Source organism: Teichococcus wenyumeiae (genome assembly GCF_003696345.1).
Classification (GTDB): domain Bacteria; phylum Pseudomonadota; class Alphaproteobacteria; order Acetobacterales; family Acetobacteraceae; genus Pseudoroseomonas; species Pseudoroseomonas wenyumeiae.
In genome coordinates, this window is sequence record NZ_RFLX01000009.1 from 109,786 (window position 1) to 164,867 (window position 55,082).

Consider the following 55,082-nt stretch of genomic DNA (forward strand, 5'->3'; position numbering starts at 1 on the left):
TCGCTGCCCAGCCGGGCGGCGAAGGCGCGCGGCGGCACCGCCTGGGCGATGCGGCGGCCGATGCCGCGCAGCAGCGCGTCGCCGCCGGCATGGCCGTGCAGGTCGTTCACCTCCTGGAAGCGGTCCAGGCCCAGATGCAGCACCGCCAGGGTGGGCAGCACCTTCCGCCGCTCCGCCGCCTTCAGCACCTGCTCCATGCGCTGGGCGAAGCGGGCGCGGTTGGGCAGGCCGGTCAGCGGGTCATGCACCGCCAGATGCAGGATGCGCCGCTCATGCTCCCGCCGCTCCCGCAGGTCGCGGAAGGCGAAGACGCGCAGGCCGGGGGAAGGCATGTCCTCCCGCACCACCACCTCCACCTCCAGGGTGGAGCCATTGGCATGGTTCAGCCGGCCCTCCACCGGCACGCCTTCCCGCCCCTCCGCCGCGCCGGGCGGGAACAGCAGCGCGCCGGGCAGCGGCTGGCCCAGCAGCGCTGCCCGGTCGCGGCCCAACATGGCGGCGAAGGTGTCGTTGGCCTCGACGATGCGGCCCTCCCGCACCACGGCCAGCCCTTCCAGCGCCGAATCCGCCAGGCTGCGCAGCCGGCTGCGGGCCTCGGCACGGGTGCGGTGGTCGATCATCCAGGCCGCGGCGGCGGCGGCCATCACCAGCAGGCCCACCGCCGCCACCGTCAGGGCCAGCCCCGAGCGCGCCACCGGCTCCGCCACCGCGTCTAGGGGGATGATGGCGACGGCGGCCATGCCGGTGAAATGCAGCGCGGCCACCGCGAGGCTGAGGCACAGCGGCCCGAGCCATTGCTGCCAGGGCCTGTCGCCCCGCAGCGTGAGGCGCAGCGCCAGCATGCCGAAGCCACTTCCCAGCAGCAGCGAGGCCGCGACCTGGGCGGGGTCGTATTCCACGATGCCGCCATGGCCCAGCGCCGCCATGCCGGCGTAATGCATCAGGCCGATGGCGAGCCCCATCCCGGCGCCGCCCAGCAGCCGGGCGCCGCGCCAGGGCGCCACCGCCACCGCCCCGGCCATGCCCCAGCCCAGAATGGCCAGCAGCAGCGACCACAGCGTCATCAGCGGGCTGAAGCCGAGGGAGGCGGCCGGCTGATAGGCCAGCATCGCGATGAAGTGGGTGCACCAGACAAAGGCGCCGCCGGCCACGCTGCCCAGCAGCAGCCAGCCGGCGCGGGACCAGCCCTCGGTTTCCGCGCCGCGGCGCAGCAGCGCCATGGATACCGCCGCGCCCGAGAGGCAGATGGCCAGCGCCAGCAGGATCAGGGTTGGGTCGTGCTCTTCGGCCAGGCAGCTGAACACACGCGGCACGACCGGCTCCTCCGGATAGTCTGTCCCGCCGGGTGTCGCCCGCTGCGGCGCACTGGCCCGGCCCATCGCAGGTTTAGCCGTTTACGCAGAGCATGTCTCGCGAAACCGTGAGGCGGCTTCAGGGGGATGGCGCGGCTCATTCCACCAGGATGCGCGTCAGGCCGTGCCGGCCGGCGGCGGCGGCCAGGGTGCCGTCGGCGCGGGCGGCATCGAGAAAGGCATTCACCTCCGCCAGCCAGGCCGGGTCCCCCTTCCGCACCGCATAGGCGTAGAGCGAATTGCCGAAGCGGCCGGGCGGCTCGATCACCCTGGCCCAGTCCTGCACCTCCAGCACGCGGCGGGTATAGGGATAGTCGGTCATGAAGGCATCGGCGCGGCCGGCCAGCACCTCCTGCTCCCGCGACAGGGGCGAGCGCAGCACCAGCAGGTCGGCATGCCGCAGCGCCTCCCGCATCAGGGGCTCCATCCGCGTGCCCGCCACAACGGCGATGACGATGCCGGGGCGGTCGAGGTCCGACCATTGCCGCACCCGGCCGGAGCTGCGCGGCGTGACGGCGTAGACCGGGCTGCTGAGATAGGGATGGCTGAAATCCACCCGCGCCTCCCGCTCCGGCGTGATGCCGACGCCCATCATGGCGAGGTCGCAATCCCCCCGGTCCAGCCGCTCGGTGAAGTCGACGAAGCTGGTCTCGACGAAGCGCAGCCGCACCCGCAGCCGCCGCGCCAGCGCCTCGGCCATGTCGATATCCATCCCCTCCAGCGTCCCGTTGCGGGGGTTGCGCCAGGAGATGGCGAAGTAGTCCGGCCAGATGCAGACCCGCAGCTCACCCCGCGCGCCGATCCCGGCCAGCCGCCCCGCATCCGCCTCCTGCGCCAGCGCGCCGCCCGCAGGGAATATCTCGCAAAAGGCAAGAGCGGCGGTCATGATGCCCAAGGCCATGCTACGCATCAGAGAGTTTCTCAATCTTCCGTTCCGCTCGCTCGGGCTGCGGCCATTCAGCCCCTCGGAACCGCGTCCCTGGCTGCTGTTCGCGGGCGCGGTGGCTCTGATCGGTGCCTGTCTGGCCGGGTTCTACGGCATCCTGACGCAAAGCGGCCAGCGCAATGCGACCGAGCAGGCGGAACGCCTGACATATGGCGTGGTGGTCTCGCTGGCCGACCAGCTCACCCGCGCCATGCAGACGGTGGACTTCATCCTGGAGGAACTGACCGAGCGCACGGCGCCCGGCGATGTGGCGGAGGCGGTGCGGCTGCTGGCCCTGCGCACGCGCGATCTCTCGCAGCTGCGCGCCCTGCTGCTGGTGGATACCAACGGCACCATCCTCACCGCTACCACGGAGGCGCTGGTGGGCGAGAGCCTGGCGGACCGGGAATGGTTCCGCCTCCAGCAACTGGGCGCGCGGGCGATGCGGCTGGGGGAGCCGGAGGCCGGGCGCTACCTGCGCGCGCCCGGGCTGCAGGGCAGCCTGGCCCAGCAGATCGGCCAGGCGGGGATCTGGTCCATTCCGCTCTCCCGGCCGCTGCGCGGGCCGCAGGGTGAATTCGCCGGTGCCGTGGTGGCGCTGCTGAACCCCGACTATCTCTCCGGCATCGCCATCCGGCAGGCCGAGGCCTTTGGCGTCACGGTGCGGTTGCACAGCTTCGGCGGGCTGCTGCTGGCACGCTCCTCCGCCTCGCTGGCGGGCATCGGCGAGCCGAGCACCCATGCCTGGCCCTTCCGCGACTTCCTGCCGCGATGGGAGAACGGCAGCTGGTCCGGCCAGGACCAGGATGGGCAGGAGGTGGTGGCCGCCTTCGCCACCACGCGGGAGGGCCTCTTCGTGGTGGAGGCGGCGCGGCCGCTGGCCCTGGCGCTGCAGCCGCTGCACAGCCTGGACCGATTGCTGCTGGCCGGCATCGCGGCCGTGGCCGCGGTGACGCTGATCTCGCTCTGGCTGCTGTTCCGGCAGGCCAATGCGCTGCGGCGCCAGGGGCAGGCACTGGCCGCCAGCGAGGCCAGCGCCCGCGCCGCCACCCGTGCCCAGGAGGAATTCCTGGCGGCGATGAGCCACGAGATCCGCACGCCGATGAACGGCGTGATCGGCATGGCCGGCCTGCTGCTGGACACCGGGCTGGACCCGGTGCAGCGCCGCTACGCGGAAACGATCAACGGCAGCGCCGAGCACCTGCTGCTGGTGCTGAACGACATCCTCGACTTCTCCCGGCTGGAGGCCGGCATCATCGAGCACGAGGCCGTCCCCTTCCAGGTCGAGCAGGAGGTCGCCACCATTGCCGAGCTGTTCTCCCCCCGCGCGGAGGCCAAGGGGGTGGAGCTGCTCTGCAACCTGCAACCGGAGCTTCCACCCATGGTGCGGGGGGAGCCGGGGCGCTTCCGGCAGATCCTGTTCAACCTGGTCGGCAATGCGGTGAAGTTCACCGATTCCGGCTGGGTGGAGATCGCCGTCAGCATCAGGCCGGAGGGCCAGGGGCAGGCGCGGCTGGCCTGCAGCGTCAGCGACACCGGCATCGGCCTCGACCCCGCGGCCATTCCGCAGTTGTTCGAGCGCTTCACCCAGGCCGATGCCTCCATCAGCCGGCGCTACGGCGGCACCGGCCTGGGGCTGGCGATCTGCCGCCGGCTGGCGGAGCAGATGGGCGGCAGCATCGGCGCCGCGCCGCGCGAGGGCGGCGGCAGCGTCTTCTTCTTCGACATCCTTGTCGCGCTGCCGGAGGCCGCTTCCGGCCCGGGGCGGCTGCTGACCGGGCAGCGGGTGCTGGTGGCGGATGACCTGGCGCACCGGCGTGGCATCATGCGGCGGCAGGTGCAGGCCCTGGGGGCGGAGGTGGAGGAAACCACCGCCGCCGCCGCGCCCCTGCTGCTGCGGCAGGCCAGCGCCGCCGGCCGCCCCTTCATGCTGGCGGTGCTGGATGGCGGTGCCGGCACCGTCGCGCTGGGCCGCGCCATCCGCCATGGGGCGGTGCCGGACGATACGCCGCTGCTGCTCTGCCTGCAGGGCACGGCGGCGGGGTGGGAAGAGGCCATGGGCCTGCCTGGCGTGGTGCCGGTGCTGAAGCCACTGCTGCCGGGCCGGCTGCGGCAGGCGGTGCTGAACGCCCTGGTCCTGCCGGTGCCGGCGCCCGTGGCCGCCGCTGACGCCCCGGCGGCGGCGCCACCGCCAGCCCACGGGCTGAAGGTCCTGCTGGTGGAGGACAATGCCAACAACCAGCTGGTGATGGGGACACTGCTGCAACGCGCCGGCTGCCGGGTCGAGGTCGCCTCCAATGGCGCCGAGGCGCTGGCCCGGGCGCGGGCCGAGGCCTATGACGCCATCCTGATGGACCTGCAGATGCCGGTGATGGACGGCTTGCAGGCCACCCGAGCCATCCGCGCCGCCGCCGGCCCCAACCGCGCCACGCGCATCATCGGCCTGACCGCCGCCGTGGGCGCGGAATTCGAGCGGCAATGCCGCGAGGCCGGGATGGACGACTACCTGCCCAAGCCGGTGCAGCGGGCGGTGCTGCTGCGGGCCCTGGGCGCGGGCTAGGCGGCTCAGACCTTGGGCGGATCGGCCGAGGAAAGGCTCATCAGTTCCGCCAGCGCCGCCTTGGCCTCATTCGCCAGTTCCAGCACGGTGTCGGTGGCCGCGACCACATCCGGGCTCATCGCCTGCCGCGCCAGGGCTTCCAGCCGTCGCGCGCCGATCGAGCCGGCGGCGCCGGCGAGGCTGTGCGCATTGCGGCGGTAGAGGTCCATGTCCCCGGCCTTCAGGGCATCGACCATCTGCTGCACTAGCCGGGCGAGATCTGCCTCGAAGGTCCGGACAACGCCAACAAAGACATCGTGGGGAAGCTCGGCGGCGAGCTGGCGGGCGATCTCGGGATCGATGGCTTTCACAACGGGAAGGTTGCAAAAGCCGAACTCTTGGTCAACGAAACGGTCGGAGTCGCAGAGGGTTTTCAACGTCGGTGCCATGCTTCCTTCAGGCCCCGCGCGGCCCGAGGCGCCGGGCGCTGGCCAGGCCCAGTTGTGAGGCCAGGGCGCAGGCCGTCATCACCAGGGCGGTGCCGAAGCCAGTGCCGGCTTCCAGCACCCCCGCCGCCACGGTCATCAGGGCCCCCACCGCCATCTGCGAGGCGCCGACCACGCCGGAGGCGGTGCCGGCCAGCTTGGGCTGCACGCTGATGGCAGCGGCCAGCGAATTGGGCTGGGAGATGCCGTTGCCGACGCCCATCAGCAGCATGGGCAGGAAAAACATCACCAGCGACAAGGGCAGCAGCAGCAGCGTGACCAGGGACAGCAGGGCGCCGGCCGTGGTCAGGATCAGCCCGGCCTGCAGCATCCGCTGCACCCCCAGCCGGCCCGACAGCCGCCCCGCCAGGAAGGAACCCAGGGCGAAGGACAGCGAGGTGGCCATGAAGGCCAGCGCATAGGCGCGCGGCGTGTGGCCCAGCCCTTCCACCAGCACGCGCGGCGCGCCGGCCATGAAGGCGAAGAACACCCCGGAGGAAAAGGCGGTGACGGCGGTGTAGCAGCAGAAGACCGGGCTGGCGAAGAGCCGCAGATAAGCCCGCAGGATGCCGAGCAGGCCGGGCAGCGGCTGCGGCTCCCGCAGCGTTTCCGACAGGTAGCGCAGGGCCAGGAGGGGCAGCACCAGCCCGACGGCGGCGCAGGCCAGCATGGAGGCGCGCCAGCCCGCCAGGGCCTGCAATTCGGCGCCCACCAGCGGCGCCATCATGGGCGCCACCGTCATGCCCATCATCACGAAGCCGATCTTGCTGGCGGCCTGGTTGGCGGGAAAGACATCGCGGATCATGGCGCGGGTCATCACCATGCCGGCGCAGGCCCCGGCCGCCTGGGCGGCACGCGCCACAACCAGAAGCCCCAGGCTGGGTGCCAGCGTCGCTGCGATGGAGCCGAGCAGATAGACAACGAGGCCGCAGAGCAGCAGCGGGCGGCGCCCGAACCGGTCCGACAGCGGGCCGTAGATCAGCTGCCCCACGGAAATGCCGATCAGGTAGACCGTGAAGGACAGCTGCGCCGTGGCATAGGGCACGGCGAAATGCTGCGCCAGCAGCGGCAGCGCCGGCAGCATCACCTGCATGGTGAAGGGGCCGGCGCCGGTCAGCATGGTCAGCAGCCAGAGCGGCGGCAGGCGAGGGCCAACAATGGCCGCGGGCTCGTGCGAGATGTCGCGGGGGCTCATGCCGTTTGGTTCTCCTCCCGGCGCCCCCCTCGCCTCAGGCGGCCCAACGCAGGCTGCGTAGCGCCGCAATGGGCGAGACATGTTGCCTCGCCGCCTCCGATTCCAGCAAGGCAGCGGAGGGATCGGGGCCGAGGTTGTCGGCCGCCAGCCCGGTCATCGCCCAGACGGCGTCGATGCCGGCGTTCTTGGCGCCCAGCAGATCGGTATGCGGCGTGTCGCCGATCGCCACGACGCGGGAGGCCGGCACGCCCAGCGTGGCCAGCACGGTTTCGTAGACCATGGGGTCGGGCTTGCCGATCTCCATCACGTCGCCGCCCAGCTCCAGGTAGCGGTCAGCGAAGGCGCCGGCGCAGATCAGCCGCTCGCCCCCCACCATCACGGCGCGGTCCGGGTTGACGCAGAGCATCGGCAGCTTGTGCCTGGCGCAATCCTCCAGCAGCGGCTGGTAGGGATCGGCGCTGCGGGCGCCGGTCAGCGGGTCGGGGCCGGTGTTCAGCAGCCATTCGGCCTCGGCGGGCGTGGAGACCAGGGAGATGTCCAGGTCCTCGACCACCGAGAGGTCGCGCTCCGGGCCGAGGTGGAAGGCGCGGCGGCCGAGCTTGGCGAACCAGGGATGGGTGCGGTCCCGCAGCAGGGTCCAGGAGACCTCGCCGGAGGTGACGATGCCGTCCCAGAGCCCCTTGTCCAGCCCCATGCCGGCCAGCTGCTTCTCGACGGTCCAGGAGCGGCGCGGCGCGTTGGAGAGCAGCACGATGCGCTTGCCACGCGCCCGCATCTCCGCCAGCGCTTCCGGCACGCCCGGATAAGGCTGCTGGCCGTCATGGATGACGCCCCAGATGTCCAGAACATAGCCGTCGTGGCTTTCGGCCAGCTCGGCCACGCTTTCCATCATGCGCATCAGGCATCCACTCCCACGGCCTCGGCGACGCTGGCGAAGCCGTCGCGCTGCAACAACGCGGCGAGGCCGCGCTTGAGTTCGGGCACCAGCCGGGGGCCGGCATAGGCGAAGGCGGCGTAGAGCTGCACCAGCGAGGCACCCGCGCGGATCTTGGCATAGGCCTGCTCCGGCGTGGCGATGCCGCCGCAGCCGATCAGCGTCAGGCGCCCGGCGGCCAGGCGATGCACGCGGCGCAGCAGCGCGGTGGAGGGCTCGAAGAGCGGCGCGCCGGACAGGCCGCCGGTCTCGCCCCGGTGCGGGCTGGTCAGGCTGGCCGGGCGGGCGATGGTGGTGTTGGAGACGATCAGCCCCGCCACGCCCTGCGCCACGCAGGTCTCGACCACGGCGGGCACCGCGTCCTCGGCCAGGTCCGGGGCGATCTTGACCAGCACGGGCGGCTGGCGCGGCGCATTGGCGCGGGCGGCGGCAATGGCGGCCAGGATGGCGGCCAGCCGCTCCTCCCCCTGCAGGTCCCGCAGGCCAGGCGTATTGGGGGAGGAGACATTGACCGTGACGTAATCGGCCTGCGGCGCCACACCGAGGTAGAGCGCGGGGTAGTCCCGCTCCGGGTCCGCGCCTTCCTTGTTGATGCCGATATTGGCGCCCAGCACCGCCGGCAGCGGCCGCGGCAGCGCCGCCAGCCGGCTGACGAAGGCCTGCAGGCCGTAGTTGTTCATGCCCATGCGGTTGATGACGGCGGCATCCTGCTCCAGCCGGAACAGCCGGGGCTTGGGATTGCCGTCCTGCGGGCGCGGCGTGGTGGTGCCGGGCTCCACGAAGCCGAAGCCCAGGCGCATCAGTGGCAGCACCGCGAGGGCATTCTTGTCGAAGCCCGCCGCCAACCCGATGGGGTTGCGGAAGCTGAGGCCCAGCGCCGTGGTGGCAAGCACGGGGTGGTCCTGCCCGCGGTCGGCGCCGGCAAGGCCCAGGCCCAGGGCTTTCAGCGCCAGTTCATGGGCACGCTCGGGGTCCATGCCGCGCATCAGCGGCATCAGGGCGGAGGCAATGGCAGGGGTCATGGCGAGGCCGCTTGTGCACCGCCACAGGCCGCAAGGGAAGCCCCGCAGGGACATTCCGGCGGGGGATTGCGTTCCGGCGCCGGCTATGGTCCTGCCCTGCACGGATAAGCGAGGAGATGCCCGTGCGGGGGCCGTTGCTGATGCTGGGGGCGCTGGGGCTCTTCGCGCTGCTGGATGCCAACAGCAAGCTGCTGTCGGGCAGCTACCAGGTGCCGCAGGTGGTGCTGATCCGCCACATCGCGATGCTGGCGCTGCTCTTCAGCGCGCGGGCATTGCGTCCGGGGCTGGGCGGGCCGCTGGGTACGGCGCATCCGGCGCTGCACCTGCTGCGGGCGGCGGCCATGCTGGGCTCGGCGCTGGGCTTCTTCCTGGCGCTGCGCGAGATCCCGATGGCCGAGGGCTATCTGGTCTATTTCACCGCGCCCTTCATCACCATGGGGCTGGCCGCCCTGCTGCTGCGCGAGGGGCCGCCGCGCGCCGCATGGCTCTGGTGCGCGGTGGGCTTCCTGGGGGTGCTGGTGGCCATGGCGCCGGGGCTGCAGGCAGGCGGCAGCCTCGCAGCCTATGGCTTCGCCTTCATGGGCACCTGCTGCTACGCGGTGGTGCTGACCATCAATCGCTGGCTGCGGAACGAGCCCGGCACGGCGCGGCTGATCCTGTGGTCGGCGCTGCCGGGCGGGCTGGTGCTGCTGCCTTTCGCCTGGACGGGCTGGATACCGCCGGCCGGGGCCATCGACTGGCTGGCCCTGGCGGCCAACGGCATCCTGGCAGGGGGCGCGACCATCTGCCTGGCCGGCGCCTTCCGCCATGCCAGCGTGGCGAAGCTGGCGCCGCTGGAATTCTCCGCCCTGATCTGGGCCATGGTGCTGGATGTGGGGATCTGGGGTCACTGGCCCAACGTGGCCACGCTGGCCGGCGCCGCCATCGTGGTCGGCGCCTGCATCATGAGCCAGCGGGTGGCGCGGGACTGACGCCTCAGGGGATCTCGGGAGGAAAGATGTGCAGGCCGTCCTCGCCCAAAGGCAGAGGCACGGCGGCGCGCAGCGCGGCCAGCGGCAGCGGCGCGTAAAGGTGGGGGAAGAGGCCGGGGCGCTTGCCGCCGGCGGCGGGCTCCCACTTGAGGGCCTCGCCCAGCGCGGCGGCATCGGCGGCCAGCAGCCAGAGGCCGGCCTGTCCCGCGCGATGTTTGGCCGCGCTGGCCCGGAGTTGGGCCGCGGTGGAGAAATGCAGGAAGCCATCGCGGCGGTCATCCGCGCTGCCGCGATAAAGGCCTTCCCGCTGCGCGGCCTGCCAGTCGGCCTCATGGACCATGGTGTAGATGACGGCTTCCATGGACCCGGTTTTAGCGCGGCGCTGGCAGCCGCGCCAGCCAGTAAGTTCCCTATTTGTTCTTATGCTGCGGACAGCTTCCGCCGCATAGAACAGGAACCCGCCCAGTTCGGCGCAGGGCGTGCAGGCCACGGCCCAGGCGGGCAGATCCTCCTCGGCATGGTGATGGGTGGCGCCGAAGGTGGGGTCCGCCAGCAGCCCGGCCATGGCACGGGCGGCGATGCGGCGGCACATGGCCAGCGCGGGGTCGCCAGGCGGCACCACCATCATCAGCAGGTGGCGCGGGTGGCGCGGGTTCCAGCAGGAGAACTGGAAGGGCGCGCGGCAGACCCCTGCCACACCCCTGCCCCAGCGCGCGGCCTCCCCGGCCTCGGCGCGCTTCACGCGGTTCATCACCACCGCCGCCAGCGCCTCGATGGCGCGGACGGAACGCGTGCCGGCCTCGGCCCAAAGGGTGAGCGCGAAGACATCCACCGGTGCCAGGGCGGTGGCCTTCGCGTCGCGCGGGTTGGAAAGAATGCTCATACCCTGTCCTCCGGCCGCCAGCCACGCTGGGGCTGTTGCGCCGCCACCGCCGCAGCCGCCACGGTGGCGGCACGGGTCGCGGCATCCAGTTTTTCCTCGATCCGCAGCAGTTGCTGCGTCAGCCGCTGGTCCACATCGCGGATCAGCGAAAGCGGCACATAGGTCCGCGCCACTTCCAGCTTGAACGCCGCCAGCTCATCGCGAGTGCGGCTCAGCGCATCGGGGTCGCGGGACGGTGGCGGGTCGTCCAGAGGCGGAAGGCGCTCGGACAATCCGCGTCGCAAGCCGTGCATCATCCAGAACAACACGGCCATCATCGGCGCCTGCACCGCGGCGGCCAGCACTTGCGGCTCCATCTCTGCGGGATTCATGCGGCCCTCCTCGGCCTTCTTGAACGGAGGAGGCGCCGGGGCCACCCTGCATGCTACAGGGGGCCACCGGCGCCTCCGGCAACCAGTTGCGTTTTGGAACGATGTGGAACGAGCCTTACCTAGAGACCTGCTGCCGATCGGCCCTGCACCGACTGACCCTGGTAGGGCGTCTGGGGCGGCCGGACGGGCTGAAGGACGGCCCTTGCCTGCACCGGCTGGCCGATATGGGCCTGGCGGAGCAAGGCACGGACAGCCGCTTCCGCATCACCGCGCCTGGGCGGGTGCGGCATGCCGACGAGATTTTGAAGGTGAAGAAGGTGGCCTGAGGAACCGGCCGGGCAACAGGCGCAATTCGCCCGCTGACAAGCTCAGGCTTAAGCTGGAATTCGCCCCGCTTCAAGGACGAAGTTCAACTCTGGGTTAAATATCCCGGTCGTCTATACGCCACCATGCCTTGCGGCAGGCGCAGCTTGCCCTTGCCTGTGGTCAGCAGCGGCTGCGTGACGATATCGGCGCAGTCCACGAAATCGGCCGTCACCTCGGCTTCCGCCGCGCTGGTCTGGTCCTGGTCATCCTGGGTCGGATCAGCGTCGAAGACCGGATAAAGGATTCCGGTGCGGCGACGCAGGTCCATGGCCACCAGCATCAGCATCAGGCGGCGTGGTGTCTGGCCTGACAGGGCGCGGCGGGCGGACCAGGCGAGGTCCGCATGCCAGTCATACCAAGCGTCACGCTGCCAGGGCGGAGACTGGAAGCCAGCCGGGCGCGCCATGATGAAGCGGCGGCCGACAGGTGCTTCATGGATCAGCCCCCGCGTGGTCGGGGCCTGACGCCCACCACGGAAGCGGAAGATACCAATCGTATTACCGCCGGTATCGAACCAGTCCTTTACCGGCGAAGCAAAGCGAGGCGAACAGGATACCACCTGGGCCATGAGCGTTCTGCTCCATTGTGCAGGTGCAACATGACATGGGAACGCTTGCCACAGCGTTAAGCGTCACAGCCGTCGCGATCATGTGTGCGAGCTTCAGCCTGGCATTTCCGACGGGCGCGAGGTCGCGCCACTTGTGGGCGAGCCAGCCATCCATCCCATAGGCGTCAAGGGCACAAGGAAGAGCCACCATGCCGGCCCCCTTTCCGATCAAGCCTATGGCGTCACGGCCCCCCGCCAGCCCGGGCCACGCGGCGCAGGCGGCGCGCCAGGCAGTCTGACCGGTTCGGCGAGAAGACAGCCGGAAAGCGCATCCAGCGCATCATCCCGCATTCCCGGCGTGTCGGGCTTCCATTCCGCCATCTCGGTGGGAAAGGGCGTGCGGAACACACGCTCATGTGCGTGCAGCTTGCGCGCCGCCAGGACCGGGTCCAATGCGGAGAGGATGCGATCCTGCTTGGCGTGGCGGCTGTGCTGTTCCACGACGGCGCAGGCAGCACCGGCACGCGCCATTTCGCGCTTCAGCAGCGCCGGCAGAAAGCGGCCAATGCCATTGGTCTCCACCCGCAGCACCGGCAACAGCAGTTCACGGGCGATCCGCGCCACCTGCCGGCACTGCTGTGTTGCCGGGTCGTCCGGCGCATCCGGGTCATGCGTCAGAAAGGCCAGGCGATGCAGGTAGTGGTTTCCCTCGGCATCGCTGTAGATGGCAGCCAGAACGGAACCGTCACCGCTGCCCGGGCGGCCATAGGCGGGGTCCCAGTATCCGCCGCCGGACACCATGCGCCGGCCTAGCAGGCTCAGCACCGGGCGGCCATTGGCCTCGCGATAATCGGTATCCTCGGCATAGCGGATGATCAGCTTCGGATCGAGCCGCGCGGCGCCGCCGGCTACGGCACGCAACAGCATCTGCCGGCCGAAATGAACCGGCCCCACCTGCTCCCGCATCCGCGCAATCGCCTCGGCTGAGAAGCGCTCCGGCCATGCGCTGCGCCCGCCGCTGCCCAGCAGCGGGATCAACAGGCGGCGGTAGCTGCCGAGGAAGGCTTCTCCCTCATCCGGATGCAGATAGAGGCTTTCGGCACAATGCGGCGTGCCGACATACAGGATGGTGCCGCCTGGGGTCAGGATGAACTCCGTCTCGGCCAGCCTTTCCCGAAGTTCTTGGCGCTTGCCTGGAGAGTCGCAGTTCCCGGCAACTTCCACATCGTCGCAGATAATGACATCGGCCCGCGCGCCGGTGATATTGCCGCCCAGTCCCGCCGCCAGCACGGACGGGTCCCGCAACGCGCCCTGGCGGTTCACGATGAAGCGGTCCGCGGCCCATGCTTCGGCGTGCTGCGGCACCAGATGGACGCAAAGCGGATGCCGTTCCACGATGCGGCGCACGGCGGCCACCATCTTGGTGGCGAGTTGATGATCCGCCGCCAGCACCAGGATGCGGGTTTCCGGCCAGCGCGCCAGCAGCCAGGCGCAGTAGAGGCCGACCAGCGTGGACTTGCCGCAGCCGCGGAAAGCCATCAGCAGCAGGCGACCATCCCCTGCCCCGCGCCGCGCATCCAGCCAGCGCAGGATGCGGCGGTGCACGGCGGGCGTACCCTGGCCAAGCTGCGTGTTCCAGACCCAGACGAATTCAAGCAGATCAGCCGGAGGTTCCTCCATCGGCGTCATCCTCCTCATCCTCCTGTGCCTCGGCCGACATCGCGCCGCGCGCCTGCTGCAGCAGCGCCTGGGCCTGGATGACACCTGCCACTTCCTCGCCCGCGCCGGCGGCACGGACGAGCTTCAGCAGATGTTCCAGATGCGCCAGGGCCGATTTGGCGGCGGCATGATGCGCGGCGAAGGCTTTGGCATCGTCATGCGTGCCCGGCGCGGGGCCACGTGCGATGAAGGCGCCATAATCCTCCACCACACGCATCGCCGCCGATTCCAGCTCAGCGGCGAGAGCCGGAGGGATGCCTTTCATGGCTCAGATCCTTGGCTTCGTGGCGCGCAGGAACAGGGTCCCGGCATCCACTGCGATGCTGCCGCCGCTGATGTTCTGCGCGGTGACGCGGACCTGGTCCGCGCCATCCGTGCCGCCGACGCTGGCGTGGAATACCACGCCGCCATTCTGGAAGCCGCTGGGCTTCGCGAAAGCGGCCTGCACGAAATCGCCCTGCCGCACGCCTGGCAGCGTGACATCGCGCGTCGCGCTGGCCCCCGGGGCCAGGGCCGGCACGACCCAGCCAGCGTCGGAGGTGGTGTATTCCCGCACGCCCCACTTCCGGCTGCCGCCATAGATCACGGCCGGTGCATACATGGGCGAGCAGTAAAGCCGCAGCGCCTTCAGCACCGCGCCGGCCGTGCCGCCACGCACGCCGATGGCGGCAAAGCGCGCATTGGCATGCAGCGTCACGCGCTGGAGCTTGTTGATGGCCAAGCCGCCCACCAGGCTGTCCAGATTGGCATTGCCCTCCCAGCAGAAGGAAGGGCTGCCGGCCCATACCGTGTTCATGTTCGAGAGCAGCGCCGGGCTGGCTTCCGCCAGCACATTCTCTTTGGCATCGAATTGCATCACCACCGGCCGCAATTCGCTGCCCTCTGCAGCGATGAAGAACTCCTTGCATTCACTACAATCAACCACGAAGGCCAGGCCACGGCTGGTCGGGATGCCAACCGTATCGGCATTCAGCGTGAACAAGGTCAGGCCCGCGAAAGCAAATCCCGTCAGATTGCCTGGCGGTCCGGCGGGATTGCCGGAAAGCACCGCCATCTGCTCGAAGCCAATGCCACCACTGGTATCGATGGTCTGGCGGAAGGCGCGCTGCCGCACATTCTCCGCTGCTGCCACCAGGCGGGGCGCGCCCTGCGCCGCCGCCGCTTGGTGCAATGGCACCACCGTGCCACCCGCGCGCGTGGCCGAGGCGGTATAATCGATGGCCGTTCCGGTGAAGGCATAGGTGCCAACATAGGAGATTTCATAGACACAGTCATTGGCACCCCCCGTGTGGCGCGCGACAAAGGGGCTGCACTGCTCCATCCGCACGCCACGTGCGATGATGCCGCGCTCATCCCCAGCCTCCAGCAGAAAGGGAATGGCGGCGACAGTGCCGGGCGTTCCCTGGCGCTGCAGCTCGAAGCCAGGGCCGATGAACAGATGCGCGTTGTGGCGTGGATAGGCCCCGGGCGCGCAGGAGAAGCGCACGCCGAAGCGGTCCTTCGTCGGATGCGTCGCCGAGGAGTTGGCGAAATGCCCGCCGATATAGCGGATGCTGTTGTTCCAGGCCGCCGCGGTCTCGCAGTGGATATCCAGGCCGATGCGGTTGTCCACGATGCGGCCGAGCTGGAGGGTGCTGTCCTCGAAGCCGCGTTCCACGCCCTGGGTGCGGATGCCGATGGTGAAGCCTTCCACCTGCCGGATCTCGACATTGGAAGCATCGAGGTTGCGCAGCAGAATGCCGATATCGGCTTCATCCACCCAGTCCGACAGCGTGGCGCGCTGCACCCGCAGCCCCTTGTAGAGCTCGGCGGCATTGCGCGCCCCGGCGCCATCGCCCAGCGTCAGCGCCGCATGGCCGCCCGGGCCGGCATAGAGGATCACGCCGCGCATGGTCATGCCCGGCGCGGCACCGGGCAGCAGCAGCGGCATGGTGGTGCGGAAGCTGCCCTCCCCGATCAGCAGATACTTGCCGGTGCCGGCCGCCGCGTTCATGGCCGCCTGCAAGGCCGGGCCATCGTCGCTGATGCCGTCGCCCATCGCGCCGAAATCACGGGCGGAGAGCACCTCGCCCATCTTGTCCGCCACGGTGCGCGCGATGGCGCCCACCTGCGGCACCCGCAGCACGCCCTCCTCCCGCGTGAAGGCGGTGGCATTGCCCAGGCTGTCGAAGCCCAGCACGCGGTTGGCGCGTGCCATGCGGTCCGGCAGCACCAGGCCGGTGGGCGCCTCGCCCGGATTGGCGCGCAGCATGCTGCCGGTGTCGTCGCGGAATTCCTGCATCGCCGCCACCTGGCGGTCGAGGTCGTCATTCAGCGTATTGGCGCGCAGCAGCCCATTCGGCTGGAAGTCGCTGTTGCGCGCGATGACCATGCGGCGGCGCAGGGCCACCATGCTGCCGGCATGTGGCGCCTTGGCGAAGACGACGCTGCCGCCCTCGGAGGCGCCCGCGCCGCGCACCGCATAGCCGCTGGCGGCAACGCGCCCGTCCACGCGCACTTCCATGTCGGCGACCTGGAAGATCGGAAAGGGAAAGATGAAGACGGTTTGCGCGCCATCCGCCGCGTAATGCACACGCGGCGCAACGTCGCCGATGCGGATATGCTCGGCCATTCGGATCTCTCATACGAAAGGGTGAGGGAAAGCCCAGGCCTCGCGGCGGGGCGCGAAGTGTTCAGTCCAGCAGGTTGCGGACGGCGCTGCCGAAGCTGTTGCCGGCGCGCAGCCAGGTGGTCAGCGAGCCATCGGCGTTCAGCAGGCTGCTGCGGCCGGATGCCAGCCGGGCCTCATAGGTGCCGGCGCTGTCGGCGGCAGCCTCCGCAGCATCCTGCGCCAGGCCGGCGGTGATGGCGCCGGCCGAACCCTGGTCGGGGTTGACGCCGGACGCCGCCAGCCGCGCGCGGGTGGAGGAGACGGTGCGCTCCAGCTTGTCCTGCCGGCTGCGCGCCTCGGCGGCCTGCGCGGTGGCGAGCTGCTGCGCGCGGGCATCCAGGTCCTGCTGCTGCTGCCGCGCCTGCGCCTTGGCGGTGGCCGCCTGCTGCTGCCCCTGCCGCACGGTGCCGTAGAGCGAGGCCGCGGTGCCGGCGACAGCCGCGATGGGAACGAGTTGGGCCATCAATCGGTCATCCTGATCTCGGTGGTGACGGAAAGCAGCGTCATCGCCAGCGGCGTATCGCCCTCGATGCGCCAGAGCGGCTGGATGGTGTCACGGCGCCAGCCCAGGCCGGGTAGCGTGACATCGCCGGTGAAGCGCTGGGGCGCCGCATCCAGCATCGGCGTGTCCATGCGGCGGAAGGGCACCAGCGCGGCGCCGCGCCCGAGATCGACGGCCAGCGCCGACGTCTCCAGCAGGCGGAAGGTCGCGCTCACCAGCCGCAAGGGCCCGGTGCGTGAGCCTGAGGGCGAGAAGAGCAGAGGTGGCAGCGGCTCCACCAGATGCGTGAAGCCGAGGCCCGCCTGCACGGCGAAGGCCGGCGCATCCAGCGTCACGGCACCACGGACCACAGGCACGGGGCCGCGTGGCGCGCCATCGGCCACCACCTGCACGACCGTCCCCGGCAGATGGTCCAGACCTGCCCAGTTGGTCTTCTCGCTGCCGCTCTCGCCGGTCAGGCCGGCATCCACCGCCAGGGCATCATCGAACCGCTCCAGCCGCCAGCCGCCGATGCGGAAGGCAACGCACCAGACAGTGCCGTCGATCTCGGCCAGCGACGAGAAGCGGCCGTCTGTATCCTGCCGTGTCCAGGCCGTGACCTGCTCGGTGCGGTAAAGGGTCAGCGTGGCAAGCCAGCCGCTTTCCATCGCGACGTGCAGCAGCCGCCGGGTCTGGTCGTAAGCCATGGCCACTGGTGTCTGCACCAGATGCCGCGCCACCAACGCCAGATCGCTGGCCTGATAGGCCTGCTGCACGTCGGTATAGGCATATTCATAGATCCCCTGCCCGGCGCGCGAGACGAAGATGGTGCTGCCATCGACATCCACCGGCGGGATCATCCGCGCCACGGCCGAGCCGATGCGCGTCTGCCGGTGCAACTGGATGGAAGCCGGCGTCATCGGGTCGCCCGTCACCATCCATTCGGCACCTGAGGTGAAGACCTGCAGATGCCGGCCGGAAAACACTGCGCGGATGGCATTCACCTGATCCGACAGCAGGCCGAATTCGATCGCCTGGTCATCCAGGCCAGTGCCGAGATCGAAGTTGAACAGGTCGCCGGAGCGGGAAAGCCAAAGCCGGTTGGGCAGGTCCCGCGTGCCGCCGATCACCAGCCTGTCCTGGTGGAAGCAAACGGTGACCGGCCAGCCGCGCGCGGCGCTGAAGGCGGCCTCGTCCCAATCGGCAGTGGCGGCGGTGCCATCCAAAGGCTGCTGCACCGTCGCCACCACTGTTGTCGGCGAGATGACCAGCGTTACCAGCAACTTCTTCAGGCCGATGCGCAGCAGCGTATTGGCATGGCCCGGCCGGAAAACATCGGCACTGGCGGTCAGCGTCACAACGCCGGTCGTAGCGCTGCTGGCCAGCGTGGCCCCCGGCGGCGCGAAGCGATGAAAAGGCTGTTCAACGAAGGACCAGCCAGCGATGCTCCAGGCCGTGTGGCTGCTGCGGCTGATGCGCTGCGGCGGCAGGTCCGGATGCACCACCAGCAGGGTGTCGGCGCTCTGGGTATAGGCGATGTGGTCCAACATGCCTTCCGTCCAGGGCGCCGCCAACTGCGCCGCCAGAACATCGCCCATGAAGACCTGCAGCAGCCGGTCGGTCAGCACCAGCAGATAGGTCTGCTCGGTGTTGAACTCGAAGGCGATCAGCCGCGCCTTGCCCGGCAGCAGCGCGACATGGCGCAAGCCAGGGCGGCGCGTCACGCCGCCGGTTGGCTGGATGAAGACATTGCGCAGGCGCCGTGCGCCATTCTCGAAGGCGCGCAGGTCGCCCCGGCCCAGAAGCTGGTCGCCGAGTTCCCCCGCGGTGAAGCTGGTCTTGACGCTGCGGCCCATCGCCATGGTCTCACCCCCGCGCCATGATCAAAGGAAAATCCTCGATGGCCTTGACCGTGGCCTGCTGGCTATCGGCCAGTCGCGCGGCGCGGAATTCGCCATCAGCCATACGGTGCAGCATCTCGGCGCGTGAGGTGCTTTCGGTCAGCGGGATGCAGAACTCGGCGGCCAGCCGCGTCGCCAGCGCGGCAGCGAAGAAGGGCGGAAATTCGCTTTCCTCAGGCCGGAACACATAGGTCAGCGTTACCTGATCGGCGTCGGTATGCAACCGCTGCTCGTGCAGGCGGTAGAACAAGCCACGCCCTGCACCGCCACTGCCGGAAGACAGCACGCGCAGGAAATCTGCTGGCATCTGGTAGGCATAGCGATAGTCAGCGAAGGGCAATTCCGCTAGGCGCGGCAGGTCCATCTGACCGGTGGCGAAGCTCCAGGGGTGGGAGGAGAGCATCGCGTCCCGCACGGAGGGATAGAGATTCGCCGCCACCTCCGCCTCGGCAGTACCTTCATCGAAGGAGGCGACAGGCTGCGCGCCGATCTTGAGGAGCGCGCGCGAGCAGAGGACGAGAGCAGAGAGCGCCATCGGCAGAACTCCTGATCGGCGGTGGAAGACATGAAAGCCGGCCGGGGGCGCAAAGCCCCCGGCCACATTGCGCTCAGGCCTCGAAGGCGCGCATCCGCACCACGCCGGTCTCATCAACCAGCACCGCGCCTTGGCTCATCATGTTGTTGACGAAATAGGCCGCGCGATCACCATGCCAGGTGATGTCGGTGGCGACTTCCTGCGCCACGCCGTGGCCGATGGCCGTCTTGTGGTAGAAGTAGCAGAAGCGCAGGTTGCCGCTCCTGGTCAGGCCGGAATGCGGCATCCAGGTCGCACCCAGCCAGCGCTTGGCCTGCGTGCCCTTCCAGGGCAGCTCGTCATCGCCGACATACTGGGTATTGGCGAATTCCGGGATCTGCAGCAGGTCGCTCCACTGCTTCCAGCCAACGATGGCAAAGCGGTTGCCGTCATCCGGCACATCGGCCGCACCCAGCATCTCGAAGGCCAGCAGCACCTTGGCCTTGGTCAGCCCGTCGGTGTCGGTGGTGCCAGCGGCGGTGCCGATAGCCTCCCGGGTGCCGGCATCCATGGCGGAGATGATCAGTTCATCCGTCTTGCGACCCAGCGCATAGGCGCCGGCATTGGCCACCACGGCGCGCTCGTCGATATTGGTCTTCAGCTCGTCCAGGCGGTCGATCCACTCACCGGCATAGTAATCCTGCAGGAAGCATTCCACATGGGAATGCGACAGGTTCATCACCGGCACCGCGCCGTTGCGCGCCTTCGCCGCCGCCGTGCCACGGCCGACGATGGGAAACACGGTGGAGGCGCCACGCACACCGTTCTTGCTGCGCACCGTGGGACGCAGCTTGCTGCCCTGGCGCTGATAGGCCTCATGCACCTCGGACTCGAACTGCTTCGCGAAAACCTGGTCGATCGTGGCGGACATCGGATGTTCCTTGAAGGAGACTTCTGGGGGTGATGCCCGCACCGCACGGTTGGTCCCGGTATCGGGGCCGGCGATGCGCGCGCGCCGTCGCGCCCGCAATGGCGGGTTGGGCGAGGCGGATTCGGGAAGACGGGCCGCCGGGGTGCATATGCACCGCGCCAGCGGCCCGCCGCGGCAGGGCGAGCGAGCTGCGAAACCCTGCCGCTATCGGCTCAGCTGTTGCCGAACAGCCGCTTGAAGCCTTCGGTCACGCGCTTGACGTATTCCGGCTCGCGGGTGCGCCAGTAGCGCGGGTCGCGCATCATCTTGCGCAAAGCCTGCTCATCCACGCTGCCGGCGGGCTCGGCCTCGCGCGCCAGGCTGGGTTCGGCCTTGGCCATCATGCCATGCAACGCCAGCACGCCCTCGGCGGTGGTGGAGAGCGCCTCGAAAACGCCCGGCGGCAGATTGGCGCGGCCCCAGGCGGCGATCTGCGGCGCCAGGCGCTTGAACTGCGCCTCGCCGCCCAGCGCCTCGGCCAGCTTGCCGCGCTGCTTCTCGGCCTCGTAATCGGCGGCGGCCTCGGCGATCAGCGGCAGCAGGCGCTCGGCGGCCAGGTCATAAACCAGTTGCACCTGGGCACAGGTGAAGCCCGCCTCGTGCAGCCGCTTGTTGACCTCCGCATCCGGGCCGCAAAGGTCGTGCTTTGCTTCGACGCTGTATTCCTCATGCGAATCCGGCACGCCAATGGCGCGGCGGAAACGCTGCTTCTCCTCCTCCGGCGCATCCGGCGCGGGCGGGGCGAAGCGCTGTGACATGCGCTTCTCCAATTCCTTATAGGATTTCAGCAGCGCATCGACGCGCAGCGCGCCGGCCTCGTCCCGGAACTTCTCCGGCACATCCTCAGGCGCGTCCGGCGCCGCGGCTTCGAGCAGGTTCTCGGACATGCGGGCAGTCACTCCTCGGTGGGGGCGATGGGGGTCAGGATCCCGGCCGGCGCGGCCAGCGCGCGGGCCAGGTGTCGGGTGGCGGCGACGAGGTCGATCTGCTTCACCGCCTCGGCGCCAAGCGAGGAAGCCGCCTGCAGGAACAGCAGCGTATTCGCCGCATCGGCACGGCCCTGCACGCGGGCCAGCGGCGACTGATAGGTCAGCCGCGCCTCGCGCCCATCCAGCAGCATCGGCGGCACCTCGCCGCGACGGCGCAGGATGGAGAGGCAGCGCGCCACCAGCGGCGAGAGCAGTTCTGATTGCAGCCGGCCGTAGGTCGCGCCCAGCAGGCGCGCGGTCTGGGCGGAACGCTCCAGCACCTCGGTCGCCGTCATGCGGGCGTCCTGCGGCGCGGAAAGCCGGTCGGCCAGCAGCGCGGCACGGATGCGGCGGCGCTGGTCCTCCAGCACCAACTGGGAGACATCGAAATTCCCTGGCGCCGCCAGCGGCGTCAGGCCAGAGGAACCCGGCGCCTTCGGAATGATGGCGCCCGGCACCAGCCGCACCGTGGCCGGGTTCAGCACGCCGTCATCCTCGGCCTGCCAGATGCCGGTGGCGGCGATGGAGGCGTTCTTCAGCACCAGCTCCACCACCTTGTTGGCGGTGCGGATATCCGGCAGCGTCTTCATCACCGGGCCACGGCCATAGGTCTCGCCCGGCGCCTTCAGCCAGCGGAAGGCAATGAAGGGGCTCTCGGCAAAACGTCCGGTGGCCAGCGGCACGGCACGGCCGTCATGATCCAGCACGGCCAGGTAGCCGCAGCCGCCGCGCCCATCCGGCCAGACCGCCTCCACCACCCGGAAGCGCGGCGGGGCATCACCCCCCTCCTCCGGCTCCAGCCCGGCGGGCAGGATAGCGGCGGGGTAGCGGCGGGCAATGGCGCCGGCCTCCAGCATCGTGGCGCGATAGACCGTGTCCAGCCGCCCGCCAGCGCCTTCCTCCAGCACCGCCTGGGTCAGCGGCACGGCGGTGAAGCGCAGCGCGCTGCTCTCGCCCGGCGGCGCCTCCTCCACCAGCAGCACGCCGGTGCCGGCCACCACCAGGTCCAGGAAGGCCTGGTGCATTTCCAGCGCGAAGTTGGAGCGGTCCAGGTGCCCTTGCAGCACCTCCGCCGCTTCTTCCAGTGCGGCGGCGGCGGCGGCGGCATCCGGCCCTTCCTCCAGCGCCCGGCTCGGCGCCAGGCCGAACCAGCGGGACCAAGGCGGCGTCAGCTCGGCCAGCAGGCTGGCGGAAAGCTGCTCGGCGGCATCGGCGGCGGTGGCGTCATAGAGCATCGGGCCGCCGCTGCCTGGCGTCGTGGCCAGCACATGGTCGTAGCATTCGCGCCAGACGGCTTCCCAGGGCCGGCGGCGCTCCAGCGCGGCGGCATGGCGGGCCAGCACCGCTTCCGGCGTCATCTCGTTGCGGGGCATCGGTTATTCCCCCAGCAGGGTCTTGCGGGCGCTAGCGGCGGGGCGCGGTGCCTCCCCCAGCACGCCGCGGTCGGAGGTGGCGATGGTGCCGACCAGGCCGCGCCGCGCGCGCTCCTGGTTCTCCACGCGCGCCGCCTGGGCGGTGGCCGCCACCTCGGCCGCGTTCACGGCGGGGGCAACGGCGGCGGGCTGGGATGCGGTCACCACCACCGGCTTCGGGGCTTTCATCAGGCCACCCATGCGCGTGCGGACTCCTTGTGGCTGCGGCAGGAACCCGGCCCCAAAAAGAAACGGGCCCGTGCCGAGGGATCGGCGCGGGCCCGTTCAAGTTCGGGGGGATCGGGAGGAAGGTCAGCGGGCGCAGCTCGCCCGTTGACGAAGCTGGTTCTACAGGACTAAATTCCTTTCGTCAAGAATTTTCTCCTTTCCTTGCAGCGATTTCTCCAGCGCCCGGAACAGGCCGCGCGGCGTCACCGCGAAAGGCGCGCCCTTTCCCAGCAGCGCGCGGCAGACGGCGACGCAGGAATAGGGTGAAAACGCCGGCAGCCAGCCGCAATGCGGCGCACCGGGCGTGAAGGGCCCCAGCACCGCCAACCCTGCGCGGCGATAGAATCCCGGCAGGTCGAAGCCCGGCACCAGCACCGGCCGCGCCACCAGCAACCGGCCTGAGAGCGGCTCCACCACCGTCCAGCCCTGCGCATCCTCCACCGCCGCGAAACAGTGGCGGAAGCCCGGCCGCAGCAGCCGCAGCCACAGCCGGTCCGCCCGCCCCCCGAAACCGATCCAGACCCGCTGCGCCCCTTCCGCCAGGGCGTGGCGGTGGGAAGCCCGCATCGGCGTCGCCGCGCTTCCTTCCGGAGATGCGGCGTGTTGCTCCACGGGCACCCTGGCCAGCGGCGCGGGTGCGACCCGCCCCCGCCGCCGCGCCGGTGCCGGCCTGGGCGCCAGCACCCTCCGTCTCACGCGCCGCCCTCCACCGGGCAGCGGGCCGCCAGCTCCACCACCTCCGCCATGCCGCTGGGCCGCGCGCCGCCCGCCACGATGCCCTTCATGCGCAGCGGCCAGTCCATCCGCTGCATCGCCTCGTTCCAGATCCGCCAGTCGTTCTTCTCGCCCAGGTGGCGCGGGTCGGGCGCCATGCCCCGCTCGCCCCAGATCCGCATGATGCGCGCATGCACCAGGTCGATCCGGCGCTGGCGGTAGAGGCGGTCCAGGCACTTGATCACGTCATCCGGCTCACAGGGGCGCTGCTTGCTGCCGGCGCCGGCCACGATTCGCGCGCCCTCGCGGCGTGCGACCAGTGCGGACATGGTCCAGATCCAGGCTTCCTCGGCGGAGGCAAAGGGTTCGGCCTTCGACATCGAAGAGAGAACCGGGGCGGAGTTGGTGCGGAGGGCGGCGGGCATCGAGTGTGTCCTTTCCTAGCTGAACGTGAACACAACAAGAACATCGAACGTTTCGGTCCTAGGCGTCAACACCTATCTGTGATCACTTTCCTAGGATTGTCGTCTTGCCACAAGCCGGAGCCTTTAGGATGATAGGCTTATGCGTCATGACGACATCTGGCGGGCGATCGACGCCCTGGCGGCCGAGCACGGGCTCTCCGCTTCCGGCCTCGCGCGCCGCGCGGGGCTGGACCCGACGGCCTTCAATCCTTCCAAGCGAATCGGCGCCGACGGCCGGCCACGCTGGCCCTCCACCGAAAGCATCGCCAAGGTGCTGGAAGCCACGGGCACGGAGATGGAGAGCTTCGCCGGCCTCGTGACCGGCGCGCCGACCCTGCACAACAGCAGCCGCCCGAATCCGGGCCGCCGCATCCCGTTGTTGGGCCTCGCCCAGGCGGGCAGCGAGGGCTATTTCGGCGATGGCGGCTACCCGGTCGGCGGCGGCTGGGACGAGATCAGCACGCCGGAACTCTCCGACCCCAATGCCTATGCGCTGGAAATCTCCGGCGACAGCATGGAGCCGGTGTTCCGGGACGGCGACACCATCATCGTCTCCCCCAATTCACCCGTGCGGCGGGGCGACCGGGTGGTGGTGCGCACGGCGCGGGGGGAGGTCATGGCCAAGGAGCTGCTGCGTCAGTCGGCACGGCGAATCGAGCTGGCGAGCCTGAACCCGGCCCACCCCAACTACAGCTTCGACCTGTCCGAGATCGCCTGGATGCACCGCATCCTCTGGGCCAGCCAGTAAGGCGCGGGGCCTCAGCCCCGCTCCATCTGCTCCAGCAGCGCGCGGGGGTCGCCTTCGCTGTTCGCCGCCAGGTAGCTGCCGTCCGGCAGCGCCACCGCCGCCAGCCCGGTATCCTCATAGGCCCGCAGCATGGTGGGGCCGACCCGCCAGAAGGCGTGGCTGACGCCATTGCGCTCGCAGATGTCACGGAAGCGCCAGAGCGCGGTGATGCGCGCCTGCTCCTCCCCCGCCGGGTCGCCCAGCCCGATCCAGGTATCCTTCAGCTTGCGGAAGGCGAAGCCGGCGCCCTCCACCAGGATGGCGCCATCGGCCTCCGCCGGCACGGTGGCGCCCAGGGCCTCCAGCCGGGCCCGCGCCGCCTCGTCGTACGGCGCCGCGACGAGGCGGGAGGGACGCAGCAGCCGGAACATCGCCACCAGCAGCAGCACCCCCGCCACACCCACCGCCAGCCGCAGCGAACCCGGCATGTCGGACGAAAAGGGCACCATCCACCAGGGAGCGTCGCTCACCGGCCCGCGCCAGGCGATGCTGGCCAGCAGCAGGGCACAGAACAGGCTGGCCGTCAGGGAAGAGACGGTGCTCAGCGAGAGCGGCTCCCCCGTCAGCCGGGCATCGCGGTAGAAGGTGCTGCGCATGCCGGCCAGCAACCCGGCCGGCAGCAGGAAGATCACCACCAGCCACCAGGGCTCGCCCTTCAGCGCCACCGCCGCGGCACCCAGCAGCAGCAGCACGATGCCGCCAATGCGGGCAATGCGCAGCCGCCGCAGCATGCCATAGGCCATCACCAGCAGCAGCGATCCGATGACGGAAGCCGCGAAATGCCCGGCCAGCGCCGCCCATTCGCCCGCCCATTCCGCCAGCCGGGTGCCATGGGACGGCAGGGCGCCGATGAAGAGCAGCGCGATGCCCATGACGGCGGAAAGGCCGGAAAGCGCCGGGCCTTCCAGCGAATCCGCCACCCGCGCCTCGGCGCCCAGGTTGCCCAGCAGGTGGCGGCGCTGGCTCACCTCGAAGCCGGCGAAGAGCGCGCCGGCAATGAACAGCGGCACGATGTAGTAGTAGAGCCGGAACAGGAAGAGCGCGCCGATCACCTGCGGCGCCGGCACATAGGGCTGCAGCGCCAGCAGGATCACCGTGTCGAAGACGCCAAGCCCACCCGGCACATTCGCCGCCAGCCCGGCCGAATAGGCGGCCAGGTAGATGCCCAGGAAGCGGACAAAGGTCAGCCCCTCCGCCGGCGGCAGCAGCACATAGAAGATCATGGTGGTGACGACGACATCCACCACCGCCAGCGTCGTCTGCATCAGGGCCATGCGGAAGCCCGGCAGGTCGATCTTGTGGCCGAAGACCGTGAAATGCGGCAGCACGCGCGACAGCACCAGATAGGCGCCCACCACCCCCAGCAAGGCCACGCCAATGCCCTGCATGGCCCAGTGCGGCAGGTGGTCGCGGAACCAGGGCAGGATCTCCGGCTCCAGGATCAGCACGGCGCCACCCAGCGCCATGCCCCCCAGGCCGAAGGTCAGGCTGGTGAAGGCGATGACCTTGGCGATCTCGACCGGCGTCAGCCCCCAGGCGGCGTAGAAGCGGTAGCGCACCGCGGCGCCCGAAACGGCGGCGACGCCTAGGTTATGCGCCAGGGTATAGGCGCAGAAGGATGCCAGCGAGGTCTTGAGGTAGCTGACCGGCTTGCCGGCATAGACCGAGCCCAGCCGGTCGTAGACCGTCAGCACCGCATAGGCCAGCACCGTCCAGCCGGCGGCGATCCAGAGCGTGTGGCCCGGCACCGCCTCCACCGCCAGCCGGATGTCGGCCATGGAGAGGTCGCGGAACTCCTTCTGGACGACATAGATGGCGCCGGCCAGCAGCAGCAGGCCGAAGGCGGTGGGCCCGTGGCGCCGCAGCAGGGCCAGCGCCGGCGTCATGCCTGGCTGACCTCAGCGGATTCCGGTTCCGGCGGACGGGCCAGGGCCTCCTCCACCAGCCGGATCGTTTCCGGAATGCCATAGGCGGCGGCGACGGAGCCGAAGCGTGGCCCCTGATCCGTGCCCACCAGCACCTGATACAGCGCGCTGAACCAGCCGCGGTTGACACCCGGCCGCCCGCCATCCTTGGCCGGCACCAGGAAGGGCTCCCGCCGCCCGGCGTCATAGACCAGGGTCTGGATGAACTCGGCCTGGGTCAGCCCCGGCGGCATGGCCTCGATCTCGGCCTGGTGCTGCTTCAGCAACGCCACCAGCGCCTCGAAGGCCGGCCGCTCCTCCGGCGTCGGCGCGCGCGGGCGCAGGCCGGGCAGGATGAAGTCGCGGGAATAGGCGACGGCATAGTCCACCAGTTGCGCCAGCAGCGGCTGGTTCTCCGGCGTCGCCTCGGGCGCGTAGTTGCGCACGAACTTCCACAGCCGCTCCGGCGTATCGGCGGCGGAGACGGTGACGAGGTTCAGCAGCATGCCGAAGGTCAGCGGCGGCTCCGGCGTATTGGGTGCTTCGCCGCCATGGATGTGCCAGTCCGGGTTGGCCGGGTCCGGCTGCGCCCGCAGCTTCTCGCGCTGCTGCAGGTATTCGTCCGTGGCGCGCGGGATGACATCGAAATGCAGCCGCTTGGCGCGCCCGGGCTGGCCGTACATGAAATAGGCCAGGCTCTCGGGCGGCGCATAGCGCAGCCATTCCTCGATGGTCAGGCCATTGCCCTTGGACTTCGAGATCTTCTGGCCATTGGCATCCAGGAAGAGCTCATAGGTCATGCTGACCGGCGGCTCGGCCCCCAGCACGCGGCAGATCTGGGAGGACAGCTTGACGCTGTCGATCAGGTCCTTGCCCGACATCTCGTAATCGACGCCGAGGGCGAACCAGCGCATCGCCCAGTCGGCCTTCCATTGTGCCTTCACATGGCCGCCAGTCACCGGCGTCTCGAAGCGCTCGCCCGTCTCGGGGTCGCGCCAGACCACGGTGCCGTCCTGCGGCCGGGTCTCCTCCATCGGCACCTGCATCACCACACCGGTCTTCGGATGCACCGGCAGGAAGGGCGAATAGGTGGCACGGCGGTCCGGGCCGAGGGTCGGCAGGATCACCTGCCGCACTTCCTCGTGTGCTTCCAGCATCCGCAGCAGGGCGGCGTCGAAGCGGCCGGACTTGTAGTAATCGGTGGCGGAGGCGAATTCGTATTCGAAGCCGAAGGCATCCAGGAAGCTGCGCAGCCGGGCGTTGTTATGGGCGCCGAAGCTGTCATGGGTGCCGAAGGGGTCCGGCACGGCGGTCAGGCTCTTGCCCAGGTGCTGCCGCAGCAGGTCGCCGTTGGGCACATTGTCCGGCACCTTGCGCAGCCCGTCCATGTCGTCCGAGAAGGCCAGCAGCTTGGACGGCAGCCCGGTCAGGCGCGTGAAGGCATGGCGCACCCAGGTGGTGCGGGCCACCTCGCCGAAGGTGCCGATATGTGGCAGGCCCGAGGGGCCGTAGCCCGTCTCGAAGAGCGCCGTTTTTTTGCCCGACGCCGCCATGCGATCGGCGACCTTGGCGGCTTCCTCGAAGGGCCAGGCCTTGATGGTACGGAGCGTGGGATCGGCGTTCATGCCCGCCCCATGCCAGGGCGCAGGCTGGTGGTCAACGCACGCATTCCGCAGGTCCGCTCATCATGGCTTCGTTCGCCTTTTGCCCCTAAGATACGGCGTGCCCCCTGCGCCTCAGCCCCCCAGCCTGCTGCTGCCCGATGCTCCCGCGCTGATCGCCGCCACCCATGGCGCGGCGGTTCTGCTGACCCCGGATGGCGAATTATCCACCCTGCGTGCCCGCGATGCGGTGGAAGCGCTGCGGGAGATGGGCCCGCCGATCCTGGTGCATGCGCCGGCCATGGCCAAGCGCCTCGGCATCTCCTCCCTCCCCGGCGCCTATGACCTGCTGGAGCTCTTCGCCTTTGCCCTGCCGGCCCAGCCGGCGCCGCCCACCCCGCGCGGCCTCGCCCTGGCGCTGGACCTGCCGCCGCCGGAGGATGCGGAATCCGCCGCCGCCCTGCTGCCTGAGATCGCGACGGAGATCCTCCGCCGCCTCGCCCGCGCCCGCAACGCCCAGCCCAACCGCGATGCCGCCATGCTGGCCGCCCGGCTGCGCGATGCCGCGCACTGGCCCTGGGCGGATGCCGTGCTGGCGGCGCTGGGCCAGCCCAAGGCGCGCGGCAGCAATGACGGGCTGAAGGTCTGGCGCACCCTGGCCGAATGGGAGGAAGCCGCCCCCGCCCCGCCCCCCTCCAGCCTGCCCGTGACCGCCGCCGAGGCCCGCACGCGCCTGGCGGAGATCCTGGGGGATGGCGCCGAGCAGCGCCCCAGCCAGGGCGATTTCGCCAGTGCCGCCAGCATGGCCTTCGCCCCGCGCGAAGTGCCGGGCGAGCCGCAGCTTGTGCTGGCCGAGGCCGGCACCGGCACCGGCAAGACGCTCGGCTATGTCGCCCCCGCCAGCCTCTGGGCCGAGCGCAACGGCGCCCCGGTCTGGATCGCCACCTATACCCGCAACCTGCAACGGCAGCTCGACCAGGAACTCGCCCGCCTCTACCCGGACCCGGAGGAACGCCGCCGCAAGGTCGTGATCCGCAAGGGGCGCGAGAACTACCTCTGCCTGCTGAACTATGACGAGGCGGTCAGCGGCGCCATGCCCGCCCGCATCGTGGCGCTGGCGCTAGTGGCGCGCTGGGCCGGCGCGACGCGCGACGGCGACCTGATGGGCGGCGACTTCCCCGGCTGGATCTCCGAGCTGTTTCCCGCCGGCGCCATTTCGCTGCTGGCGGACCGGCGCGGCGAATGCATCCATTCCGCCTGCCCGCACTGGAAGCGCTGCTTCGTGGAGCATTCCATCCGCCGCGCCCAGACCGCCAACCTGGTGGTGGCGAACCATGCGCTGGTGATGGTGCAGGCCGCGCTCGGCCCACGCGGCGGCGATGGCGAGACCGGCGCCGCGCTGCGCTATGTCTTCGACGAGGGCCACCACCTCTTCGATGCCGCCGATGGCGCCTTCGCCGCCGCGCTCTCCGGCGCCGAGATGGCGGAGGTCCGCCGCTGGCTGCTGGGCAGCGAGGGCGGCCGGGGCCGCGCGCGCGGCCTGCGCCGCCGCCTGGAAGAGCTGCTGCCCCAGTATCCCACCCTGATCCCGCCGCTGGACCATACCGAGCAGATGGCCCGCGCCCTGCCCGCCTCCGGCTGGTGGGACCGCTGGGAGGACGCCCCCGGCGATACCCCCCGCCCCGGCGAGGATTTCCTGCGCGCGGCCCGCGCCCAGGTCCTGGCCCGCACCGCCGAGGCCGACCCGCTCTACGACGCCGAGGCCGATCTCCACCCGCTGCACGAGGATGTCCCCGCCGCCGCCGCCGCGCTGGAAGAGGCGCTGCAACGCCTCCAGGCCCCGCTGAAGCATCTCGAAAAATTGCTTAACGAGATCCTGGAGGACCCGGAGCAGGAGCTGGAAACCGGCGACCGCATCCGCCTGGACACCGCGGCCCGCGCCATCGAGCGCCGCGCGCTGATCCCGCTGGGTGCCTGGCTGGCCATGCTGCGCCAGTTGCGGGAACCGCCGCCGGAACCCGGCACCCGGCCGCTCTTCGTGGACTGGCTGGCCCTGACCCGCCGGGAAGGGCGCGACATCGATGCCGGGCTGCACCGCCACTGGCTGGACCCCACCGTGCCCTTCGCGACGCAGGTGGCGGCCCCGGCGCATGGCGTGCTGATCGCCTCCGCCACCCTGCGCGACAATTCCGTGAAACGTGACCCGGAAGCCGCCTGGCGGGAGGCGGAAGCGCGCACCGGCGTGCAGCACCTGCCCAACCCGGCCATCCGCGCCGCCCTGCCCTCGCCCTTCGACTACGCCAACCAGACCCTGGCGATCGTGGTGGAGGACATGAACCGCGACAGCCCCGGCCAGGTGGCGGCGGCGATGCAGCAGCTCTTCCTGGCCTCCGGTGGCGGCGCGCTCGGCCTCTTCACCGCCATCCGCCGGCTGCGGGACGTGCATGCCCGCATCGCCCCGGCCCTGGCCGAGGCCGGCATCCCCCTCTACGCCCAGCATGTGGATGCCATGGACAGCGCCACGCTGATCGACATCTTCCGGGCGGAGGAGGATTCCTGCCTGCTCGGCACCGATGCGCTGCGTGATGGCGTGGATGTGCCCGGCCGCGCGCTCCGCCTGCTGGTCTTCGACCGCGTGCCCTGGCCCCGCCCCTCCATTCTGCACCGGGAACGGCGGATTCATCTCTCCGGCGGGCGGCCGACGGCCTATGATGACGGGATTGCCCGGCACCGGCTGCGCCAGGCCTTCGGCCGGCTGATCCGCCGCGCCGACGACCGCGGCGTCTTCGTGCTGCTGGACCCGCGCACCCCGTCCCGCCTGCTGGGCGGGCTGCCGGAGGGCGTGGTGCCCCGGCGGCTCGGCCTGGCGGAGGCCGTGCGTCAGACCGCCGCTTTTCTTGCATCCCCGGCCCTTCCGCCGGGTTGAAGCTGCATCACGGCCGCGATACGCCGGATAGAACCGAGGAAAAACTGAACGTCATGCCGCATACAAAGTCCCACTTCACCGTCCATGAAGGACTGATCTGCGCCATGGTGCTGATGTCGGCCGCCGACCAGCACATGTCGGACGCCGAACTGGGCATGATGTCGCGGCTGGTGCAGGAACTGCCCGTCTTCGCCGGCTTCCAGGCCCATGAGATCGAGCCGGTGACCGAGACCTGCCTGTCCCTGCTGGAGCAGACCGATGGCCTGGACCGCGCCTTCACCATGATGCGCGACGCCCTGCCGCCCCGGCTGCGCGAGACCGCCTATCTGCTGGCCTGCGAGGTCGCCGCCGCCGATGGCGAGGCGACGCAGGGCGAATTGCAGTTCCTGCAGGACTTCCGCATCGGCATGGATCTCGACCGGCTGATCGCCGGCGCCATCGAGCGCGCCGCGAAGGCCCGGTACCAGATGGCCTGAACCGCATGACCCTCGCGCCCGACGCCCGCCCCACCCTCGAGAACCCGGACGACGATCCCTTCCTGTGGCTGGAGGAGGTGGAGGGCGCGGAGGCCATCGCCTGGGTCGAGGCCCAGAATGAGAAGACCCTCGCCCTTCTCTCCGATGCCCGCGTGGCGGCCGATGCCGCCGCGCTGAAGGCGATGATGGACCGGCCGGACAAGATCCCGCATGTCACGCGGCGGGGCGGCCTGCTCTATAACTACTGGCAGGATGCGGAGCACCCGCGCGGCCTCTGGCGCCGCACCACCTTCGAATCCTACCGCAGCGAGACGCCCGACTGGGAACTGCTGCTGGACCTCGATGCCCTGGCGGCGGCGGAGGGCGAGGACTGGATCTGGAAGGGCGCCACCACCCTGCCGCCGAGGCATGTGCGCGCGTTGCTGCGCCTCTCGCGCGGTGGCGGCGACGCGGTGGTGCTGCGGGAATTCGACCTCGCCAGCCATGCCTTCGTGCCCGGTGGCTTCGACCTGCCGGAAGGCAAGAGCAGCGCAGCCTGGCTCGACCACGACACCCTGATCCTGTCCTCGGCGCTTGGCGAGGGCATGGCGACGGATTCCGGATACCCCCGCACCATCCGCCGCTGGGTGCGCGGCCAGGACCCGATGACGGCCCCGGTGCTGTTTCAGGTCGCGGCCAACCACATGGGCAGCTGGGGCGGCGTGGACCGTTCCGCCAAGGCGGAGCGGGTGGTCTTCTTCGACCAGATCGGCTTCTTCGACATGTCGGTCTTCCTGGGCGACCGCAGCGGCCCGCGCTGGCATATCGACCTGCCCACCGACATGCGCATCAACTGGGACGCCGACTGGGTGGTGCTGCAGCCCCGCACCCCCTGGAAGGTAGGCGAGACCACCTACCCGCCCGATACCCTGCTGGGCACCAGCCTTTCCGCGTTGCTGGACAACCGGCGCGACCTGACGGTGCTCTTCGAGCCCGCGCCCCGCCGCGCGCTGGACGGCTTCTTCTGGTGCGCCGGGCGGCTGGTGCTCTCGGTGCTGGACGACCTGCGCCCGGTGCACACCGTCTGGACCCCGAGCGAGGAAGGCGCCTGGACCTCCCGCCCGCTGGGAGGGCTGCCGGAGATCGGCGTGGTCAGCGTCTGGCCGCTGGATGCCGAGCCGGAGGAATCCGACGGCACCCTGCTGGCCCAGACCCAGGACCCGGTGACGCCGCCCACCCTGCTGCAAACCTCCGCCAGCCAGTTGGCCACGCCGCTGGTGCTGCGGCAGGCGCCGCGCCTGTTCAACGCCGATGGCCTGCGCGTCACCCGGCACGAGGCGATTTCCTCCGACGGCGAACGCATCCCCTATGTGCAGACCGGCCCGGATGGCGAAACCGGCGACGCGCCGGTGCACCTGACTGGCTATGGCGGCTTCCAGGTGACGATGCAGCCTTCCTACCGTGGCAGCATCGGCCATCTCTGGCTGGAGCGCGGCGGCACGGCGGTGGTGGCGCATATCCGCGGCGGCGGCGAATTCGGCACCCGCTGGCACGAGGCCGGGCGGCGGGAGAACAAGCGCCTGTCCCACGACGACTTCGCCGCCGTGGCCGCCGACTTGGTGCGGCGCGGCGTCACGGTGCCCGGGCGCGTCGCGGCGGAAGGCGGCTCCAACGGCGGGCTGCTGATCGCCAATATGCTGACGCGCTATCCCGAGCGCTTTGGCGCCCTGTTCTGCACCATCCCGCTGATCGACATGCGGCGTTACACGAAGCTGCTGGCGGGGGCGAGCTGGATCGCCGAATACGGCGACCCGGCGGTGCCGGAGGACTGGGCCTTCATGCAGCACTTCTCCGCCTATCATGCCGCCGAGCCGGGGCGCCATTACCCGCCCATCCTGATCGCCACCACGCGGCGGGACGACCGGGTGCATCCGGGCCATGCCCGCAAGATGGCGGCGAAGCTGCAGAAGCTGGGCTACGACGCCCGCTTCTACGAGCCCGCCGCCGGCGGCCATGGCTATGGCAAGGACAATGCCGAGACGGCGCGCTTCATGGCCCTGGGTTCCGCCTTCCTGCGGCGGGCCATTGGCTGGGAATCAAAATAGGACGGTCAGGCCTGCCATGCCGAGCAGCGGGCGCTGACCCTCTGCCGGCCGTTCCATGGCGGTGCTGAGCATGGCGCGCAGCGCCAGCTTGGCGCCGCTGGCGGTCTGGCCCAGCTCATAGCGCCCGCCCAGGCCGAATTGCGGCCGGGCATCGAAGACCTTGCCCATGTCACGGCCAAAGGGGGCCTGGGCCGCGAAGTCGATCACGCGGGCATTCTGGTCCGGGCTGATCAGCCGCGTCACCAGATAGCCGCCGCCATCCACGGAATAAGGCAGCGCTCCACCGACAACGGCAGTAAGGCTCAGATCACCCTTGCGGGCGCCTCCTGCCATGGCGGCGGAGGAAAAACCTAACATCATCAAGGCAGTGGCAAAAGCGAGAAGGCGGCGCGGCACGAAAGGTCGTCTCCCGATTCCGTGAGGAGCGCCCTACCTAACCCGCCTTGTGCGCCGCAGCAAACACATTTGCCCCGGTTCTGCCTTTTTTGCGCCCCAATTGATGCGGCCTGACGCCTTTATCGGTAAACCACTGCAAACAAAAGAAAACGGCCCGTGCCGTGAGGCATGGGCCGTTCAAGGAGGGGCACGATGGCCCCGCCGCTCCAGCTCTTTGGCTTAAAGCGGCTTCAGGTTGGTGGCGGCGGCCTTGCCGCGCTCCTGCACCACCTCAAAGCTGATCTTCTGGTTCTCCTGCAGGCCCTGCAGACCGGCACGCTGTACGGCGGTGATGTGGACGAACACGTCCTTGCCGCCATCCTGAGGAACAATGAAGCCGAAGCCCTTGGTGGCGTTGAACCACTTCACGGTGCCGATCGCCATGGCGATGCACTCCTTCTCTCTGGCTCGCCCGGGCGGACATCGCCAGGGCCAATACATCCCATCCGGTTCACGGCTCTTGATGGGCGCCCGGGTGTCCGGAGGCACGGCAAGGCGATCTACAGCGGTGGCGTAATGAGTGGGCCAGATCGTCAAGCCCCTGTCAACGCAAACCCGTTATCGAACTGGAACAGTTCTCGTCTCAAAAAAGAAGGGGCGGTCCGAAGACCGCCCCTCTTTCACACTTTTGATCCTGGTGGAGGAGCCGGAAACCGGCCCCTCCGGCGGGGATCAGAAGTCCATGTCGCCCATGCCGCCCATGCCGCCCGGGCCACCGGCCGGAGCAGAAGCCTTGGCCGGCTTCTCGGCGATCATCGCCTCGGTGGTGATCAGCAGGGCCGCGATGGAGGCAGCGTCCTGCAGGGCCGTGCGAACGACCTTGGTCGGGTCGATGATGCCGGCGCCGACCAGGTCCTTGTACTCGTCGAGCTGGGCGTCGTAGCCGTACTCGTAGGCGTCGCTGCGCAGCACTTCGCCAGCGATCACGGCGCCGTCCTTGCCCGCGTTCTCAGCGATCTGCTTCAGCGGCGTCTGGATCGCGCGGCGCACGATCTCGATGCCGACCTGCTCGTCGTTGTTCAGGCCCTTGAGGTCGGCCAGCTTCAGGGAGGCGCGCAGCAGGGCCACACCACCACCCGGCACGATGCCTTCCTCGACCGCGGCGCGGGTCGCATGCAGCGCGTCGTCGACGCGATCCTTGCGCTCCTTCACCTCGACCTCGGTGGAGCCGCCGACGCGGATGACGGCCACGCCGCCAGCCAGCTTCGCCAGACGCTCCTGCAGCTTCTCACGGTCGTAGTCCGAGGAGGTCTCCTCGATCTGCGCCTTGATCTGCTCCACGCGGCCCTGGATGTCGGCCTTCTCGCCGGCACCGTCGACGATCGTGGTGTTCTCCTTCTCGATGCGGACCATCTTGGCCTGGCCCAGCATCTGGAGGGTCACGGTCTCGAGCTTGATGCCGAGATCCTCGCTGATGACCTGACCGCCGGTCAGGATCGCGATGTCTTCCAGCATCGCCTTGCGGCGGTCACCGAAGCCCGGGGCCTTCACGGCGGCGATCTTCAGGCCACCGCGCAGCTTGTTGACCACCAGGGTGGCCAGCGCCTCGCCTTCCACGTCCTCGGCCACGATGATCAGCGGGCGGCCCGACTGAACAACCGTCTCCAGCAGCGGCAGCATCGGCTGCAGCTGGGACAGCTTCTTCTCGTGGATCAGGATGTAGGGGTTCTCGAGCTCGGCAATCATCTTCTCCGCATTCGTGATGAAATACGGGGAGACGTAGCCGCGGTCGAACTGCATGCCCTCGACCACGTCCAGCTCGGTCTGGATGCCCTTGGCTTCCTCGACCGTGATGACGCCCTCGTTGCCGACCTTCTCCATCGCTTCCGCGATCATCTGGCCGATCTCGGACTCGCCGTTGGCGGACAGCGTGCCGACCTGCGCCACTTCGGCGGAGGTGGTGATCTTGCGGGACTTCGCCTGCAGCTCAGCGACGATCTGCGTCACGGCCTTGTCGACGCCGCGCTTCAGGTCCATCGGGTTCATGCCGGCGGCCACGGCCTTGGCACCCTCGCGCACGATGGCCTGGGCCAGCACGGTCGCGGTGGTGGTGCCGTCGCCGGCCAGGTCGTTCTGCTTCGAGGCCACTTCGCGCACCATCTGCGCGCCCATGTTCTCGAACTTGTCGGACAGCTCGATTTCCTTGGCGACCGTCACACCGTCCTTGGTGATGCGGGGCGCGCCGAAGGACTTGTCGATCACGACGTTGCGGCCCTTCGGGCCCAGGGTCACCTTCACGGCGTCGGCCAGGATGTCCACACCGCGCAGCATGCGTTCACGGGCGGGGGCGCCGAACTTCACGTCCTTAGCAGCCATTGTCTTCTACCTCGTTTGTTCTGTTGGAACCGCAGGCGATCTCAAGCAGCCAGTTCAGGCCGCGAGAATGCCCAGGATGTCGGATTCCTTCATGATCAACAGGTCTTCGCCCTTGATCTTGACCTCGGTGCCCGACCACTTGCCGAAGAGGACGCGGTCGCCAGCCTTCACGTCGAGCGCGACCAGCTGGCCGGCCTCGTTGCGCGCGCCGGAACCGACGGCGACAACTTCGCCTTCCTGCGGCTTTTCCTTGGCGGTGTCGGGGATGATGATGCCACCGGCGGTCTTCTCATCGGCGGTCAGCCGGCGAACGACAACGCGGTCATGCAGTGGACGAAAGCTCATGAACCTCTCCTCGACGCCCTAATCTGGCGCATCCAGCGACGGTTGGCTCTCCTGGACCAGCAAGCCCTGTCAGCACTCACCCCAGGAGAGTGCTAAGCGATCTAGGGAAGTCTGCGCTCGCCGTCAAGCGTTTGTCAGCACTCTCTCATGTTGAGTGCTAAGACTTTGAAACGAAAAGTTTTCTTCGCCACCGCAGATTTGCCCATGGCAAGATGCCCAGACTGGAAGGAAGGCCTGCGGCCATAACGAGCGGAGACACAACGATCATGCTGTTGCGTGACCTCGAGTCCTTCGTACGCATCCCCGACTGGCGGCTGACCACCGCCGAGATCCTCTACCACCTGCCCGACCATCCGGGCCTGTTGCAAACCTTCATCTGGCAGAAGGTGGACCATGCCCCGGACTTTCCGGAGCTGCACCGCTTCCTGGCTTTCTGGCAGCGCGACATCGAAGGGCCGCTGCATTCGGTGCGCGTCGCTTCCGCCGCGCTGATCCGGCCGGCGGAACTGCGCTATGCCGGTGGCGAGTTCCGGCTGCACTAACGGCGCAAGGGCGGGCTCAGCCCGCCCCCAGCGACAGCAGCAGCACCGTCAGCGTCACCACCGAGAGGATGGTGGAGAGCAGCACCGTGGCCCCCGACCGCTCGGCCCCCGCCGCGTAGCGGCGCGACAGGAAGAAGGCGTTGGCGCCCGTGGGCAGCGCCGCCGTCACCAGCGCCACCGCCATCTGCAAGGGCGGCAGGCCGATGGCCCAGCCCACCAGCCCCACCAGCACCGGCATGAACAGCAGCTTCAGCCCGGCACAGAGCAGCGCCGACGGCCAGTCCCGCCGCGCGTCGAAGGCCACCAGGGTGGCGCCCAGGCAGAACAGCGCGACCGGCGAGGCCGAGGCACCCACCATCTCCAGGAAGTTGCGCGCGACCCGTGGCACCGGGATGCCGGCCTGGTAGACCACGAAGCCCGCCAGCACCGCCAGCACGATGGGGTTGCGCAGCACCGAGGCCACGGTGGCGCGCAGGATCTTCAGCACCGGCGCCTGCCCGCCATGGGCGATCTCGCCGATCACGGTGCCGATGGGCAGCAGGATCAGCGAATGCAGGCCGATGATGGCCAGCAGTTGCGCCAGCCCCGGCTGGCCATAGACCGCCAGGATCAGCGGCACGCCGATCATGCCGCTGTTGCCGAAGGAGGCATTGAGGCCGAAGGTCCCCGCCTCCCCCAGCTTCATCCGCAGCAGCGTGCGGCCCAGCAGCACGGCCAGAAAGTAGGACAGGAGGCAGCCGGTGAAGAAGGCGAAGGCCGTGGCGCCGCCACCGGGATGCGGCGTGGTGGCGCCGTTGAAGATCAGGCAGGGCAGCGCGAGGTTGAAGACATAGCTGTTCATCCCCTTCAGCCCCTGCTCCGTCACCCATTGCCGGTAGACGGACAGGTAGCCGATGCCGATCATCGCGAAGATCGGCGCCACGATCGTCAGCAGGAAGATCATGCGGCGGGCGCTGCGCCCGTCATGCTCCCAGCAGCCCGGAGACGAATTCCGGCAGCCAGGGCTGCCGCCGCCTTGCGGTGCGGCCGGCATGCAGGATGGCGCGCACTTCCTCCACCGTGCGGTGGAAGTCGTGGTTCACCAGCACATTGTCGAAGTCGCCGTAGTGGCTGATCTCATCCTGGGCGGCGGCCATGCGGCGGGCAATCTCCTCGGCGGAATCCTGCCCACGGCCATGCAAGCGCCGTTCCAGCTCCTGCAGGCTTGGCGGCAGCAGGAAGACGCCGACCACATCGCCCGGCAATGCCTGCCGCAACAGCAGGTGCCCCTGCCAGTCGATGTCGAAGAGCACGTCGCGCCCCGCCGCCAGCGCCTGTTCCACCGCCATGCGCGGCGTGCCGTAGAAGCGGCCGAAGACCTCCGCGTGCTCGATCAGCTCGCCGGCCGCGATCATGCGCTGGAACTCTTCCCGCTCGCGGAAGAAGTAGTGCACGCCTTCCACCTCGCCCGGACGCGGCTGGCGGGTGGTGGCGCTGACTGAAAGCCGCAGGTCCGGCTCCCGCTCCAGCAGCGCCCGGCTGACCGAGGACTTGCCGGCGCCGGAGGGGGCGGAGAGCACGAGGCAGAGGCCCCGGCGGGAAATCTGGTTCATTCGACGTTCGCCGCCTGCTCGCGCAGCCGCTCGATGGCGGCCTTCAAATCGAGGGAAATGCCGGTCAGCCCCAGGCTGGCGGATTTGGCGCCGAGCGTATTGGCCTCGCGCCCGAATTCCTGGGCCAGGAATTCCAGCCGCCGGCCCGCAGGCTCCTGGCCATCCAGCAGCGCGCGGGCGGCGGCGACATGCGCGGCCAGCCGGTCCAGCTCCTCCCGCACATCGGATTTCTGCGCCAACAGCGCCACCTCGACGGCCAGCCGCTCCTCCGGCACGCGCCGCTCGCCGCCCAGCAGTTCCGCCAGGGCGGCGGAAAGGCGGGCACGATGCGCCGCGGGCTGCTCGGCCGCCAGGGCGGCGGCGCGTTCCACCAGGGCCGCGATCTCGTCCAGCAACGCGTGCAGGATGCCGGACAGCTTCTCGCCCTCCTCGCGCCGCGCCTCCGCCAGGTCGTCCAGGGCGCGCAGGAAGCCGGCGGACAGCGCGGCATTGCGTGCCTCGGCCTCTTCCTCGCGCGGCTCCGGGGCCTCGCTGCGCAGCACGCCGGGCATGGCCAGGATCGACTCGGCGCGCGGCGCCGGGCAGCCGGGGATGCGCGCCGCCACTTCCAGCGCCAGGGCCAGGGCCTGTTCCAGCGCCACCGGGTCGGGCGTCAGGCGCGGCGCCGGGCGTTCCTCCCGCTTCACGCTGAGGCTGGCGGAGATATTGCCGCGCTTGAAGCGGGACTGCGCCGCGTCCCGCAGCCGGGGCTCCAGCTGGTCGGGGCCTGGGGGCAGGCGCAGCCGCACATCCAGGCCGCGCCCGTTGACGCTGCGCAATTCCCACACGAAACCCGTGCCATCCGGCAAGGTGCCGGCCTGCCGGGCGAAGCCGGTCATCGAGGAGAGAGCCATGGGCGGCCTTCTCCATCCCTCTGCGACAGGATGCAAGACGTGACGGATCTGCCTTGGGCGCATGTCGCCATCACCGGTGCCTCTTCCGGCCTCGGCCGCGCCCTGGCGCTGGCCAATGCGGCGCCGGGCCGGGTGCTGCACCTGGCGGCGCGCGACACGGCCCGGCTGGAGGACACCGCCGCGGCCTGCCGCGCCATCGGCGCCGAGGTCACCGTCACCCAACTGGATGTCCGCGATGCCGCCGCCTGCGCCGCCTGGGTGGGTGGCATGGCACGGATCGACCTGCTGCTGGCCAATGCCGGCATCTCCGGCGGCACCGGCGGCGGCACGGAGCCGGGGGAGCAGGTGCGCGCCGTCTTCGAGACCAACCTCAACGGCGTGCTGAACACCGCCCTGCCCGCCATGGCCCGCATGGCGGCGCAGGCGTCGGGGGCAGATGGGCTGCGCGGGCGGATCGGCGTCGTCGCCTCCGTCGTCGGCTTCGTGGCGGCGCCCAGCGCGCCGGCCTATTCCGCCAGCAAGGCCGCCGTGCAGCGCTGGGCGGAGGCGACGGATGCCACCCAGCGGCGGCGCGGCATCCGGCTGCACAGCATCTGCCCCGGCTTCATCCGCACGCCGATGACGGCACCCAACCGCTTCCCCATGCCCTTCATGATCTCGCCCGAGGAAGCAGCGCGGCGCACCTTGGCCGGCATCCGCTCCGGCCGGCAGCGGGTGGCCTATCCGCGCCGCACCTATGCCCTGTTCCGGTTGCTGGGCATGGTGCCGCCGGGCCTGATGGCCTGGGCTTCCCGCGCCGTGCCGGCCAAGGATGTCAGCGCCGTGTAGTGATCCAGACGCCGGCCAGCACCACCATGCCGCCGAGCAGCACCTGCGGCGCCGGCCATTCCTCCAGCCAGGCCGCGGCCACCAGCGCGGCGAAGAGCGGCTGCAGGTAGCTGACCATCGAGGCCTTGGCCGCCGGCGCCCGCCCCAGCAGCGCGATGAAGAGCGAGAGCGGCACGGTCGAGCAGGTCACGCCCAGCAGCACCAGCACCAGCCAGATCTCGGCCGGCTGGTCCAGCACCGCCACGCCGTGCAGCGCCAGGGCCATGGGCGCCGCCACCAGCATGGCCACCACCTGCTGGCCCAGCACCAGATGCTCCGGCACCTCCGGCCGCACCCGGCGGACATAGACGGTGCCCAGGGCATAGGAGGCGGCGGTGCCCAGCATCATCAGCGCGGCACCGAGGTCCGCGCCGCCGGACAATGCCCTGGGCCCCAGGATCAGCCCGATGCCCAGCAGGCCCAGCAACAGCCCGGCGAAGGTGGCGGGGCCCGGCTTCTCCTCCCGCAGCAGCAGCAGGCTCATCATCCCCACCAGCAGCGGGGAAGCGGATTGAATCAGCGCCGCCGGGGCGCTCTCGATGCCCCGCATGGCGGTGGCGGTCAGGATATTCGGCACCCAGCCGTTCAGCGTGCCGACGGCCAGGATATGCCACCAGGTGGCGCCGCGCGGCCGGGAGAGCTTGCCCGTCGCCGCCAGGAAGGCCAGCACCGCGATGGCCGAGAGCAGCGCCCGCACCGAGGCCACCGCCAGCGGCGGCATGGCCGGCGCGACATAGCGCAGCAGCGGAAAGGCCGAGCCCCAGAGCCCCGCGATCACCAGCAGCCGCAGCCAGAGCCCGGATACCGAGAGCGGCGCTGCCGCCGCGGCGCTCACCGCGGCGCGGCTCTTTGCCGCTCGATCTGCCGCCAGCGGGCGACGTTGCGGTTATGCTCCTCCAGCGTGCGGGCAAAGGCATGGCCGCCGCTGCCATCGGCGACGAAGTAGATGTCGTCGCTCTCCGCCGGGTGCAGCACCGCTTCCAGCGACTTCTCGCCCGGGCTGGCGATCGGCCCCGGCGGCAGGCCGCGTACGCGGTAGGTGTTGAAGGGGTGCTCGCGGTCCAGGTCCGCGCGGGTCAGCGGCCGGTCCAGCGGCGCGCCATCGGCGGCGGCATAGGCCACCGTGGGGTCGGATTGCAGCGGCATGCCGCGCTTCAGCCGGTTCAGGAAAACGGCAGCGACTCGCGGCCGCTCCTCCGGCATGCCGGTCTCGCGCTCGACAATGGAGGCCAGCACCAGCGCCTCGCGCGGCGTGTCCAGCGGCAGGCCGGGGCTGCGCTCCTTCCAGAGCCGCTCCAGCGTCGCGCTCATGGCGGTGGTGGCGCGGCGCACCAGCGCGGCACGGGTATCGCCATACTGGTAGGAATAGGTCTCGGGCAGCACCGTGCCCTCATCCAGCGCGGGGGTATTGCCAGTCAGGCCCGGCGCGGCATCGATCAGGGCGATGATCTGCTTGGCGGTCAGCCCTTCCGGCAGCGTCAGGCGGCGCTGCACCGGCCGGGCCTCGCGCAACACTTCCAGCACCTGCTGCAGCGAGCCCTGGGCGGGAAAGAGGTATTCCCCCGCCCGCAGCGGCCCTTCGGCGCGCGTCAGCCGGGCCGCCAGGGTGAAGATTCGGGGATCGCGGATGGCGCCCCGCGCCACCAGCACCTCGGCAATGGCCTGGGAACTGCCGCGCGGCACCACGATGGCGGTGGGCTCGGCCAGGGGGCCGGGGGCAACATATTGCTCCCGCGCCCACCAGGCGCCACCGGCCGCCAGCAGGACCAATACGAGGAAGACGATCAACGCCTTGCGCATGGGCCCTCGCCAGACAAAGGGAAAACTTGCCGGGGATCACGGCTCCCCGGCCGGCCGGCCCCTTGGGTCAGGGCGCCTTGCGGAACAGGATGGACGCGTTGGTGCCGCCAAAGCCGAAGCTGTTGGACAACGCCACGTCAATCTTGCGCTGCTGCGGCTGCAGCGCCACGCGGTCGATCACGCTCTCCCGCGAAGCCTTCTCCAGGTTCAGCGTCGGCGGGGCCACGCTGTCCCGGATGGCCAGGATCGAGAAGATGCCTTCCACCGCGCCCGCCGCGCCGAGCAGATGCCCGATGGCCGACTTGGTGGAGGACATCGCCAGGCCCTTGGCGGCATCGCCGAACATCTTCTCCACCGCTTCCAGCTCCAGGTCGTCGCCCAGCGGCGTGGAGGTGCCGTGCGCGTTGACATACTGGACATCGGCGGGCGAGACGCCCGAGTTCTTGAAGGCCGCCTTCATGGCGCGATAGGCGCCATCATGGCCCTCGGCAGGCGCCGTGATGTGATAGGCATCACCGGACATGCCGTAGCCGATCACCTCGCCATAGATCTTGGCGCCGCGCTTCTTGGCGTGCTCGTATTCCTCGAGCACCATCACGCCGGCGCCCTCGCCCATCACGAAGCCGTCGCGGCCCTCATCCCAGGGACGGGAAGCCTTCTCCGGCGTATCGTTATAGGCGGTGGAGAGTGCGCGGGCCGAGCAGAAGCCGGCGATGCCGATCTCGCAGACCGCCGCTTCCGTGCCGCCCGCCACCATCACGTCGGCATCGCCGAGCGCGATCAGCCGCGCGGCATCGCCCAGGGCATGCACGCCGCTGGCACAGGCCGTGACCACCGCGTGGTTCGGGCCCTTGAAGCCGTACTTGATGGAGATATGGCCCGAGGCGAGGTTGATCAGCGCCGCCGGGATGAAGAAGGGCGACAGCCGCCGCGCCTTGCCGGCACCGACCAGCTGCGAGGCGTTGTAGATCTCGGGCAGGCCGCCGATGCCAGAGCCGATCATCACGCCGGTGACGCAACGGTCTTCCTCCGACTCCGGAACCCAACCGGAATCCTCAACCGCTTCCGTCGCCGCCACGAGGGCGAGCTGGATGAAGCGGTCCATCTTCTTCTGGTCTTTGACCGGGATGAACTCGTTGAGATCGAGCTTACCCTCGGCCCTGCTCCCCGCAGGCACCTCACCGGCGATCTTCGCCGGCAGGTCCTTCGGGTCGAAGTGAGTGATCGGGCCGATGCCGCTTTCGCTGGCAAGCATCCGCTGCCACACATGCGCGACGCCGACCCCGAGAGGGCAGGCAATGCCCATCCCGGTGACGACGACGCGGCGCGGCGTCGTCAGAGAACCGAACACGCGTGCAACCTCCCGATCTTATCCTCTAGAAGCGCAAGTCGGTGAAGGAGGCCTCAGGCCGCCTTCTGCGCCTCGATATAGTCGATCGCGTCCTTGACGGTCGTGATCTTCTCGGCGGCGTCATCGGGGATCTCGACCCCGAAGGCCTCTTCGAAGGCCATCACCAGCTCGACGGTGTCGAGGCTGTCGGCACCCAGGTCATCAATGAACGACGCTTCGGACGTCACCTTGGCCTCTTCGACGCCGAGATGCTCGACAACGATCTTCTTCACCTTGTCGGCGGTATCGCTCATAGCGCGATGTCTCCTGCTGGAACGCTGCCTGCGGCGGCGGGAGGGAACAGCCCCACCCATGGCCCGCGCGGGCTTAACACGGAAGCTTCACAGGGAACAATTCCCCTGCGAAGAGGTTCAGATCATCGCCATCCCGCCGTTGACGTGCAGGGTGGCGCCGGTGACCCAACCGGCTTCTTCGGAGGACAGATAGGCAACGGCGGCCGCGATATCACTGGCCTCCCCCATCCGTCCCATCGGAATCCGCTCCATCAGCCGCGCCTTCTGCTGCTCGTTGAGCGCATCGGTCATCGGTGTGGCGATAAAGCCCGGGGCCACCACGTTCACCGTGATGCCGCGGGAAGCCAGCTCCTGGGCCAGCGACTTGCTCATGCCGATCAGGCCGGCCTTGGCGGCGGCGTAGTTCGCCTGACCCGGATTGCCGGTGACACCGACGATCGAGGCGATGGAGATGATGCGGCCCGCCCGGCGCTTCATCATCCCGCGCATGGCGGCGCGCGCCAGGCGGAAGGGGGCGGCCAGGTCGACCTCCAGCACATCCGACCAGTCCTTGTCGGCCATGCGCATGGCCAGCCCGTCGCGGGTGAAGCCGGCGTTGTTGACCAGGATGTCCAGCTTGCCGAAGGCGGCTTCCACCTGCTCCACCAGCGCCGCCGGCGCGGCGGGGTCGGTCAGGTCGGCCGGCGCCACCAGCGCGCCCTCGCCCAGCTCGGCGGCCAGGGTCTCCAGCACCTCGCGGCGGGTGCCGGAGAGCGCGACCTTGGCGCCCTGCCGGTGCAGCGCGCGCGCGATCTCGGCGCCGATGCCGCCGGTCGCACCGGTGACGAGCGCCACCTTGCCTTCGAGGCTGAACATATTCCGGTGGTATCCCTTACAGGCTCTTGAGGAAGGCCTCGATATCGGCGGGCGAGCCCACCGACATGGCCTGCGCATCCGGCGCCAGCCGCTTGGCCAGCCCGGTCAGCACCTTGCCGGAACCGATCTCGACAAAGCGGTCCACGCCCAGTTCCAGCATGGTGCCGACGCATTCGCGCCAGCGCACCGTGCCGGTCACCTGGCGGACCAGCAGCTCGCGGATCTCGGCCGGGTCGGTCGCCTTCGCGGCGGAGACATTGGCGATCAGCGGCACCACGGGCGGGCGCAGGTCGGCCGCCGCCAGGGCTTCGGCCATCGCATCGGCGGCGGGCGCCATCAGCGAGGAATGGAAGGGCGCGGAAACCGGCAGGATCATCGCCCGCTTGATGCCCTCAGCCTTGGCCAGATCCACCGCGCGCTCCACGGCGCCGCGGTGGCCGGAGATCACCACCTGGCCGCCACCATTGTCATTGGCGGCCTCGACGATCTCCTGCTGGCCCTCGGGGCCCTCGGCGGCACGGGCGCAGATGGCGGCGGCCTGGGACATCTCGGCGCCCAGCAGGGCCGCCATGGCGCCCATGCCGGCCGGCACCGCCTTCTGCATCGCCTCGCCGCGCAGGCGCAGCAGGCGGGCGGCGGTGGGGACATCGAAGGTCAGGGCGGCAGCGAGCGCGCTGTATTCGCCCAGGGAATGGCCAGCCACCAGCGCCACGCGGGACTTCAGGTCGAAGCCGCCTTCCTGCTCCAGCACCCGCAGCACGGCCAGCGAGACCGCCATCAGCGCCGGCTGGGCATTGGCGGTCAGAGTCAGTTCCTCCGCCGGCCCCTCGAACATGAGGCGGGAGAGGTTCTGCTTCAGGGTCTCATCGACCGCTTCGAACACTTCGCGCGCAGCGGGGAAGCTGGCGGCGAGGTCGCGGCCCATGCCGACGGCCTGGCTGCCCTGGCCTGGAAATACAAAGGCGAGCGGCATGGGGCGGATTGTTTCCCACGTGTGAATGGCGGCGGCGGGGTAGAGGCGGGGCGGGCGGGTGTCAAGAAATCCCTGGCAATATTATGGCCCTGCCTGGCTGTCATTCACCCCCCGGGCCCCGATTCCGGGCACCTGTGGCCTTAAAGCCCGGCATTTCCCCGAATCCTTTGACTTGGGCACCGTCCCCGTGCTTAAGGCCGCCCACCCTGCCGGGCGCGTGGCATCGCGCCCGGCTATGCCCGTTTGCGCGTTCCGGCATGGTGCCAGAACGCTCCGGGGCTGAGACAGCCACAGGGAGACACCATGCCGCTTTACGAAACCGTGCTCATCGCGCGGAACGACCTGACGCAGCAGCAGGTCGACACCATCACCGACCAGATCTCTTCCGTCATCACCGAAGCCGGTGGTGAGGTGAAGAAGCGCGAGTACTGGGGCCTCCGTGGCCTGGCGTACCGCATCAAGAAGAACCGCAAGGGGCATTACATGCTCCTCGGCCTCGACTGCTCGGCCGCCGCCGAACAGGAGATGGCGCGCCAGCTCGGCCTCAACGAGGACGTGCTGCGCCACATGACCATCCGCGTCGAGGCGATCGACGCCGAGGCGCCCTCCGCCATCCTCGCCAAGCGTGGCGATGACCGTGAGCGCGACCGTGGCTTCCGTGGCCCGCGCCCGGCTGGCCGCTTCGGCTCCGGCCGTGGCCGCGAGCGTGGCGATGACCGCGAGGAATTCCGCGCGCGTCCCCGCGACGAGATGGAGCCCGGCCAGGGCGGCGAGGAGTAAGAGAGCATGTCCGACAGCACCGACCTGAACCCCGCTGCCCGCCGCCCCGCCGTTGGCGCGCGCCGCCCGTTCTACCGCCGCCGCAAGTCCTGCCCCTTCTCCGGCCCCAACGCGCCGAAGATCGACTACAAGGACGTGCGCCTGCTCTCTCGCTTCCTGAGCGAGCGCGGTAAGATCGTGCCGAGCCGCATCACGGCCGTGTCGGGCAAGAAGCAGCGTGAGCTGGCCAACGCCATCAAGCGCGCCCGCTTCCTGGCCCTGCTGCCCTACGTCATCAACGACTGAGCCGGGCTGAGACGAGAAACGGACATTCCGGCTTGAGCACCCACCAGCCCCGTACAGGCCTGACCCACGACCCGCGATTCCTCGCTGGGGCGGCGGGCGGGCTCGTCTCGGCGCTGGCGGCGCTCTGGGCCTTCCACGGGCTGCCGCTGGGCGCGATCCTGTTCTGGCTCGCGCCCCTGCCGCTCTGCCTCGCTGGACTGGGCTTCGGCCTGCCATCCTTCCTCATCGCCGTGGTGGTGGCGGGGGTGGCGCTGCTGGTGGACAGCATCAGCACACTGCCGGCGCTGATCTATCTCGGCGCCTTCGGCGTGCCGGCGGCGCTGCTGCTGGCCACGGCGCTCCGCGGCCTGGCGCATGGCGGGGGGCATCTCGCCCTCGGCCTGCCGCTGGCGCTGCTGGGCCTCTGGCCGGCGGCGGTGCTGCTGCTCACGGCGCTGTCCCTGGCCAGCCCCGAGGGCGGGCTGGAGCAGTCGCTGCGCGAGGCGGTCTCGGCGGGCCTGGTCCATATGGGTGTGGAAGAGCCGGAAGGGCTGGTGACGCAGGTCATCCGCCTGCAGGCGGCAGCCATGGCCCTGTGGCTGGCGGTTGTGCTGGCCGGCAATGCCGGGCTGGCGCAATGGCTGCTGCGGCGCCAGGGCCTGGCGCTGGCGCCGGCGACGCGCTGGAGCACGGCGCGACTGCCCCGCTGGTACCCTGCCCTACCGGTGCTGGCCGCTTTGGCCTGGCTGCTGGCGGACCCGGCGCATGCGCTGGTGCCGCTGTCGCTCTGCCTCGTGCTGCTGGTGCCGATGGTCCTGCAAGGGCTGGCGGTGCTGCACACGCGGCTGCGGCCGGCCAAGGCGCGCGCGCCCCTGCTGGTGCTGATCTATGTCCTGCTTCTCGTCTTCAGCCTGCCTGGCGCCATCGTTCTGGTGGCACTGGGCCTCGTTGACCAATTCGGGCGCCGTAACCCGCCGCCCGCCAACACCTGAGATCGGGGTTCCATACCGATGATCGAAGTCATCCTGATGCAGCGGGTCGAGAAGCTCGGCCAGATGGGCGAGCTCGTCTCCGTCCGTCCGGGCTACGCCCGCAACTACCTCTTGCCGCAGGGCAAGGCCATCCGCGCCAGCAAGGCCAACCTGGAGCGCTTCGAGCAGGAGCGCGTTCAGCTTGAGGCGCAGAACCTGAAGCGCCGCGAGGAAGCCGAGCGCGTGGCCGAGCGGATGGACGGCCTGTCCGTCATCATCATCCGCCAGGCTGGCGAGTCGGGCGGTCTGTACGGCTCCGTCAGCGCCCGCGACATCGCGGACGCCGCCAAGGAAGCCGGCCTGACCATCGGCCGCAGCCAGGTCCTTCTGGAGCAGCCGATCAAGACGACGGGCCTGACCACCGTCCGCGTCGAGCTGCACCCGGAAGTCCACCTGCCGCTGACGGTCAACGTCGCCCGCTCCCCGGAAGAAGCCGAGAAGCAGGCGCGTGGCGAGGACCTGCGCGCCGAGCAGCAGGCCGAGGACGAGAGCCTGGAGGCCGAGCTGGCCGCCGAGCTGTCCGAACTGGGCGCTGCGTCCGAGGAATAAGCCCTTCTTCAGGGCTGACGGAGAAGGGGCGCTTCCCGGGAGGGAAGCGCCCTTTTTCGCGTCCGCTCTAATCGGCGGCACCGATTGTAACGATTGAAATATCGCGATGAAGTCTTCGTAACACCCGGCAGGGCGTGGCTGGACAACCTCGGCTTCCAATTGCCACGATCCTATTTCGTGGTGAAGAGGAAGGCTCGGGCATGCTGTTCGACCGTATTCTGTCCCGCTTGATCCAACGTGGGACCCTGACCGTCCGTTATCCGGATGGCCGCATCCTGGAATATCGCGGCGCCGCCGAAGGACCCAGCGCCGGGCTTGAGGTCCGCACCAAGCGGGCGGCCTGGCGGCTTTCCACCAATCCGACCCTCGCCTTTGGCGAGGAATACATGGACGGCAACATCGCCCCCATGGGCTGCTCGCTCTACGATGTGGCCGAGCTGATGGTGCTCAACCTGGCCGACGGCGGGGGCCACCCCGGCGAGGCGCTAATGGAGAAGGTCCGCTGGCTGCGGCGGCGCTTCGACCAGCTCAACCCCGCCAGCCGCTCCCGCCGCAACGTGGCGCATCACTACGATCTGAACGGCCGCCTCTACGCCCTCTTCCTGGACCGGGACCGGCAATATTCCTGCGCCTATTTCCCCACCGGCAACGAGACGCTGGAGGAGGCGCAGCTGCTGAAGAAGCGGCACATCGCCTCCAAGCTGAACTTCGACCGGCCGGAGCTGGAGGTGCTGGACATCGGCTGCGGCTGGGGCGGCATGGCGCTGCACCTGGCGCGCGAGCACGGCGCCCGCGTCACCGGCATCACCCTCTCCACCGAGCAGCTGGAGGTGGCCCGCAGCCGCGCCGCCGAGGCCGGGCTCTCGGACCGGGTCAAGTTCGAGCTGATGGATTACCGGGACTGGAAGCGGCCGGTGGACCGCGTCGTTTCCGTCGGCATGTTCGAGCATGTGGGCATCGACCACTACAAGACCTTCTTCCGCACCGTGAAAGGCGCGCTGAAGGAGGATGGCGTGGCGCTGATCCATGCCATCGGCCGCTCGGACGGGCCGGGCAGCACCAATGCCTGGATTTCCAAGTACATCTTCCCCGGCGGCTATTCCCCCGCGCTCTCCGAGGTGCTGCCGGCGGTGGAGAAATCCGGCCTCTGGGCCACGGATATCGAGGTGCTGCGGCTGCACTACGCCCATACCATCGCCCATTGGCGCCGCCGCTTCGCCGCCAACCGCGACGCGATCCAGAGCCTCTATGACGAGCGCTTCTGCCGCATGTTCGAATTCTACCTGGTGGGCTCCGAACTGACCTTCCGGCACTGGGGCCACATGAACTGGCAGATCCAGCTGACCCGCAAGGTGGATACCCTCCCCCTCTCCCGCGACTACATGCTGGAGGCCGAGCGGCGTGTGGCGGAGCAGCCACGCGAGGACGCCTGAGGCAAAGCATCCCCGTTATCCACAGCCTCCCTCTCGCCTGAGGGGGGCCTGACGGGGTATCCTGGGGACATGAACAGCGTTCCCCAGCCCGATGGCCTGCTCCGCGTCTCTCAGCGCCAGCCGCCGGCGAACCTGCAGGCGGAACAGGCGCTGCTTGGCGCGCTCCTGGCCAACAACAAAGCCTATGAGCGTGTTTCCGAATTCCTGGCGGCGGAGCATTTCGCCGACCCGGTCCATGGCCGCATCTTCGCCGCCATCCAGCGGCGCATCGAGGCCGGCCAGCTTGCCGACGCGGTGACCCTGCGCGGCGAATTCGCCCATTCCGGACTGCTCGACGAGCTGGGCGGGCCGGAATACCTGGCGCGGCTGATCTCCGCCATGGTCGGCATCATCAATGCCGGCGACTATGGCCGCATCATCCATGACGCCTGGCTGCGCCGCCAGCTGGTGGACCTGGGCGAGCAGGTGGTGAACCGCGCCTTCGGCACCGACGAGGGCCTGGAAGGCCGCGAGCAGCTGGAGGCGGCCGAGCAGGCGCTCTTCGACCTCGCCAAGGATGGCGGCAACGAGGGCGGCTTCGTGCCCTTCGGCCGTGCCCTGACCGACGCCGTCACCATGGCGGAAAAGGCCTTCACCAGCGGCGGCGGCGTGTCCGGCCTTTCCACCGGCCTGCGCGACCTGGATGCCAAGACCGGCGGGCTGCATCCCTCGGACCTTCTGATCCTCGCCGGCCGCCCCGGCATGGGCAAGACGGCGCTGGCCACCAAGATCGCCTTCGGCGCCGCCCAGTCCATCCTGCGCGCGGCCGAGGACGAGCATGGCCCCGGCGCCGTGCCCAAGGGCGGCTGCGCCATCTTCTCGCTGGAAATGAGCGCGGACCAGCTGGCCACCCGCCTGCTCTCCGAGGCCGCGCGCATCTCCGGCGACCGCATCCGCCGCGGCGAGATCATGCAGCGCGACTTCGACAAGTTCGTGGAAGTCTCGCGCGAGCTGGCGCGGCTGCCGCTCTATATCGACGACACGCCCGCCATCACCATCTCAGCGCTGCGGACCCGCTGCCGGCGCCTGAAGCGCACGCGCGGCCTCGACTTCATCGTGGTGGACTACCTGCAGCTGATGCGCCCCGCCGCCGGCTCCCGCCCCGAGAACCGGGTGCAGGAGATCAGCCAGATCACCCAGGGCCTGAAGGCCATCGCCAAGGAACTGGCGGTGCCGGTGATGGCGCTGTCCCAGCTTTCCCGTCAGGTGGAAAGCCGCGAGGACAAGCGGCCGCAGCTCTCGGACCTGCGCGAATCCGGCTCCATCGAGCAGGACGCCGACATGGTGATGTTCGTCTACCGCGACGATTATTACCTGAAGATGCAGGAGCCCAAGGACGTCAACTTCACCGATGGCGAGAAGCTGCAGGACGCCATCACCAACTGGCAGGCGCGGATGGAGAAGGCGCATAACCGCGCCGACCTGATCGTGGCCAAGCAGCGCCATGGCCCCACCGGCACCATCCCGCTGTTCTTCGAGGCCGAGTTCACCCGCTTCGGCGACCTCGACATCGTTCACGGCAATGACGGCTACTGAGGGCTTCGAGGCGACTCTCGAAGTCGACCTCGCGGCCATCACCGCCAACTGGCGCGGCCTTTGCGCCCGCCACGGCGCATCCGTGGCGGGGGTGGTGAAGGCCGATGCCTATGGGCTCGGCGCCGGCCCGGTGGCGCGGGCGCTGGCGGAAGCCGGCTGCCGCCACTTCTTCGTGGCCCAGTTCGCGGAAGGCATGGCCCTGCGTGAGGCATTGGGCGCGGGGCCGATGATCGCCGTGCTCGGCGGCTTCCCGCCCGGCGCGGATGCCGGCGCCGGGCTGACCCCGGTGCTGAACGGCCCCACCGACATCGCCGCCTGGCAGGCCGCCGGGGCGCCCGGGGCCGGCACCATCCTGCATCTCGACACCGGCATGGAGCGGCTGGGCCTTTCGCCCGTCGAGCGCGCCGCCCTGCCCCCGGGTGCGCTGGATGGGCTGGGCCTGCGCTATGTCATGACGCATCTGGCCTGCGCCGATGAGCCGGGACATGAGCTGAACGCCCTGCAGCCCCGGCGCTTCGCCGAGGCCGCCGCCGCCTTCCCCGGCATCCCCCGGTCGCTGGCCAATTCGGCCGGCATCTTCCATGGCGCCGCCATGGCCTCCGACCTCGCGCGGCCGGGCTGCGCGCTCTACGGCCTCAACCCGACGCCGGGGCAGACGAACCCGATGCGGCAGGTACTGCGGCTGACGGTGCCGGTGCTGCAGGTGCGGCAGGTGGCGGCCGGCACCCCGGTCGGCTATGGCGCCACATGGGTCGCGAAACGTGACAGCCGGATTGCCACCATTGCCGCCGGCTATGCCGATGGCTACCTTCGCGCCCTGTCCAGCCGGGGCATCGGCATTGTCGCCGGGCGTCCTGTGCCGCTGGTAGGCCGGGTTTCCATGGATCTCATCACCCTCGACGTCACCGACGCGCCCGACATCCGCCCCGGCGACCGGGTGGAGATGATCGGCCCGGCGCAGACGCCGGACGAGGTGGCGGCGCTGGCCGGCACCATCGGCTATGAGGTGATGACCTCGCTCGGCGCCCGTTACCGGCGCCAATACCGGCCGGCATGATACGGCGGTCCTGAATTGAACGTCATCCTGAACTTCCTCGCGAGCCTCGGGCGCGCCGTGCTCGGGCTCTGCCGCAGCGCGGGCGCCATCGCGCTCTTCGCGGCCGAGGGTGTCTCGCACCTGCTGCGGCCGCCCTTCTACCCGCGCATGTTCCTCCGTGCCTTTGTGGAGATTGCCTATTTCTCCCTGCCGGTGGTGTCGCTGACGGCGGTCTTCACCGGCATGGTGCTGGCGCTGCAATCCTATTCCGGCTTCTCCCGCTTCGGGGCGGAAAGCGCCATCGCCAATGTCGTGGTGCTCTCCATCACGCGTGAGCTTGGGCCGGTGCTGGCCGGCCTGATGGTGGCCGGGCGCATCGGCGCCGCCTTCGCGGCCGAGATCGGCACCATGCGCGTCACCGACCAGGTGGATGCGCTGACCACCCTCTCCACCAACCCCATGAAGTACCTGGTGGCGCCGCGCCTGCTGGCCGGCACCCTGGCCATGCCGCTGCTGGTGGTGGTGGCGGATATCCTGGGCATCATGGGCGGCTGGCTGATCGGCACCGCCAAGCTGGGCTTCGGCTCCGCGACCTATCTGAACGCCACGCTGACCTTCATGCAGCCGATGGATGTCATCTCCGGCCTGGTGAAGGCGGCGGTCTTCGGCTTCATCGTGGCGCTGATGGGCAGCTACCATGGCTACAACAGCCGCGGCGGCGCCCAGGGCGTGGGCGCGGCCACCACGGCGGCGGTGGTCTCCTCCTCCATCCTGATCCTGGCGCTCGACTACGTCATCACCGAGATGTTCTTCGCCCGATGAGCGCCTCCACCACCCCCAAGATCCGCCTGCGCGGCCTCAGCAAGGCCTTCGGTGCCAAGCAGGTGCTGGATGGCGTGGACCTCGACATCCAGGCCGGCCATGGCATGGTCATCCTGGGCGGCTCGGGCTCCGGCAAGTCGGTCACGATCAAGTCCATCCTGGGGCTGATCCAGCCCGATGCCGGCATCATCGAGATCGATGGCCGCAACGTGCTGGCGATGAACCGCCGGGAACGCGAGGAACTGAACGACCGCATCGGCATGCTGTTCCAGAATGCCGCGCTCTTCGACAGCCTGCCGGTCTGGGAGAATGTCTGCTTCAAGCCCCTGGCCCAGAAGCGCATGACCCGGGCCCAGGCGCGGGACAAGGCGGCCGAGGTGCTGGCCCAGGTCGGCCTCGCCGGCAGCGTCGGCGACCTGTACCCTGGCGAGTTGTCAGGCGGCATGCAGAAGCGCGTGGGCCTGGCCCGCGCCATCGCCGGCAACCCCGAGATCATCTTCTTCGATGAGCCCACCACCGGCCTCGACCCCATCATGGGCGCGGTGATCGACGGGCTGATCGTGGATTGCGTGAAGCGCCTGGGCGCCACGGCGGTCTCCATCACGCATGACATGGCCAGCGCGCGCCGCATCGGCGACACGGCGGCCATGATCCACAAGGGCCGCATCGTCTGGACCGGCCCCGCCGCCACGCTGGGCGAGACCGGCAATGCCATGGTGGACCAGTTCGCGCGTGGGGAGCGCGAAGGGCCCATCACCATGGAATTGCGGAAATAGCCGGTGGAGCAGCGCCTCAGCCTTGTGACGCTGGGCGTGCCTGATCTGGCGGTGGCCACCGCCTTCTACGAGGCCCTGGGCTGGCGGCGCGGGATGCGCGCGGCCGAGGGCGTCTCCTTCTTCCAGGCCGGCGGCATGATCCTCTCGCTCTATGGCTGGGAGGATCTGGCGCGGGATTCCGGCGTGGCGCCGGAGGGCCAGGGCTTCCGCGGCATCAGCCTCGCCTACAATGCCCGGACGCGGCAGGAGGTCGATGCCGTGCTGGCGGAAGCCGCCGCCGCCGGTGCCCGCATCACCAGGCCGGCACAGGAAACCGATTGGGGCGGCTATGCCGGCGCCTTCGCCGACCCGGCCGGCCACTTGTGGGAAGTGGCCTGGAACCCGGGCTTCCCCATCGCCCCCAATGGCGCGATGGTGCTGCCGGATTAGGCCACCGGCGGCAGCCGGCGCAGCAGCAGCAGCGCCGCCAGCGTCGATATTGCCCCCACCAGGAAGGGCGCCGCCGAGCCGCCCAGCGTCGCCGCCAGCCCCAGCAGCGGTCCGCCCAGGCCGAGCGCCAGGTCGAAGAAGGCGATGAAATTGCCGACTGCCTGCCCGCGCTGGCCGGCAGGCACGCGGCGTGTCGCCTCCACCCCCATGGCCGGAAAGACCAGCGAGAAGCCGAGGCCGCTGACCACCGCGCCCAGCAGCGCCAGCGCCGGCCCCGGCGCCCACCACAGCAACAACTGCCCGAGGACCTGCAGCGCCAGGGAGGCGATGCCGACCCGCATGCCGCCCTGCCGGTCCGGCAGATGCGCCAGAAAGAGCCGCACCAGGATATAGGCGGCCACGAAGCCGATCATGCCGAGCCCCGCCCCGCCCCAGCCCCGCGCCTGGTAGTGCAGCGGCAGGAAGGTGGTCATGGCGACAAAGGACAGGCCGAGAGCGCCAGCACCGTGCCCGGCATCCAGACCAGCCCCACCACGCGGTGGAAAGGCAGCCGCAGCCCGCCCGAGCCCGGAAAGCCGCGCAGCCCCAGCGCGATGCCGGCGGCCAGCAGCGGCGCCAGGATGGAGAGCAGCAGCACGGTGCCGAAGCCGCTGTCATGCAGCAGCCAGAGGCCCAGCGGCGCGCCGGTGCCCAGCGCCGCATACATGGCGATGCCCTGCCAGGCCATGACCTTGCC

The 55,082-nt window shown here is 69.8% G+C and carries 57 protein-coding genes (2 of these 57 only partly in view); 19 read left to right on the forward strand and 38 right to left on the reverse strand.

Annotated features, from left to right (window positions below; genetic code table 11):
- Together EBE87_RS13840 and EBE87_RS13845 are read right to left on the reverse strand one after the other, a co-directional pair.
- Positions 1-1,313, reverse strand: the 5' portion of a protein-coding gene (locus EBE87_RS13840; RefSeq protein WP_158600888.1) for a bifunctional diguanylate cyclase/phosphodiesterase. It extends 1,036 nt beyond the left edge of the window; only the first 1,313 of its 2,349 coding nucleotides appear in the window; its start codon is at positions 1,311-1,313; its stop codon lies beyond the left edge, outside the window.
- Positions 1,314-1,449: 136 nt separating this feature from the next.
- Positions 1,450-2,238, reverse strand: a complete 789-nt coding sequence (locus EBE87_RS13845) for a substrate-binding periplasmic protein (protein WP_120638574.1) — start codon at positions 2,236-2,238, stop codon at positions 1,450-1,452.
- A gap of 13 nt (positions 2,239-2,251) precedes the next feature.
- On the opposite strand from EBE87_RS13845, the gene EBE87_RS13850 reads away from it, so the two are divergent.
- Positions 2,252-4,837: a hybrid sensor histidine kinase/response regulator gene (locus EBE87_RS13850; protein ID WP_122140043.1), complete on the forward strand. Its 2,586-nt coding sequence runs from the start codon at positions 2,252-2,254 to the stop codon at positions 4,835-4,837.
- 5 nt (positions 4,838-4,842) lie between these two features.
- On the opposite strand, the gene EBE87_RS13855 is transcribed toward EBE87_RS13850, so the two are convergent.
- The 4 genes from EBE87_RS13855 to EBE87_RS13870 all read right to left on the reverse strand — a co-directional run bounded on the left by EBE87_RS13855 (position 4,843) and on the right by EBE87_RS13870 (position 8,452).
- Positions 4,843-5,187, reverse strand: coding sequence for an Hpt domain-containing protein (locus tag EBE87_RS13855; protein ID WP_158600887.1), 345 nt, complete (start codon positions 5,185-5,187; stop codon positions 4,843-4,845).
- 85 nt (positions 5,188-5,272) lie between these two features.
- Positions 5,273-6,496: a multidrug effflux MFS transporter gene (locus EBE87_RS13860; protein ID WP_120638563.1), complete on the reverse strand. Its 1,224-nt coding sequence runs from the start codon at positions 6,494-6,496 to the stop codon at positions 5,273-5,275.
- Between the two features lie 34 nt (positions 6,497-6,530).
- A complete protein-coding gene (locus tag EBE87_RS13865) occupies positions 6,531-7,394 on the reverse strand; it encodes a TIGR01459 family HAD-type hydrolase (protein ID WP_120638562.1) in 864 nt (287 codons plus the stop codon).
- Entirely contained in the window at positions 7,394-8,452 is a 1,059-nt protein-coding gene (locus EBE87_RS13870) for a quinone-dependent dihydroorotate dehydrogenase (protein WP_120638573.1), read from the reverse strand. The genes EBE87_RS13865 and EBE87_RS13870 overlap by 1 nt, the downstream gene beginning before the upstream one ends.
- Before the next feature lie 116 nt (positions 8,453-8,568).
- Between EBE87_RS13870 and EBE87_RS13875 the strand changes: the two genes are divergently transcribed.
- A complete protein-coding gene (locus EBE87_RS13875; protein WP_233553231.1) occupies positions 8,569-9,423 on the forward strand; it encodes a DMT family transporter in 855 nt (284 codons plus the stop codon).
- A gap of 4 nt (positions 9,424-9,427) precedes the next feature.
- On the opposite strand, the gene EBE87_RS30475 is transcribed toward EBE87_RS13875, so the two are convergent.
- Positions 9,428-10,306 (reverse strand): DUF952 domain-containing protein, encoded by an 879-nt coding sequence (locus tag EBE87_RS30475; RefSeq protein ID WP_367604797.1) that lies wholly within the window; start codon positions 10,304-10,306, stop codon positions 9,428-9,430.
- Positions 10,303-10,677 (reverse strand): hypothetical protein, encoded by a 375-nt coding sequence (locus tag EBE87_RS13890; protein ID WP_147426064.1) that lies wholly within the window; start codon positions 10,675-10,677, stop codon positions 10,303-10,305. The genes EBE87_RS30475 and EBE87_RS13890 overlap by 4 nt, the downstream gene beginning before the upstream one ends.
- Before the next feature lie 101 nt (positions 10,678-10,778).
- On the opposite strand from EBE87_RS13890, the gene EBE87_RS13895 reads away from it, so the two are divergent.
- Entirely contained in the window at positions 10,779-11,003 is a 225-nt protein-coding gene (locus EBE87_RS13895; RefSeq protein WP_120638570.1) for a hypothetical protein, read from the forward strand.
- Positions 11,004-11,086: 83 nt separating this feature from the next.
- Here EBE87_RS13895 and EBE87_RS13900 read toward each other — a convergent pair whose 3' ends face one another.
- From EBE87_RS13900 to EBE87_RS13960, 13 genes are all read right to left on the reverse strand, one after another.
- Positions 11,087-11,611, reverse strand: a complete 525-nt coding sequence (locus EBE87_RS13900; RefSeq protein WP_120638560.1) for a hypothetical protein — start codon at positions 11,609-11,611, stop codon at positions 11,087-11,089.
- A 213-nt stretch (positions 11,612-11,824) separates the two neighbouring features.
- Complete coding sequence (gene terL, locus EBE87_RS13905) at positions 11,825-13,270, reverse strand: phage terminase large subunit (protein ID WP_120638569.1); 1,446 nt, start codon at positions 13,268-13,270, stop codon at positions 11,825-11,827.
- Positions 13,251-13,574, reverse strand: a complete 324-nt coding sequence (locus EBE87_RS13910; protein WP_120638559.1) for a hypothetical protein — start codon at positions 13,572-13,574, stop codon at positions 13,251-13,253. The genes terL and EBE87_RS13910 overlap by 20 nt, the downstream gene beginning before the upstream one ends.
- Positions 13,575-13,577: 3 nt before the next feature.
- Positions 13,578-15,920, reverse strand: a complete 2,343-nt coding sequence (locus EBE87_RS13915) for a hydrolase (RefSeq protein ID WP_120638558.1) — start codon at positions 15,918-15,920, stop codon at positions 13,578-13,580.
- 61 nt (positions 15,921-15,981) lie between these two features.
- Positions 15,982-16,422, reverse strand: a complete 441-nt coding sequence (locus EBE87_RS13920; RefSeq protein ID WP_120638557.1) for a hypothetical protein — start codon at positions 16,420-16,422, stop codon at positions 15,982-15,984.
- Positions 16,422-18,302, reverse strand: a complete 1,881-nt coding sequence (locus EBE87_RS13925) for a hypothetical protein (protein WP_120638556.1) — start codon at positions 18,300-18,302, stop codon at positions 16,422-16,424. Before EBE87_RS13925 ends, EBE87_RS13920 begins: the two co-directional genes overlap by 1 nt.
- A gap of 4 nt (positions 18,303-18,306) precedes the next feature.
- Entirely contained in the window at positions 18,307-18,876 is a 570-nt protein-coding gene (locus tag EBE87_RS13930) for a hypothetical protein (RefSeq protein ID WP_120638555.1), read from the reverse strand.
- A 73-nt stretch (positions 18,877-18,949) separates the two neighbouring features.
- Positions 18,950-19,786, reverse strand: a complete 837-nt coding sequence (locus tag EBE87_RS13935; protein ID WP_120638554.1) for a phage capsid protein — start codon at positions 19,784-19,786, stop codon at positions 18,950-18,952.
- A 212-nt stretch (positions 19,787-19,998) separates the two neighbouring features.
- On the reverse strand, positions 19,999-20,712 hold the full coding sequence (locus EBE87_RS13940) for a capsid assembly protein (protein ID WP_120638553.1): 714 nt from the start codon (positions 20,710-20,712) through the stop codon (positions 19,999-20,001).
- Positions 20,713-20,720: 8 nt separating this feature from the next.
- Positions 20,721-22,166 (reverse strand): portal protein, encoded by a 1,446-nt coding sequence (locus EBE87_RS13945; RefSeq protein WP_120638552.1) that lies wholly within the window; start codon positions 22,164-22,166, stop codon positions 20,721-20,723.
- Positions 22,167-22,169: 3 nt separating this feature from the next.
- Positions 22,170-22,406, reverse strand: a complete 237-nt coding sequence (locus EBE87_RS13950; protein WP_120638551.1) for a hypothetical protein — start codon at positions 22,404-22,406, stop codon at positions 22,170-22,172.
- 147 nt (positions 22,407-22,553) lie between these two features.
- On the reverse strand, positions 22,554-23,000 hold the full coding sequence (locus EBE87_RS13955) for a hypothetical protein (RefSeq protein WP_233560102.1): 447 nt from the start codon (positions 22,998-23,000) through the stop codon (positions 22,554-22,556).
- 125 nt (positions 23,001-23,125) lie between these two features.
- Positions 23,126-23,572: a hypothetical protein gene (locus tag EBE87_RS13960; protein WP_120637406.1), complete on the reverse strand. Its 447-nt coding sequence runs from the start codon at positions 23,570-23,572 to the stop codon at positions 23,126-23,128.
- Between the two features lie 139 nt (positions 23,573-23,711).
- Between EBE87_RS13960 and EBE87_RS13965 the strand changes: the two genes are divergently transcribed.
- Positions 23,712-24,359 carry a S24 family peptidase gene (locus EBE87_RS13965; protein ID WP_120637407.1) on the forward strand — a complete coding sequence of 216 codons (648 nt, stop codon included), beginning with the start codon at positions 23,712-23,714 and terminating at the stop codon, positions 24,357-24,359.
- A gap of 11 nt (positions 24,360-24,370) precedes the next feature.
- Here the strand turns inward: EBE87_RS13965 and EBE87_RS13970 are convergent, their stop codons facing one another.
- Positions 24,371-26,284: a putative bifunctional lysylphosphatidylglycerol flippase/synthetase gene (locus tag EBE87_RS13970; protein WP_120637408.1), complete on the reverse strand. Its 1,914-nt coding sequence runs from the start codon at positions 26,282-26,284 to the stop codon at positions 24,371-24,373.
- Positions 26,281-27,927 carry a lysine--tRNA ligase gene (locus EBE87_RS13975; RefSeq protein WP_120637409.1) on the reverse strand — a complete coding sequence of 549 codons (1,647 nt, stop codon included), beginning with the start codon at positions 27,925-27,927 and terminating at the stop codon, positions 26,281-26,283. Before EBE87_RS13975 ends, EBE87_RS13970 begins: the two co-directional genes overlap by 4 nt.
- 97 nt (positions 27,928-28,024) lie before the next feature.
- Between EBE87_RS13975 and EBE87_RS13980 the strand changes: the two genes are divergently transcribed.
- Genes EBE87_RS13980 through EBE87_RS13990 form a run of 3 tightly spaced genes read left to right on the forward strand, consistent with a single transcriptional unit; the run spans position 28,025 to position 33,389 of the window.
- On the forward strand, positions 28,025-30,829 hold the full coding sequence (locus tag EBE87_RS13980) for an ATP-dependent DNA helicase (protein WP_408887711.1): 2,805 nt from the start codon (positions 28,025-28,027) through the stop codon (positions 30,827-30,829).
- Between the two features lie 53 nt (positions 30,830-30,882).
- Complete coding sequence (locus EBE87_RS13985; RefSeq protein ID WP_120637411.1) at positions 30,883-31,305, forward strand: tellurite resistance TerB family protein; 423 nt, start codon at positions 30,883-30,885, stop codon at positions 31,303-31,305.
- Between the two features lie 5 nt (positions 31,306-31,310).
- Positions 31,311-33,389: a prolyl oligopeptidase family serine peptidase gene (locus tag EBE87_RS13990; RefSeq protein WP_120637412.1), complete on the forward strand. Its 2,079-nt coding sequence runs from the start codon at positions 31,311-31,313 to the stop codon at positions 33,387-33,389.
- Here EBE87_RS13990 and EBE87_RS13995 read toward each other — a convergent pair.
- From EBE87_RS13995 to groES, 4 genes are all read right to left on the reverse strand, one after another.
- Entirely contained in the window at positions 33,381-33,785 is a 405-nt protein-coding gene (locus EBE87_RS13995; protein ID WP_147425987.1) for a hypothetical protein, read from the reverse strand. The two genes, EBE87_RS13990 and EBE87_RS13995, sit on opposite strands and share 9 nt — an antisense overlap.
- A gap of 219 nt (positions 33,786-34,004) precedes the next feature.
- On the reverse strand, positions 34,005-34,208 hold the full coding sequence (locus EBE87_RS14000; RefSeq protein ID WP_007434677.1) for a cold-shock protein: 204 nt from the start codon (positions 34,206-34,208) through the stop codon (positions 34,005-34,007).
- Between the two features lie 288 nt (positions 34,209-34,496).
- Complete coding sequence (gene groL / locus EBE87_RS14005; RefSeq protein WP_120637414.1) at positions 34,497-36,140, reverse strand: chaperonin GroEL; 1,644 nt, start codon at positions 36,138-36,140, stop codon at positions 34,497-34,499.
- 54 nt (positions 36,141-36,194) lie between these two features.
- Positions 36,195-36,485 carry a co-chaperone GroES gene (gene groES, locus EBE87_RS14010; protein ID WP_120637415.1) on the reverse strand — a complete coding sequence of 97 codons (291 nt, stop codon included), beginning with the start codon at positions 36,483-36,485 and terminating at the stop codon, positions 36,195-36,197.
- A gap of 266 nt (positions 36,486-36,751) precedes the next feature.
- Here groES and EBE87_RS14015 point away from each other — a divergent pair, with 266 nt between their 5' ends.
- On the forward strand, positions 36,752-37,027 hold the full coding sequence (locus EBE87_RS14015) for an usg protein (RefSeq protein ID WP_120637416.1): 276 nt from the start codon (positions 36,752-36,754) through the stop codon (positions 37,025-37,027).
- A gap of 16 nt (positions 37,028-37,043) precedes the next feature.
- Here the strand turns inward: EBE87_RS14015 and EBE87_RS14020 are convergent, their stop codons facing one another.
- The 3 genes from EBE87_RS14020 to EBE87_RS14030 are packed head-to-tail and all read right to left on the reverse strand — an operon-like array spanning position 37,044 to position 39,512.
- Positions 37,044-37,970, reverse strand: a complete 927-nt coding sequence (locus EBE87_RS14020) for an AEC family transporter (protein WP_120637417.1) — start codon at positions 37,968-37,970, stop codon at positions 37,044-37,046.
- A gap of 19 nt (positions 37,971-37,989) precedes the next feature.
- Entirely contained in the window at positions 37,990-38,619 is a 630-nt protein-coding gene (gmk, locus tag EBE87_RS14025; protein WP_120637418.1) for a guanylate kinase, read from the reverse strand.
- Positions 38,616-39,512 (reverse strand): YicC/YloC family endoribonuclease, encoded by an 897-nt coding sequence (locus tag EBE87_RS14030; protein WP_120637419.1) that lies wholly within the window; start codon positions 39,510-39,512, stop codon positions 38,616-38,618. Before EBE87_RS14030 ends, gmk begins: the two co-directional genes overlap by 4 nt.
- 30 nt (positions 39,513-39,542) lie before the next feature.
- Between EBE87_RS14030 and EBE87_RS14035 the strand changes: the two genes are divergently transcribed.
- Entirely contained in the window at positions 39,543-40,340 is a 798-nt protein-coding gene (locus EBE87_RS14035; RefSeq protein ID WP_120637420.1) for an SDR family NAD(P)-dependent oxidoreductase, read from the forward strand.
- Here EBE87_RS14035 and EBE87_RS14040 read toward each other — a convergent pair.
- From EBE87_RS14040 to fabD, 6 genes are all read right to left on the reverse strand, one after another.
- Positions 40,327-41,214 carry a DMT family transporter gene (locus EBE87_RS14040; RefSeq protein ID WP_120637421.1) on the reverse strand — a complete coding sequence of 296 codons (888 nt, stop codon included), beginning with the start codon at positions 41,212-41,214 and terminating at the stop codon, positions 40,327-40,329. The genes EBE87_RS14035 and EBE87_RS14040 overlap by 14 nt on opposite strands.
- On the reverse strand, positions 41,211-42,179 hold the full coding sequence (gene mltG, locus EBE87_RS14045) for an endolytic transglycosylase MltG (RefSeq protein WP_120637422.1): 969 nt from the start codon (positions 42,177-42,179) through the stop codon (positions 41,211-41,213). Before mltG ends, EBE87_RS14040 begins: the two co-directional genes overlap by 4 nt.
- 67 nt (positions 42,180-42,246) lie before the next feature.
- Positions 42,247-43,530 carry a beta-ketoacyl-ACP synthase II gene (gene fabF / locus EBE87_RS14050; RefSeq protein WP_120637423.1) on the reverse strand — a complete coding sequence of 428 codons (1,284 nt, stop codon included), beginning with the start codon at positions 43,528-43,530 and terminating at the stop codon, positions 42,247-42,249.
- A 53-nt stretch (positions 43,531-43,583) separates the two neighbouring features.
- Complete coding sequence (locus EBE87_RS14055; RefSeq protein ID WP_120637424.1) at positions 43,584-43,823, reverse strand: acyl carrier protein; 240 nt, start codon at positions 43,821-43,823, stop codon at positions 43,584-43,586.
- Positions 43,824-43,940: 117 nt separating this feature from the next.
- Entirely contained in the window at positions 43,941-44,678 is a 738-nt protein-coding gene (fabG, locus tag EBE87_RS14060) for a 3-oxoacyl-[acyl-carrier-protein] reductase (RefSeq protein WP_120637425.1), read from the reverse strand.
- A gap of 16 nt (positions 44,679-44,694) precedes the next feature.
- A complete protein-coding gene (fabD, locus tag EBE87_RS14065; RefSeq protein WP_120637426.1) occupies positions 44,695-45,651 on the reverse strand; it encodes an ACP S-malonyltransferase in 957 nt (318 codons plus the stop codon).
- Between the two features lie 303 nt (positions 45,652-45,954).
- Between fabD and rpsF the strand changes: the two genes are divergently transcribed.
- The 10 genes from rpsF to EBE87_RS14115 all read left to right on the forward strand — a co-directional run bounded on the left by rpsF (position 45,955) and on the right by EBE87_RS14115 (position 54,346).
- A complete protein-coding gene (rpsF, locus tag EBE87_RS14070) occupies positions 45,955-46,431 on the forward strand; it encodes a 30S ribosomal protein S6 (RefSeq protein WP_120637427.1) in 477 nt (158 codons plus the stop codon).
- Positions 46,432-46,437: 6 nt separating this feature from the next.
- Positions 46,438-46,716, forward strand: a complete 279-nt coding sequence (gene rpsR, locus EBE87_RS14075; protein ID WP_120637428.1) for a 30S ribosomal protein S18 — start codon at positions 46,438-46,440, stop codon at positions 46,714-46,716.
- Positions 46,717-46,748: 32 nt separating this feature from the next.
- Complete coding sequence (locus tag EBE87_RS14080) at positions 46,749-47,687, forward strand: DUF2232 domain-containing protein (protein WP_158600840.1); 939 nt, start codon at positions 46,749-46,751, stop codon at positions 47,685-47,687.
- A gap of 18 nt (positions 47,688-47,705) precedes the next feature.
- Entirely contained in the window at positions 47,706-48,275 is a 570-nt protein-coding gene (gene rplI, locus EBE87_RS14085; protein WP_408887712.1) for a 50S ribosomal protein L9, read from the forward strand.
- Positions 48,276-48,475: 200 nt separating this feature from the next.
- The gene (locus tag EBE87_RS14090; protein ID WP_120637431.1) at positions 48,476-49,708 is read left to right on the forward strand and encodes an SAM-dependent methyltransferase; all 1,233 of its coding nucleotides are present in this window, start codon (positions 48,476-48,478) and stop codon (positions 49,706-49,708) included.
- Positions 49,709-49,777: 69 nt separating this feature from the next.
- Positions 49,778-51,283 (forward strand): replicative DNA helicase, encoded by a 1,506-nt coding sequence (locus EBE87_RS14095; protein ID WP_120637432.1) that lies wholly within the window; start codon positions 49,778-49,780, stop codon positions 51,281-51,283.
- Complete coding sequence (alr, locus tag EBE87_RS14100) at positions 51,270-52,340, forward strand: alanine racemase (protein WP_120637433.1); 1,071 nt, start codon at positions 51,270-51,272, stop codon at positions 52,338-52,340. Before EBE87_RS14095 ends, alr begins: the two co-directional genes overlap by 14 nt.
- A gap of 15 nt (positions 52,341-52,355) precedes the next feature.
- Complete coding sequence (locus tag EBE87_RS14105; RefSeq protein ID WP_120637434.1) at positions 52,356-53,141, forward strand: MlaE family ABC transporter permease; 786 nt, start codon at positions 52,356-52,358, stop codon at positions 53,139-53,141.
- Positions 53,138-53,917 carry an ABC transporter ATP-binding protein gene (locus EBE87_RS14110; protein ID WP_120637435.1) on the forward strand — a complete coding sequence of 260 codons (780 nt, stop codon included), beginning with the start codon at positions 53,138-53,140 and terminating at the stop codon, positions 53,915-53,917. Before EBE87_RS14105 ends, EBE87_RS14110 begins: the two co-directional genes overlap by 4 nt.
- Before the next feature lie 3 nt (positions 53,918-53,920).
- Complete coding sequence (locus EBE87_RS14115) at positions 53,921-54,346, forward strand: VOC family protein (RefSeq protein ID WP_120637436.1); 426 nt, start codon at positions 53,921-53,923, stop codon at positions 54,344-54,346.
- Here the strand turns inward: EBE87_RS14115 and EBE87_RS29400 are convergent.
- Positions 54,343-54,819, reverse strand: coding sequence for an MFS transporter (locus EBE87_RS29400; protein ID WP_199707212.1), 477 nt, complete (start codon positions 54,817-54,819; stop codon positions 54,343-54,345). The genes EBE87_RS14115 and EBE87_RS29400 overlap by 4 nt on opposite strands.
- Positions 54,816-55,082, reverse strand: the end of a protein-coding gene (locus tag EBE87_RS29405) for an MFS transporter (protein WP_199707214.1). 411 nt of this gene lie beyond the right edge of the window; only the last 267 of its 678 coding nucleotides appear in the window; its start codon lies off the right edge, out of view; it ends in the stop codon at positions 54,816-54,818. Before EBE87_RS29405 ends, EBE87_RS29400 begins: the two co-directional genes overlap by 4 nt.

Bases quoted from the DNA above. Each gene is read 5' to 3' on its own strand.
- groL (WP_120637414.1), bottom strand. From the start codon at position 36,140: ATGGCTGCTAAGGACGTGAAGTTCGGCGCCCCCGCCCGTGAACGCATG.
- groES (WP_120637415.1), bottom strand. From the start codon at position 36,485: ATGAGCTTTCGTCCACTGCATGACCGCGTTGTCGTTCGCCGGCTGACC.
- EBE87_RS14110 (WP_120637435.1), top strand. From the start codon at position 53,138: ATGAGCGCCTCCACCACCCCCAAGATCCGCCTGCGCGGCCTCAGCAAG.
- EBE87_RS13850 (WP_122140043.1), top strand. From the start codon at position 2,252: ATGCTACGCATCAGAGAGTTTCTCAATCTTCCGTTCCGCTCGCTCGGG.
- EBE87_RS13875 (WP_233553231.1), top strand. From the start codon at position 8,569: ATGCCCGTGCGGGGGCCGTTGCTGATGCTGGGGGCGCTGGGGCTCTTC.
- EBE87_RS13925 (WP_120638556.1), bottom strand. From the start codon at position 18,302: ATGGCGATGGGCCGCAGCGTCAAGACCAGCTTCACCGCGGGGGAACTC.
- EBE87_RS13900 (WP_120638560.1), bottom strand. From the start codon at position 11,611: ATGGCCCAGGTGGTATCCTGTTCGCCTCGCTTTGCTTCGCCGGTAAAG.
- EBE87_RS13955 (WP_233560102.1), bottom strand. From the start codon at position 23,000: ATGCGGGCTTCCCACCGCCACGCCCTGGCGGAAGGGGCGCAGCGGGTC.
- EBE87_RS13860 (WP_120638563.1), bottom strand. From the start codon at position 6,496: ATGAGCCCCCGCGACATCTCGCACGAGCCCGCGGCCATTGTTGGCCCT.
- fabD (WP_120637426.1), bottom strand. From the start codon at position 45,651: ATGCCGCTCGCCTTTGTATTTCCAGGCCAGGGCAGCCAGGCCGTCGGC.
- EBE87_RS13965 (WP_120637407.1), top strand. From the start codon at position 23,712: ATGCGTCATGACGACATCTGGCGGGCGATCGACGCCCTGGCGGCCGAG.
- EBE87_RS13970 (WP_120637408.1), bottom strand. From the start codon at position 26,284: ATGACGCCGGCGCTGGCCCTGCTGCGGCGCCACGGGCCCACCGCCTTC.
- rpsR (WP_120637428.1), top strand. From the start codon at position 46,438: ATGTCCGACAGCACCGACCTGAACCCCGCTGCCCGCCGCCCCGCCGTT.
- EBE87_RS13975 (WP_120637409.1), bottom strand. From the start codon at position 27,927: ATGAACGCCGATCCCACGCTCCGTACCATCAAGGCCTGGCCCTTCGAG.
- EBE87_RS13910 (WP_120638559.1), bottom strand. From the start codon at position 13,574: ATGAAAGGCATCCCTCCGGCTCTCGCCGCTGAGCTGGAATCGGCGGCG.
- EBE87_RS13940 (WP_120638553.1), bottom strand. From the start codon at position 20,712: ATGTCCGAGAACCTGCTCGAAGCCGCGGCGCCGGACGCGCCTGAGGAT.
- EBE87_RS14035 (WP_120637420.1), top strand. From the start codon at position 39,543: ATGCAAGACGTGACGGATCTGCCTTGGGCGCATGTCGCCATCACCGGT.
- mltG (WP_120637422.1), bottom strand. From the start codon at position 42,179: ATGCGCAAGGCGTTGATCGTCTTCCTCGTATTGGTCCTGCTGGCGGCC.
- terL (WP_120638569.1), bottom strand. From the start codon at position 13,270: ATGGAGGAACCTCCGGCTGATCTGCTTGAATTCGTCTGGGTCTGGAAC.
- EBE87_RS14055 (WP_120637424.1), bottom strand. From the start codon at position 43,823: ATGAGCGATACCGCCGACAAGGTGAAGAAGATCGTTGTCGAGCATCTC.
- EBE87_RS13985 (WP_120637411.1), top strand. From the start codon at position 30,883: ATGCCGCATACAAAGTCCCACTTCACCGTCCATGAAGGACTGATCTGC.
- EBE87_RS14030 (WP_120637419.1), bottom strand. From the start codon at position 39,512: ATGGCTCTCTCCTCGATGACCGGCTTCGCCCGGCAGGCCGGCACCTTG.
- EBE87_RS14090 (WP_120637431.1), top strand. From the start codon at position 48,476: ATGCTGTTCGACCGTATTCTGTCCCGCTTGATCCAACGTGGGACCCTG.
- EBE87_RS13870 (WP_120638573.1), bottom strand. From the start codon at position 8,452: ATGACCCCTGCCATTGCCTCCGCCCTGATGCCGCTGATGCGCGGCATG.
- EBE87_RS13865 (WP_120638562.1), bottom strand. From the start codon at position 7,394: ATGCGCATGATGGAAAGCGTGGCCGAGCTGGCCGAAAGCCACGACGGC.
- EBE87_RS13895 (WP_120638570.1), top strand. From the start codon at position 10,779: ATGTGGAACGAGCCTTACCTAGAGACCTGCTGCCGATCGGCCCTGCAC.
- EBE87_RS13990 (WP_120637412.1), top strand. From the start codon at position 31,311: ATGACCCTCGCGCCCGACGCCCGCCCCACCCTCGAGAACCCGGACGAC.
- rplI (WP_408887712.1), top strand. From the start codon at position 47,706: ATGATCGAAGTCATCCTGATGCAGCGGGTCGAGAAGCTCGGCCAGATG.
- EBE87_RS13935 (WP_120638554.1), bottom strand. From the start codon at position 19,786: ATGTCCGCCACGATCGACCAGGTTTTCGCGAAGCAGTTCGAGTCCGAG.
- EBE87_RS14020 (WP_120637417.1), bottom strand. From the start codon at position 37,970: ATGATCTTCCTGCTGACGATCGTGGCGCCGATCTTCGCGATGATCGGC.
- gmk (WP_120637418.1), bottom strand. From the start codon at position 38,619: ATGAACCAGATTTCCCGCCGGGGCCTCTGCCTCGTGCTCTCCGCCCCC.
- alr (WP_120637433.1), top strand. From the start codon at position 51,270: ATGACGGCTACTGAGGGCTTCGAGGCGACTCTCGAAGTCGACCTCGCG.
- EBE87_RS13945 (WP_120638552.1), bottom strand. From the start codon at position 22,166: ATGCCCCGCAACGAGATGACGCCGGAAGCGGTGCTGGCCCGCCATGCC.
- EBE87_RS14015 (WP_120637416.1), top strand. From the start codon at position 36,752: ATGCTGTTGCGTGACCTCGAGTCCTTCGTACGCATCCCCGACTGGCGG.
- EBE87_RS13920 (WP_120638557.1), bottom strand. From the start codon at position 16,422: ATGGCCCAACTCGTTCCCATCGCGGCTGTCGCCGGCACCGCGGCCTCG.
- EBE87_RS29400 (WP_199707212.1), bottom strand. From the start codon at position 54,819: ATGACCACCTTCCTGCCGCTGCACTACCAGGCGCGGGGCTGGGGCGGG.
- EBE87_RS13845 (WP_120638574.1), bottom strand. From the start codon at position 2,238: ATGACCGCCGCTCTTGCCTTTTGCGAGATATTCCCTGCGGGCGGCGCG.
- EBE87_RS13960 (WP_120637406.1), bottom strand. From the start codon at position 23,572: ATGCCCGCCGCCCTCCGCACCAACTCCGCCCCGGTTCTCTCTTCGATG.
- EBE87_RS13915 (WP_120638558.1), bottom strand. From the start codon at position 15,920: ATGGCCGAGCATATCCGCATCGGCGACGTTGCGCCGCGTGTGCATTAC.
- EBE87_RS13950 (WP_120638551.1), bottom strand. From the start codon at position 22,406: ATGGGTGGCCTGATGAAAGCCCCGAAGCCGGTGGTGGTGACCGCATCC.
- EBE87_RS13930 (WP_120638555.1), bottom strand. From the start codon at position 18,876: ATGGCGCTCTCTGCTCTCGTCCTCTGCTCGCGCGCGCTCCTCAAGATC.
- EBE87_RS14095 (WP_120637432.1), top strand. From the start codon at position 49,778: ATGAACAGCGTTCCCCAGCCCGATGGCCTGCTCCGCGTCTCTCAGCGC.
- rpsF (WP_120637427.1), top strand. From the start codon at position 45,955: ATGCCGCTTTACGAAACCGTGCTCATCGCGCGGAACGACCTGACGCAG.
- fabG (WP_120637425.1), bottom strand. From the start codon at position 44,678: ATGTTCAGCCTCGAAGGCAAGGTGGCGCTCGTCACCGGTGCGACCGGC.
- EBE87_RS30475 (WP_367604797.1), bottom strand. From the start codon at position 10,306: ATGAGCATTCTTTCCAACCCGCGCGACGCGAAGGCCACCGCCCTGGCA.
- EBE87_RS14000 (WP_007434677.1), bottom strand. From the start codon at position 34,208: ATGGCGATCGGCACCGTGAAGTGGTTCAACGCCACCAAGGGCTTCGGC.
- EBE87_RS13890 (WP_147426064.1), bottom strand. From the start codon at position 10,677: ATGAATCCCGCAGAGATGGAGCCGCAAGTGCTGGCCGCCGCGGTGCAG.